The organism is Nocardioides eburneus (genome assembly GCF_040838215.1).
In the GTDB taxonomy this organism is placed as follows: Bacteria; Actinomycetota; Actinomycetes; order Propionibacteriales; family Nocardioidaceae; genus Nocardioides; species Nocardioides eburneus.
This window is the reverse complement of sequence record NZ_JBFPJR010000027.1, coordinates 1-56,229: the sequence shown is the minus strand read 5'-3', so window position 1 is coordinate 56,229 and position 56,229 is coordinate 1. Positions and strand designations below refer to the sequence as shown.

51 protein-coding genes are annotated in these 56,229 nt (G+C 70.9%); 27 read left to right on the top strand and 24 right to left on the bottom strand.

Annotated features, from left to right (window positions below):
• Positions 1 to 151: 151 nt before the first annotated feature.
• The 3 genes from AB3X52_RS14610 (at position 152) to AB3X52_RS14600 (ending at position 6,114) form a co-directional block, all read left to right on the top strand.
• Positions 152 to 3,697, top strand: coding sequence for an ATP-binding cassette domain-containing protein (locus AB3X52_RS14610; RefSeq protein WP_367994826.1), 3,546 nt, complete (start codon positions 152 to 154; stop codon positions 3,695 to 3,697).
• Between the two features lie 42 nt (positions 3,698 to 3,739).
• Positions 3,740 to 4,825, top strand: coding sequence for a calcium/proton exchanger (gene cax / locus AB3X52_RS14605; RefSeq protein WP_367994825.1), 1,086 nt, complete (start codon positions 3,740 to 3,742; stop codon positions 4,823 to 4,825).
• Between the two features lie 80 nt (positions 4,826 to 4,905).
• Positions 4,906 to 6,114 (top strand): MFS transporter, encoded by a 1,209-nt coding sequence (locus AB3X52_RS14600; protein ID WP_367994824.1) that lies wholly within the window; start codon positions 4,906 to 4,908, stop codon positions 6,112 to 6,114.
• A gap of 3 nt (positions 6,115 to 6,117) precedes the next feature.
• Here the strand turns inward: AB3X52_RS14600 and AB3X52_RS14595 are convergent, their stop codons facing one another.
• Positions 6,118 to 7,242 carry a GNAT family N-acetyltransferase gene (locus tag AB3X52_RS14595; RefSeq protein ID WP_367994823.1) on the bottom strand — a complete coding sequence of 375 codons (1,125 nt, stop codon included), beginning with the start codon at positions 7,240 to 7,242 and terminating at the stop codon, positions 6,118 to 6,120.
• A 209-nt stretch (positions 7,243 to 7,451) separates the two neighbouring features.
• On the opposite strand from AB3X52_RS14595, the gene trpS reads away from it, so the two are divergent.
• From trpS to AB3X52_RS14575, 4 genes are read left to right on the top strand one after another with little or no spacing between them, the layout of a single operon-like run.
• Entirely contained in the window at positions 7,452 to 8,489 is a 1,038-nt protein-coding gene (gene trpS / locus AB3X52_RS14590) for a tryptophan--tRNA ligase (protein WP_367994822.1), read from the top strand.
• A gap of 9 nt (positions 8,490 to 8,498) precedes the next feature.
• On the top strand, positions 8,499 to 9,023 hold the full coding sequence (locus AB3X52_RS14585) for a 2'-5' RNA ligase family protein (protein ID WP_367994821.1): 525 nt from the start codon (positions 8,499 to 8,501) through the stop codon (positions 9,021 to 9,023).
• A gap of 2 nt (positions 9,024 to 9,025) precedes the next feature.
• Positions 9,026 to 10,087, top strand: a complete 1,062-nt coding sequence (locus tag AB3X52_RS14580) for a YihY/virulence factor BrkB family protein (protein ID WP_367994820.1) — start codon at positions 9,026 to 9,028, stop codon at positions 10,085 to 10,087.
• Positions 10,084 to 10,308, top strand: a complete 225-nt coding sequence (locus AB3X52_RS14575) for an SCO4848 family membrane protein (RefSeq protein ID WP_367994819.1) — start codon at positions 10,084 to 10,086, stop codon at positions 10,306 to 10,308. The genes AB3X52_RS14580 and AB3X52_RS14575 overlap by 4 nt, the downstream gene beginning before the upstream one ends.
• A gap of 144 nt (positions 10,309 to 10,452) precedes the next feature.
• Here AB3X52_RS14575 and AB3X52_RS14570 read toward each other — a convergent pair whose 3' ends face one another.
• The 5 genes from AB3X52_RS14570 to AB3X52_RS14550 form a co-directional block, all read right to left on the bottom strand.
• Positions 10,453 to 11,196, bottom strand: a complete 744-nt coding sequence (locus tag AB3X52_RS14570; protein WP_367994818.1) for a succinate dehydrogenase/fumarate reductase iron-sulfur subunit — start codon at positions 11,194 to 11,196, stop codon at positions 10,453 to 10,455.
• On the bottom strand, positions 11,196 to 13,250 hold the full coding sequence (locus AB3X52_RS14565; RefSeq protein WP_367994817.1) for a fumarate reductase/succinate dehydrogenase flavoprotein subunit: 2,055 nt from the start codon (positions 13,248 to 13,250) through the stop codon (positions 11,196 to 11,198). Before AB3X52_RS14565 ends, AB3X52_RS14570 begins: the two co-directional genes overlap by 1 nt.
• 8 nt (positions 13,251 to 13,258) lie before the next feature.
• Positions 13,259 to 13,975, bottom strand: coding sequence for a succinate dehydrogenase cytochrome b subunit (locus AB3X52_RS14560; RefSeq protein WP_367994816.1), 717 nt, complete (start codon positions 13,973 to 13,975; stop codon positions 13,259 to 13,261).
• Between the two features lie 175 nt (positions 13,976 to 14,150).
• A complete protein-coding gene (locus tag AB3X52_RS14555) occupies positions 14,151 to 15,197 on the bottom strand; it encodes a glycosyltransferase (protein WP_367994815.1) in 1,047 nt (348 codons plus the stop codon).
• 164 nt (positions 15,198 to 15,361) lie between these two features.
• Complete coding sequence (locus AB3X52_RS14550; RefSeq protein ID WP_367994814.1) at positions 15,362 to 15,985, bottom strand: hypothetical protein; 624 nt, start codon at positions 15,983 to 15,985, stop codon at positions 15,362 to 15,364.
• A gap of 263 nt (positions 15,986 to 16,248) precedes the next feature.
• Here AB3X52_RS14550 and AB3X52_RS14545 point away from each other — a divergent pair, with 263 nt between their 5' ends.
• The 10 genes from AB3X52_RS14545 (at position 16,249) to AB3X52_RS14500 (ending at position 29,566) form a co-directional block, all read left to right on the top strand.
• On the top strand, positions 16,249 to 17,976 hold the full coding sequence (locus AB3X52_RS14545) for a methylmalonyl-CoA mutase family protein (protein WP_367994813.1): 1,728 nt from the start codon (positions 16,249 to 16,251) through the stop codon (positions 17,974 to 17,976).
• Positions 17,973 to 20,153 (top strand): methylmalonyl-CoA mutase, encoded by a 2,181-nt coding sequence (gene scpA / locus AB3X52_RS14540; protein WP_367994812.1) that lies wholly within the window; start codon positions 17,973 to 17,975, stop codon positions 20,151 to 20,153. Before AB3X52_RS14545 ends, scpA begins: the two co-directional genes overlap by 4 nt.
• Positions 20,154 to 20,290: 137 nt before the next feature.
• Complete coding sequence (gene meaB, locus AB3X52_RS14535) at positions 20,291 to 21,283, top strand: methylmalonyl Co-A mutase-associated GTPase MeaB (RefSeq protein ID WP_367994811.1); 993 nt, start codon at positions 20,291 to 20,293, stop codon at positions 21,281 to 21,283.
• Positions 21,284 to 21,324: 41 nt separating this feature from the next.
• Complete coding sequence (locus AB3X52_RS14530; RefSeq protein WP_367994810.1) at positions 21,325 to 22,542, top strand: amidohydrolase; 1,218 nt, start codon at positions 21,325 to 21,327, stop codon at positions 22,540 to 22,542.
• A 107-nt stretch (positions 22,543 to 22,649) separates the two neighbouring features.
• Entirely contained in the window at positions 22,650 to 23,735 is a 1,086-nt protein-coding gene (locus AB3X52_RS14525; RefSeq protein WP_367994809.1) for a BMP family lipoprotein, read from the top strand.
• 93 nt (positions 23,736 to 23,828) lie between these two features.
• Positions 23,829 to 25,352 carry an ABC transporter ATP-binding protein gene (locus AB3X52_RS14520; protein ID WP_367994808.1) on the top strand — a complete coding sequence of 508 codons (1,524 nt, stop codon included), beginning with the start codon at positions 23,829 to 23,831 and terminating at the stop codon, positions 25,350 to 25,352.
• Entirely contained in the window at positions 25,349 to 26,530 is a 1,182-nt protein-coding gene (locus AB3X52_RS14515; protein ID WP_367994807.1) for an ABC transporter permease, read from the top strand. Before AB3X52_RS14520 ends, AB3X52_RS14515 begins: the two co-directional genes overlap by 4 nt.
• Positions 26,527 to 27,825 carry an ABC transporter permease gene (locus AB3X52_RS14510; protein ID WP_367994806.1) on the top strand — a complete coding sequence of 433 codons (1,299 nt, stop codon included), beginning with the start codon at positions 26,527 to 26,529 and terminating at the stop codon, positions 27,823 to 27,825. Before AB3X52_RS14515 ends, AB3X52_RS14510 begins: the two co-directional genes overlap by 4 nt.
• Positions 27,812 to 28,255, top strand: coding sequence for a cytidine deaminase (locus AB3X52_RS14505; protein ID WP_367994805.1), 444 nt, complete (start codon positions 27,812 to 27,814; stop codon positions 28,253 to 28,255). Before AB3X52_RS14510 ends, AB3X52_RS14505 begins: the two co-directional genes overlap by 14 nt.
• Positions 28,256 to 28,276: 21 nt before the next feature.
• The gene (locus AB3X52_RS14500; RefSeq protein ID WP_367994804.1) at positions 28,277 to 29,566 is read left to right on the top strand and encodes a thymidine phosphorylase; all 1,290 of its coding nucleotides are present in this window, start codon (positions 28,277 to 28,279) and stop codon (positions 29,564 to 29,566) included.
• A 74-nt stretch (positions 29,567 to 29,640) separates the two neighbouring features.
• Here AB3X52_RS14500 and AB3X52_RS14495 read toward each other — a convergent pair whose 3' ends face one another.
• Positions 29,641 to 30,096, bottom strand: coding sequence for a MaoC family dehydratase (locus AB3X52_RS14495; RefSeq protein ID WP_367994803.1), 456 nt, complete (start codon positions 30,094 to 30,096; stop codon positions 29,641 to 29,643).
• 41 nt (positions 30,097 to 30,137) lie between these two features.
• Here AB3X52_RS14495 and AB3X52_RS14490 point away from each other — a divergent pair, with 41 nt between their 5' ends.
• A complete protein-coding gene (locus AB3X52_RS14490) occupies positions 30,138 to 31,229 on the top strand; it encodes an adenosine deaminase (protein WP_367994802.1) in 1,092 nt (363 codons plus the stop codon).
• A 118-nt stretch (positions 31,230 to 31,347) separates the two neighbouring features.
• Here AB3X52_RS14490 and AB3X52_RS14485 read toward each other — a convergent pair whose 3' ends face one another.
• Positions 31,348 to 32,493, bottom strand: coding sequence for a hypothetical protein (locus tag AB3X52_RS14485; protein WP_367994801.1), 1,146 nt, complete (start codon positions 32,491 to 32,493; stop codon positions 31,348 to 31,350).
• Positions 32,494 to 32,497: 4 nt separating this feature from the next.
• Complete coding sequence (gene deoC / locus AB3X52_RS14480; protein ID WP_367994800.1) at positions 32,498 to 33,166, bottom strand: deoxyribose-phosphate aldolase; 669 nt, start codon at positions 33,164 to 33,166, stop codon at positions 32,498 to 32,500.
• Between the two features lie 89 nt (positions 33,167 to 33,255).
• Between deoC and AB3X52_RS14475 the strand changes: the two genes are divergently transcribed.
• Entirely contained in the window at positions 33,256 to 33,816 is a 561-nt protein-coding gene (locus AB3X52_RS14475) for a hypothetical protein (RefSeq protein WP_367994799.1), read from the top strand.
• 54 nt (positions 33,817 to 33,870) lie between these two features.
• On the opposite strand, the gene AB3X52_RS14470 is transcribed toward AB3X52_RS14475, so the two are convergent.
• Positions 33,871 to 35,562, bottom strand: a complete 1,692-nt coding sequence (locus AB3X52_RS14470; protein WP_367994798.1) for a phospho-sugar mutase — start codon at positions 35,560 to 35,562, stop codon at positions 33,871 to 33,873.
• A 30-nt stretch (positions 35,563 to 35,592) separates the two neighbouring features.
• Between AB3X52_RS14470 and AB3X52_RS14465 the strand changes: the two genes are divergently transcribed.
• Positions 35,593 to 36,084, top strand: a complete 492-nt coding sequence (locus tag AB3X52_RS14465; protein ID WP_367994797.1) for an SRPBCC family protein — start codon at positions 35,593 to 35,595, stop codon at positions 36,082 to 36,084.
• 181 nt (positions 36,085 to 36,265) lie between these two features.
• On the opposite strand, the gene AB3X52_RS14460 is transcribed toward AB3X52_RS14465, so the two are convergent.
• Entirely contained in the window at positions 36,266 to 37,066 is an 801-nt protein-coding gene (locus AB3X52_RS14460) for a purine-nucleoside phosphorylase (RefSeq protein ID WP_367994796.1), read from the bottom strand.
• A 202-nt stretch (positions 37,067 to 37,268) separates the two neighbouring features.
• On the opposite strand from AB3X52_RS14460, the gene AB3X52_RS14455 reads away from it, so the two are divergent.
• Positions 37,269 to 37,706 (top strand): hypothetical protein, encoded by a 438-nt coding sequence (locus tag AB3X52_RS14455; protein ID WP_367994795.1) that lies wholly within the window; start codon positions 37,269 to 37,271, stop codon positions 37,704 to 37,706.
• A gap of 48 nt (positions 37,707 to 37,754) precedes the next feature.
• On the opposite strand, the gene AB3X52_RS14450 is transcribed toward AB3X52_RS14455, so the two are convergent.
• The gene (locus AB3X52_RS14450) at positions 37,755 to 38,207 is read right to left on the bottom strand and encodes a gamma-glutamylcyclotransferase family protein (protein WP_367994794.1); all 453 of its coding nucleotides are present in this window, start codon (positions 38,205 to 38,207) and stop codon (positions 37,755 to 37,757) included.
• A gap of 70 nt (positions 38,208 to 38,277) precedes the next feature.
• Between AB3X52_RS14450 and lpdA the strand changes: the two genes are divergently transcribed.
• The 3 genes from lpdA (at position 38,278) to AB3X52_RS14435 (ending at position 42,266) form a co-directional block, all read left to right on the top strand.
• Positions 38,278 to 39,678, top strand: coding sequence for a dihydrolipoyl dehydrogenase (gene lpdA / locus AB3X52_RS14445; protein ID WP_367994793.1), 1,401 nt, complete (start codon positions 38,278 to 38,280; stop codon positions 39,676 to 39,678).
• Positions 39,679 to 39,993: 315 nt separating this feature from the next.
• Entirely contained in the window at positions 39,994 to 41,529 is a 1,536-nt protein-coding gene (lepB, locus tag AB3X52_RS14440) for a signal peptidase I (RefSeq protein WP_367994792.1), read from the top strand.
• A 155-nt stretch (positions 41,530 to 41,684) separates the two neighbouring features.
• The gene (locus AB3X52_RS14435) at positions 41,685 to 42,266 is read left to right on the top strand and encodes a hypothetical protein (RefSeq protein WP_367994791.1); all 582 of its coding nucleotides are present in this window, start codon (positions 41,685 to 41,687) and stop codon (positions 42,264 to 42,266) included.
• A gap of 169 nt (positions 42,267 to 42,435) precedes the next feature.
• On the opposite strand, the gene AB3X52_RS14430 is transcribed toward AB3X52_RS14435, so the two are convergent.
• From AB3X52_RS14430 to AB3X52_RS14395, 8 genes are all read right to left on the bottom strand, one after another.
• Positions 42,436 to 42,720 carry a hypothetical protein gene (locus AB3X52_RS14430; RefSeq protein ID WP_367994790.1) on the bottom strand — a complete coding sequence of 95 codons (285 nt, stop codon included), beginning with the start codon at positions 42,718 to 42,720 and terminating at the stop codon, positions 42,436 to 42,438.
• Positions 42,721 to 43,228: 508 nt separating this feature from the next.
• Positions 43,229 to 43,672 (bottom strand): hypothetical protein, encoded by a 444-nt coding sequence (locus AB3X52_RS14425; protein ID WP_367994789.1) that lies wholly within the window; start codon positions 43,670 to 43,672, stop codon positions 43,229 to 43,231.
• A 150-nt stretch (positions 43,673 to 43,822) separates the two neighbouring features.
• Positions 43,823 to 44,050, bottom strand: coding sequence for a hypothetical protein (locus tag AB3X52_RS14420; RefSeq protein WP_367994788.1), 228 nt, complete (start codon positions 44,048 to 44,050; stop codon positions 43,823 to 43,825).
• A gap of 222 nt (positions 44,051 to 44,272) precedes the next feature.
• Positions 44,273 to 44,662, bottom strand: a complete 390-nt coding sequence (locus AB3X52_RS14415) for a hypothetical protein (protein WP_367994787.1) — start codon at positions 44,660 to 44,662, stop codon at positions 44,273 to 44,275.
• Positions 44,663 to 44,695: 33 nt separating this feature from the next.
• Positions 44,696 to 45,160, bottom strand: a complete 465-nt coding sequence (locus tag AB3X52_RS14410) for a hypothetical protein (protein WP_367994786.1) — start codon at positions 45,158 to 45,160, stop codon at positions 44,696 to 44,698.
• Between the two features lie 53 nt (positions 45,161 to 45,213).
• Entirely contained in the window at positions 45,214 to 45,651 is a 438-nt protein-coding gene (locus AB3X52_RS14405; RefSeq protein ID WP_367994785.1) for a hypothetical protein, read from the bottom strand.
• A 154-nt stretch (positions 45,652 to 45,805) separates the two neighbouring features.
• A complete protein-coding gene (locus AB3X52_RS14400) occupies positions 45,806 to 46,174 on the bottom strand; it encodes a hypothetical protein (protein WP_367994784.1) in 369 nt (122 codons plus the stop codon).
• Positions 46,171 to 46,539 carry a hypothetical protein gene (locus tag AB3X52_RS14395; RefSeq protein ID WP_367994783.1) on the bottom strand — a complete coding sequence of 123 codons (369 nt, stop codon included), beginning with the start codon at positions 46,537 to 46,539 and terminating at the stop codon, positions 46,171 to 46,173. The genes AB3X52_RS14400 and AB3X52_RS14395 overlap by 4 nt, the downstream gene beginning before the upstream one ends.
• A 160-nt stretch (positions 46,540 to 46,699) precedes the next feature.
• Here AB3X52_RS14395 and AB3X52_RS14390 point away from each other — a divergent pair, with 160 nt between their 5' ends.
• The 3 genes from AB3X52_RS14390 (at position 46,700) to AB3X52_RS14380 (ending at position 49,959) form a co-directional block, all read left to right on the top strand.
• The gene (locus tag AB3X52_RS14390) at positions 46,700 to 47,134 is read left to right on the top strand and encodes a hypothetical protein (protein ID WP_367994782.1); all 435 of its coding nucleotides are present in this window, start codon (positions 46,700 to 46,702) and stop codon (positions 47,132 to 47,134) included.
• 100 nt (positions 47,135 to 47,234) lie between these two features.
• Positions 47,235 to 48,644, top strand: coding sequence for an NAD(P)H-quinone dehydrogenase (locus tag AB3X52_RS14385; RefSeq protein ID WP_367994781.1), 1,410 nt, complete (start codon positions 47,235 to 47,237; stop codon positions 48,642 to 48,644).
• Between the two features lie 94 nt (positions 48,645 to 48,738).
• Positions 48,739 to 49,959, top strand: a complete 1,221-nt coding sequence (locus AB3X52_RS14380; RefSeq protein WP_367994780.1) for a SpoIID/LytB domain-containing protein — start codon at positions 48,739 to 48,741, stop codon at positions 49,957 to 49,959.
• Positions 49,960 to 49,963: 4 nt separating this feature from the next.
• On the opposite strand, the gene AB3X52_RS14375 is transcribed toward AB3X52_RS14380, so the two are convergent.
• The 4 genes from AB3X52_RS14375 to AB3X52_RS14360 form a co-directional block, all read right to left on the bottom strand.
• A complete protein-coding gene (locus AB3X52_RS14375; protein WP_367994779.1) occupies positions 49,964 to 50,251 on the bottom strand; it encodes a DUF1540 domain-containing protein in 288 nt (95 codons plus the stop codon).
• A 169-nt stretch (positions 50,252 to 50,420) separates the two neighbouring features.
• Entirely contained in the window at positions 50,421 to 53,846 is a 3,426-nt protein-coding gene (locus AB3X52_RS14370) for a pyruvate carboxylase (protein WP_367994778.1), read from the bottom strand.
• A gap of 195 nt (positions 53,847 to 54,041) precedes the next feature.
• Positions 54,042 to 54,215, bottom strand: coding sequence for a hypothetical protein (locus tag AB3X52_RS14365; protein ID WP_367994777.1), 174 nt, complete (start codon positions 54,213 to 54,215; stop codon positions 54,042 to 54,044).
• Between the two features lie 95 nt (positions 54,216 to 54,310).
• Positions 54,311 to 56,101 carry an acetyl/propionyl/methylcrotonyl-CoA carboxylase subunit alpha gene (locus AB3X52_RS14360; protein WP_367994776.1) on the bottom strand — a complete coding sequence of 597 codons (1,791 nt, stop codon included), beginning with the start codon at positions 56,099 to 56,101 and terminating at the stop codon, positions 54,311 to 54,313.
• Positions 56,102 to 56,229: the final 128 nt, after the last annotated feature.

Genomic DNA, 56,229 nt, shown 5'->3' with positions numbered 1-56,229 from the left:
GGACCGGCGGGTAGTCGGCGTACGGCGCATGCGCGCTGAGCATGTCGTTGTACACGCGCCGACTCGCCGTTCCGGGGGCGTGTGCGGCGAGCGCCGTCGCCGGAAAACCAGGCGAGAAGTGTCGGCCTCCACGCCTAGGGTTCAGGGTGCGATGACCCAGACCGTTGACCCCGTCACGACCGACTCCCGTGACACCGCGCAGCCGCCGCCGGACCCCTCCCGGCGAGTCGACTGGCGGCGGATGCGCCACCCGGTCGCGGCCGCGGCGCTGACCGCGCTCGCGCTCACGGCGTTGGGCCAGTCGCTCGGCACGGTCGTCGCCGGACGTCTTGCCGAGCACCCGAGCGCCCACCTCGTCGTGCTGCTGGCGCTCTGCGTCGTCGGGGGAGCGGTGCTCTACACCGGAGGCCTCGTGGCGTGGGCGGGCGTCGTCGACCGGGCCGAGGGCAGGCTCCGTGGCGACGTGCTCGACGCCGCCCTCCACCAGCCGCTCGCCGACCTCACCGAGCAGGCGGTCGGCGAGATCCTCGACCGGGTCGACGACGACACCCACGAGGTCGGCACGCTCATGCGCCAGCAGCTGTGGCGCGTGCTGCTGACGCTGTTCGCGCTGCTGCCGATGTGGATCGTCGCGGGCGTGACCTGGTGGCCGGCGTTCCTGCTCTTCCCGCTGGTCGGGTCGCTCACGGTCTGGGTGATGCGGCCGATGCTCGCCGAGATCGCCCGCCGCAAGGTCGTCGAGGAGATGGCGTGGACCGACCACGCCGCGGCGCTCGAGGAAGGCGTGGCCGGGCGCGACGACCTCCGCACCAGCCTCGGACAGGCCTTCGCCATCAGACGGCTCGCCCAGCTCTCCGCCGCGGTCCACGACCGCTTCTTCCGCGTGGTCAAGGTCGAGGCGCGCCTCGCGATCCGTGCCGGGCTGCTGCTCCACGGCCTGCTGATCGGCGTCGCCGTCGCGGGGGTCGCGCTCGTCAGCTCCGACCACCTCTCGGTCGCCCGCCTCATCACGCTCTTCCTGGTCACCACCAGCTTCGTCGGCCAGATCAACAACCTCGCCCACCAGCTGCCTGACATCCAGGCCGGCGTCGGCGCGGTCATCCGGCTCCGCCAGATGCTCAGCGTCCCCGCCGAGCCGACCGGCGGTGCGCCGGTGCCGACCGGAACGCTCGACCTCAGCCTCCGGCGTCTGGACTTCGCCTACGCCGAAGGCAGCTTCGCGCTCCGCGACGTCGACCTCGACGTCGAGGCCGGGCACACGGTGGCGCTCGTCGGACGCACGGGCTCCGGCAAGTCGACGCTGGCCTCGCTGCTCTCCCGCGCGGTCGAGCCGCCGCCCGGGACGGTCTTCCTCGGCGGCGTCGACATCACCACCCTCGACCTCCACGAGCTCCGCGCCCGGGTCGGCGTGGTCACGCAGCGCACGGAGATCCTCGCCGGCACGCTCGCCGACAACATCGCGCTCTTCGCCGACATCCCGCGCCACGAGATCGTCGCCGCGGTCGCCGAGCTCGGGCTCACCGACTGGGTGGCGGGGCTCCCCGACGGCCTCGACACGCTCCTCGGCCCCGGGGGGACGACGCTGTCGGCCGGGGAGGAGCAGCTGGTCGCCTTCGCTCGGCTGCTGGTCCGCGACGTCCAGGTCGTCGTCCTCGACGAGGCGACGGCCCGCATGGACCCCGTCACCGAGGCGCGGGTCGTCGCGGCCTCCGACCGCCTCCTGCGGGGCCGGACCGGTGTGCTCGTGGCCCACCGGTTGAGCACCATCGAGCGTGCCGAGATGGTGGCCGTGCTCGACCACGGCCGCGTCATCCAGCAGGGGATGCGGGACCGATTGGCGCGCGTCGACGGCCCGTTCCGTCGGCTCCTGGAGGCGAGCGCCACCGACGCCTTCGCCGACGCCGGCGGTGATGCCCGCGACGAGCCGGCCCCACCCGCGGCCGGCGTCGGGCAGGAGGTCGGCGTCGGTGGCCGCCGACGCGTCGGGACGCCGCCGTCGCGCGCCCGGATCGGCACCGGACCCTCCCTGGCGCGCGGCACCTGGCACGCCCTGCTGATCCGACCGTGGTGGGGCCTGTGGTCGATCGTGCTCTTCCTCGCCGGCAGCGTGTTCGCGCCGCTCGGTGCGGTGACCGGCTTCATCTGGGGTCGGATCGTCCAACGACTGGCCGACGGCGGGACCCCGACCGTGCTGACCGTCGTACTCGCCGCCCTGCTCGTGTCCGCGCCGTTCCTGCTCGCCGACGCCTTCCGGCGCTATCCGCGCTGGTGGATCGAGGTGATGCTGCGCGTGCGGATGGCGGTGCTCGTCGGCCAGACCAAGGCCCATCGGCTGCCGCGGACACCGCCGGGCGAGGTCGTGGCGCGCTCGATGGACGCCGACCGGTTCGCCCGGTACGCCGACCGCTGGGTCGACTTCACCAACGGCCTGCTGATCGCGCTGATGACCATGGTCTTCGGCGGGACGTGGCTCGCCGGCGGGATCCTCCTCGCCGTCATGCTGACGAGCGCCGTCGCGTCGTCCGTCGGCCGCCCGATCGCGGGTCGCTCTGCCGCGAAGTCGTCTGCGGCGCGGGCGCGCTTCGGCCGAGCACTCGTCTCGGCCGTCGAGTCGGCGCGCACGGTCAAGCTGGCCGGCCGTACGCCGCAGGTGCACGCCCACGTGCGGGCGGTCGACAGCGGCCGCGTCGAGGCGGCGGTGTTCGAGCACCGTGTCCAAGCGGTGCTCGACGGTGTGCCCACGGTGATGGTGCAGGTCGGTGTCGTCGCCGCCTGGACGTTCTATCTGTGGGGTGCGTGGGAGCTCGGAACGGCGATCCTGGTCGCCAACGCGGTCAACGGCTTCGACTGGTTCGGTCGGGTCGCCGGGTCGGTCGTCACGGAGGCGCCGGGGACGCGGGCGTGGCAGAAGGCCACCAGTCGCTTCGCCGGGGGAGTGGACCTGATGGACCTCCCGGCCGGCGTCGACCTGGTGACCGGCGACGCGCCGGAGCCGCCCACGCCCGAGCGCGTGCCTCTCGACCGGCTCACCCTCACCGACCTGACGGCGGTGCACGACGACGGCACCCTCGGCGTGAAGGACGTCGACCTGAGCGTCGACCGGGGCGAGCTCGTGCTGCTGCTCGGACAGGTCGGGTCCGGCAAGTCGAGCCTGCTGGGCGCGCTGGCCGGCCTGCTCGACCACACCGGCTCGGTGCGGTGGAACGACCGGGAGGTCGTGGACGCGCAGGTCTTCCTGCGCCCCGGCCAGGTCGCCCACGTCGCGCAGGTGCCCCGGGTCCTGTCCGGCACCTTCGCCGACAACGTCCGACTCGGCTATGACCGCGACGTCGACCGCCCGATCGCGGATGCCCGGCTGGGTGAGGACGTGGCCGAGGCCGGTGGGGCCGATGCCGTCGTCGGTCACCGCGGCGTACGCCTCTCCGGCGGGCAGGTGCAGCGTCTCGCGCTGGCCCGTGCGCTCGCCGCCGACACCGAGCTGCTGCTGGCCGACGACGTCTCCAGCGCGCTCGACGCCGCCACCGAGATCGAGCTGTGGCGGGCCCTGCGCGAGCGCCACACCACCGTCATCGGGGCCACGGCGAAGCGCGCGGCGCTCGCCCAGGCGGACCGGGTCGTCGTCCTCGTCGACGGCGAGATCGCCGCCATCGGGCCGTGGGCCCGGCTCGCCCCGACCTGGGGCCACCTCGCCGGCTGACGAGCCACCACCCGCGACTCGACGTTCTGTAGGGTCGCGGCCATGAGTGGTACGACGGTCTCGGGGCCGACGCTCAGCAGGTCGGACTGCCTCGTGCTCGGCGGCGGGGTCGGCGCGGTCGTGCTGGCGGCCGTGGCCCACTATGTCGGCTGGGGCGATGTCGCGCCGTTCCTGCTCTCGGGTGTCGCGGTCACGCTGCTCGCGTCGCTGGTGGGGCGGTCGGTGGAGCAGCTGGGCGACCGCTTCGGGCCGGGAGCGACCGGTGTCCTGCAGTCCGCGCTCGGGAACCTGCCGGAGCTCTTCATCTCGCTCTTCGCGCTCAAGGCGGGCCTCGTCGGCGTGGTCCGGTCGGCGCTGATCGGCTCGATCCTCGCCAACCTGCTGCTCGTCATGGGGATCGCCTTCGTCGTCGGTGGCCTGCACCACGGCTCGCAGGCGATCGACTCGGCGCGCGCCCGGAGCATCTCGGTGATGATGATCGTCGCGGTCGTGGCGCTCGTCTTCCCCTCGCTCGCCGCATGGATCCACACGCCGGCGGGCTCTCACGAGAAGGCGCTGTCCGACATCGCCGCCGTCGTCCTCCTGCTGCTCTTCGCGCTCTCGCTGCCCGCATCACTCAAGAAGGGCAGCACCGGCCTCTCCGAGCCGGTCTCCGAGGAGCCGCCCCGCTGGCCGGTCGCGCTCGCGGTCGGGATGCTCGCAGTGGCCGGGCTCGCCGCGGCGTTCGTCTCGGACTGGTTCGTCGACGCGCTCGAGCCGGCGATGGACGCGTGGGGGATCTCCGACGCGTTCGCGGGCCTGGTCATCGTCGCCATCGCCGGGAACGCGATCGAGAACGTGGTCGGCGTGCAGCTCGCGGCCAGGAACCAGTCCGACTACGCCTTCTCGCTGATCATCAACAGCCCGCTCCAGATCGCGCTCGTGCTGGCGCCCGCGCTGGTGATCCTCTCCCAGGTCTTCGGGTTCGCCGCGCTGACGCTGGTCTTCTCGCCGATGCTCGTCTGTGCGGTCTTCCTGGCTGTCCTGATCGCCGTCGTCATCACGGTCGACGGCGAGTCCAACTGGCTCGAGGGGGCCGCCCTCATCGGTGTGTACGCCGTCGTCGCGGCGTCCTTCTGGTGGGGCTGACCGGCCGGCTGACGAAGATCACAGCCACGACGGGCGGCCGAGCAGGAATAGCGGGTCGGCGCGTCCGGGTTGCGTGGGAGATGACTCTCGCCCCGCCCACGTCGCCCTCGACGAAGCCGTCGACCCGCCACCTCACGCTGGCGGTGCTCGCGCTCGCCGTCGGTGGGTTCGCCATCGGCACGACCGAGTTCGTGACGATGGGCGTCCTGCCGCAGATCGCGGACGGCATCGACGTCTCCACGTCGACGGCCGGTCACCTGATCAGTGCCTACGCGCTCGGAGTCGTCGTCGGCGTACCCCTGCTGTCGTTCTTCGTCGCGAGCCTGCCGCGCAAGGGGCTGCTGCTCGCCCTGATGGGCGTCTACGCACTGTTCAACCTGTTGAGCGCGGCGGCCGGGAGCTATCACCTGCTGCTGCTCGCGCGGTTCTTCGACGGGCTGCCGCACGGTGCCTACTTCGGGGTCGCCAGCCTCGTGGCAGCGAGCATGGCCGAGCCGCGCCACAAGGGCCGCGCGATCGCCATGGTGATGATCGGCCTCTCGGTCGCGAACGTGGTCGGTGTCCCGGCCGCAACCTGGATGGGCCAGCACCTCGGCTGGCGGGCGCCGTACGTCGCTGCCGCCGGCCTCGCCGTGCTCACCGTGCTCCTGGTCCAGCTGTTCGTGCCGCATGTGCCGGCGGACCGGGAGGCGACCGGCCGGCGCGAGGCGCGCGAGTTCTTCACCAACCTGCAGGTCTGGCTGACGATGGCCGCGGGGGCGATCGGCTTCGGCGGGATGTTCGCGGTCTACTCCTACATCGCGCCGATCGTGACCAACGTGGGCGGCCTCGGCGACGGGGCGGTGCCGTGGTTCGTGCTGGCGTTCGGACTCGGCATGGTCCTCGGCACCTGGTTCGCCGGCGAGCTGGCGCGCTGGTCGGTCTTCCGCTCGCTCGTCATCTCCGGTGTCGGCCTGATGGCGGTCCTGCTCGTCTACTGGCTCGTGGCACCGCACGGCTGGTGGCTGTGGCCGATCAACCTGGTCATGACGTCGATGGCGTCGGTCCTCACCGTCAACCTGCAGCTGCGGCTGATGGACGTGGCGGGCAACGCCGTGACGCTCGGGGCGGCGATGAACCACGCCGCCCTCAACCTCGCCAATGCGCTGGGCGCCTATCTCGGCGGCCTCGCCCTCGACGCCTGGGGCGAGCGATCCACCCCGCTCGTCGGCGCGGCGCTCGCGGTCGGCGGCACGCTGGTCCTGCTGTGGAGCGCGCTCGTCCACCGGCGGCCGCCGGTCCCCGCCTGAGCGTCACCTGCCTGAGGAGCGCCACTCGTCGCGCAGCAGGTCATAGCCGACGAGATCGTGCACCTCGCCGTCGCCGGTCACTGCGTCGCGACGCTGGAGACCGACCCGGCGCAGCCCGACCGCCTCCAGCACGCGCTGGGACGCGACGTTGCCGTCGGTGTGGTACGCCGTGACCCGCGGCAGCTCGAGCGCCCCGAACGCATGGCCGACGGCCAGCGCGGCCGCCCGCGTGGTGAGTCGGCGCCGCCGTGCGTCGGGATGGGTCCAGAAGCCCACCTCGGCGCTCCGGCCCAGCCGCAGGCGGAAGAGGCCCACCGTGCCGAGCAGCGGCCCGTCCGCGGTCGCCGAGAAGGCCCACCGCAGGGCGGACGCGGTGGCGCACTCCTCCCGGGCGGTCTCCAGGTAGGCCCCGCCGTAGGACAGGTCGGGGTCGCGGGGGAGGAAGGCGAGCCAGTATTGCGTGTCCGGGTCCGCGGAACCCTCGACGAGCCGGACGACGTCGTCCTCCCGGAACGGCCGCAGCACGACGCCGTCGCCCGCGACCACCGGCACGTCGAGCCACGTCGACCGGGGCTCGCGGGGCTCGTCGCGGCCGAGAGTCCCGACCCAGCCGTCGACGAGCGCGCCGCCGTGCGGGAGCCAGCGTCGGACGGTGCCGTCGAACGAGAAGCCGAGTCGCCAGGCCAGCCGTCGGGAGGCCCAGTTGCCACGGTTCGCCCACCACACCACGGTCTCGAGGCCGCGGGCGTCGAAGCCCCAGTCGAGCAGCAGGCGGACGGCGCGCTCCATCACCGACCGACCGTCCCCCTCCGGATGCACGCCGCGCACGTCCGGGTGGGCGCCGTACGCGATCTCCGCGCGGGCCGCACCCTCGTCGCGCAGCGAGACCGAGCCGGCGAACCGGCCGGCGTACTCGACGGCGAAGCCCCACTCCGCCCCCGACGCCCACCGGCTCGCCTGCCGCGCGACGAAGTCGACCGCGTCGGCGTGGGAGTACGGCGATGGGACGGTCGTCCAGCGGACCGAGGCGGGGTCCTGGCACTGCTCCCACACCCGTTGTACGTCGCCGGCCCGGTGTCCGCGGAGCGTGACGGTGCCGTCGGTGAGCGTCGGTACCTTGCTTCTCATGCCACGTCCGTCAAGAGAGCAGGAGGATACGGACGCGGCCGCATGAGAGCTCTGATGGTGGCTCGCTTGCGCTCGCTCATGCGCCGAGCCTGCCAGAGCGCAGGGTGCCCGCGGTCTCTCGCCGGGGCGCGACCCGACGTGACCTGAGCGGCTCTCGGCACGATCCCGGGGGTGCCGAGGCCCGCACCGCCGTCTGAGAGAATGGCGCCATGAGCACCACCGCCCCCGAGGTCAGGCCCCGTGTCCTCTCCGGGATCCAGCCGACCGCCGACTCCTACCACCTCGGCAACTACCTCGGCGCGGTGCGCAACTGGGCGGATCTGCAGGAGGGCTACGAGCCGTTCTTCTTCATCGCCGACCTGCACGCGATCACCGTCGAGCAGGACCCGAAGGTGCTCCGGCAGCGGACGCTCCGCGCGGTGGCTCAACTGCTCGCCGCGGGCGTCGACCCTGAGCGCAGCGCGATCTTCGTCCAGTCCCACCTGCCCGAACACGCCGAGCTGGGGTGGGTGCTGCAGTGCCTGACCGGGTTCGGCGAGGCGCGGCGAATGACGCAGTTCAAGGACAAGTCGGCCAAGGGCGGTGAGGGCGCCTCCTCGGTCGGTCTGTTCGCCTACCCGATGCTGATGGCCGCCGACATCCTGCTCTACCGGCCGCAGTACGTCCCGGTGGGGGAGGACCAGCGTCAGCACCTCGAGCTCACTCGCGACCTGGCGCAGCGCTTCAACAGCCGCTACAAGAAGACTTTCAAGCTCCCGGAGCCCTACATCCTCAAGGAGACCGCGAAGATCTACGACCTCCAGGACCCGACGATCAAGATGTCGAAGTCGGCGTCGTCGCCGTCCGGGATCATCGACATGCTCGACGACCCGAAGGTGAGCGCGAAGAAGATCCGCAGCGCCGTCACCGACTCCGAGACCGAGGTCCGCTTCGACGAGGAGCAGAAGCCGGGCGTCTCCAACCTGCTGCGGATCTATTCCGCGCTGACGGGGTCGAGCATCGACACGCTCGTGGAGAAGTACGCCGGGAAGGGCTACGGCGACTTCAAGAAGGACCTCGCGGAGGTCGTGGTCGAGTTCGTGACGCCGTTCCGCGAGCGGACGTTCGCGCTGCTCGAGGACCGGGCCTATCTCGACCAGGTGCTCTTCGACGGTGCCGAGAGGGCGCGCGCCGTCGCCCGCCGTACGCTCACCGACGTCTACGACCGGGTCGGGTTCGTCGCGCCGGTCCAGACCAGCGCCCGGTAGGGTCACCGCATGCGCACGATCGGAGTCGCCGTCGCGATCCCGGAGCCCTGGGCCACCCAGCTCCAGGACTACCGCACGGCGCTGGGGGACGCGACGGCGACGATGATCCCGACCCACATCACGCTCGTGCCGCCGACCGACATCTCCCGCGACGTGCTCCCCGACGTGGAGGACCACCTCGGCGACGCGGCCGCGACGATGGCGCCCTTCACGGTCCACCTCCGCGGCACGGGCACCTTCCGGCCCGTCTCGCCGGTGGTCTTCGTGGCCGTCGTGGAGGGGATCAGCTCGTGCGAGCAGCTGGCCGGCGCCGTACGCCGCGGGCCGCTCGACGTCGATCTCGCCTTCCCCTACCACCCGCACGTCACCATCGCCCACGACCTGCCGGAGGAGGCGCTCGACCGGGCGTTCCGCGAGCTCGCCGACTTCGAGTGCACGTTCACCGTCGACGAGTTCCACCTCTACGTCCACGACGACGCGGACGGCTGGCGCCCGACCCGCGACTTCAGCCTCCGGTCGCCCGTCAACCGCTGACGATGCCGGCGCTGGTCGACCGGGCCCGGGCGCGGGTCCAGGAGGCGCGGCGGGACCACTCTGCCCTCGACCGGGCGGTGCTCACGCAGGAGCACTACGGCCGTGTCGGCGCGAGCCAGCAGGCCGGGGCCGTGACCTACTTCGGGTTCCTCTCGGTCTTCCCGATCCTGGCGCTGGCGGTCTTCGTCGTCGGCTGGATCTCCCACGTCTACCCCGACGCCCGGGCCAACCTCACCGACGCGATCAACCAGGTCATGCCGGGCCTGGTCGGCACCGACCAGGGGCAGCTGTCCCTCAGCGACGTCCGGCGGTTCTCCGGCTGGGCGGCCGTCTTCGGCATCGCCGGCGTCCTCTACGCCGGCCTCGGCTGGCTCTCCAGTCTCCGCTCGGCGCTCGAGGTGGTCTTCGAGGTGCCGCGCGCCGAACAGCCGAGCTTCGTGCTCGGCAAGGCCCGTGACCTCGTCACGCTCGTCATTCTCGGCGTGGTCCTCTTCGTCGCCGTGGCCCTCACCGGCTTCGTCGCGGGGTTCGCCTCCGACGTGCTCGGCTGGATCCACCTCTCGACCGGCCTGGGCTGGCTCGTCCGCCTGGTCACGATCGTCCTCGGCCTCGGCGCCAACATGGTGCTCTTCTTCGCGATGTTCGTGCTGCTCGGCAGGCCCCGCACGCCACGGCGGTCGCTGTGGGCCGGGGCCGTGCTGGGCGCGGTGGGCTTCGAGATCCTCAAGCAGCTCTCCGGCCTGCTCCTCGCCCAGGCGAAGGGCCAGCCGGCCTTCCAGGCCTTCGGCATCGCGCTGATCCTGCTCGTCTGGATCAACTACTTCTCCCGAGTCGTGCTGTACGCCGCCGCGTTCGCCCATGTCTCACCCGCCGCGCGCGCCCAACGCCTCGAGCAGCATGTCGCGCCGCCGGTCCAGGGGCCGCAGACCCCGTCGCTCGACCTGCCGACGGTGGCGCCGGGGCCCGTGCGGGCGCCGGCCCCGGTGGCGGCCTTCCTGGTCGGGGCGGGCAGCATGGTGGGCATCCTCGCCGTACTCAAGAAGATCGGAAAGGCACCCAAGTGAAGCTGGAGAAGAAGGACGGCGCGCTGCTGCTGTTCGTCGGCGTCTGGAACGTCGTGATCTGGAGCAACTTCGCCAAGAACCTGGTGAGGACCGCACGGGATCCCGAGCAGAGTCGGCCCAGGCCCTACTACATCGCCCACGCCGTGCTCATCGTCGTCGACGTCGTCCTCGGCGGTCTGCTCGGGCGACTCGGGGTGAAGGCGCTCATCGGGCGCCGCTGAGCGCAGCCGGGGTAGTCCGGGACGTTCCGGCCCCTCTCCTGGCGAGGAGCCGAGCAGGAGGTCCCGGATGACCGCCGCGCGCTCAGCAGTACGACGACGGGCCGCCTCCCAGGGGGAGACGGCCCGTCGTCGTACTGCGAAGGCTCAGTGGCCGGTCGAGATGGCCTTCCGCAGGTCCTTGTTGAGCTGCGAGATCACGTCGAGCGGGATCTCCTTCGGGCAGGCCGCCGCGCACTCACCGATGTTGGTGCAGCCGCCGAAGCCCTCGTGGTCGTGCTGGGCGACCATCGAGGACACGCGCGTGTAGCGCTCGGGCTGGCCCTGCGGCAGCTCACCCAGGTGGGTGATCTTCGCACCCAGGAAGAGCGAGGCGGAGCCGTTGGGGCAGGCCGCGACGCAGGCGCCGCAGCCGATGCAGGTCGCCACGTTGAAGGAGCGCTGCGCCTTCTCGCGGGGGACCGGGACCGAGTTGGCCTCCGGCGCCGAACCGGTGTTGGCGGAGATGTAGCCGCCGTTCTGGATGATCCGGTCGAACGCGGAACGGTCGACGACGAGGTCCTTGATGACCGGGAAGCTCGCGGCCCGCCACGGCTCGATCGTGACCGTGTCGCCATCCTTGAACGAGCGCATGTGGAGCTGGCAGGTGGTCGTCACCTCGGGGCCGTGCGCCTGGCCGTTGATCATCAGCGAGCACATGCCGCAGATGCCCTCACGACAGTCGGAGTCGAAGGCCACCGGCTCCTCGCCGTTGGTCACCAGCTGCTCGTTGAGGAGGTCGAGCATCTCGAGGAAGCTCATGTCCTCGGAGACGCCGTCGAGGGAGTAGGTGTGCATCGCACCGGCGTCGTTCGCACCGGCCTGCCGCCAGATCTTCAGAGTCAGTTTCATTACTTGTAGCTCCGGGCCTTCATCTCGGTGGCGGTGTAGATCAGGTCTTCCTTGTGGAGGACGGGCGCACCGTCTTCGCCGCCCCACTCCCAGGCCGCCACGTAGGCGAACTCGTCGTCGTGCCGCAGGGCCTCGCCGTCCTCGGTCTGGGACTCGGCACGGAAGTGCCCGCCGCAGGACTCGCGCCGGTTCAGCGCGTCGATGCACATCAGCTCGCCGAGCTCGATGAAGTCGGCGACGCGGTTGGCCTTCTCGAGGTCCTGGTTGAGGGAGTCGGCCGAGCCGAGCACCTTCACGTTGGTCCAGAACTCCTTCTTGAGCTCCCGGATCAGGCCGATCGCTTCGATCAGGCCCTCCTTGGTGCGCTCCATCCCGCAGTACTCCCACATGATGTGGCCGAGCTCCTTGTGGATGGACTCGACCGAGCGCTCACCGTTGATGCTCATCAGCTTGTCGACGCGCTCCTTGACCGCCGTCAGCGTCTCCTGGACGGCGGGGTGGGAATCGTCGATCTTCTCGAACGGGCCATCAGCGAGGTAGTCGGTGATGGTGTTCGGCAGCACGAAGTAGCCGTCCGCCAGACCCTGCATCAGCGCCGAAGCGCCGAGACGGTTGGCGCCGTGGTCGGAGAAGTTGGCCTCGCCGGCGCAGAACAGACCGGTGATGTTGGTCTGCAGCTCGTAGTCGACCCAGAGACCGCCCATCACGTAGTGCACGGCGGGGTAGATGCGCATCGGCACCTCGTAGGGGTTCTCACCCGTGATCCGCTCGTACATGTCGAGGAGGTTGTCGTACTTCTCCTCGATCTTGTCCTTGCCGAGGCGGTTGATCGCGTCGGCAAGGTCGAGGTAGACGCCGCGACGCATCAGCTTGACCGAGCCGTCGGGCTGCTTCTCCTCGACCTGCGGTCCGACACCGCGGCCCTCGTCGCACATGTACTTCGCGGCGCGGGAGGCGATGTCACGGGTGACGAGGTTGCCGTAGGAGGGGTACAACCGCTCCAGGAAGTAGTCGCGGGCCTCCTCGGGGATGTCGCGCGGGTCCTTGTCGCAGTCCTCGGCACGCTTGGGCACCCAGACGCGGCCGTCGTTGCGGAGCGACTCCGACATCAGGGTCAGCTTCGACTGGTGCGCGCCGGTCACCGGGATGCAGGTCGGGTGGATCTGCGTGTAGCACGGGTTGGCCATGTAGGCGCCCTTGCGGTGCGCGCGCCAGGCCGCCATGACGTTGGAGCCCATCGCGTTGGTCGAGAGGTAGAAGACGTTGCCGTAGCCGCCGGTCGCGAGCACGACCACGTCGGCCAGGTGGGTCTCGATCGCGCCGGTGACCATGTTGCGGGCGACGATGCCGCGGGCGCGTCCGTCCACGATGATCAGGTCGAGCATCTCGTGACGGGTGAACTGCGTGACCGTGCCGGCCGCGACCTGACGCTCCATCGCCTGGTAGGCGCCGAGCAGCAGCTGCTGGCCGGTCTGGCCGCGGGCGTAGAACGTACGCGAGACGAGCACGCCGCCGAAGGAGCGGTTGTCGAGGAGCCCGCCGTACTCACGGGCGAACGGGACGCCCTGCGCGACGCACTGGTCGATGATGTTGGTCGACACCTCGGCGAGGCGGTAGACGTTCGACTCGCGGGAGCGGAAGTCGCCGCCCTTGATGGTGTCGTAGAAGAGCCGGTAGTCGGAGTCGCCGTCGCTCTTGTAGTTCTTCGAGGCGTTGATGCCGCCCTGGGCGGCGATCGAGTGGGCCCGGCGCGGGGAGTCCTGGTAGCAGAAGGACTTCACGTTGTAGCCGGCCTCGCCGAGGGTGGCAGCCGCGGCGCCACCGGCCAGGCCGGTGCCGACGATGATGATGTCGAGCTTGCGCCGGTTGGCCGGGTTGACCAGGCGGTTCTCGAACTTGCGGGTCGTCCAACGCTGCTCGATGGGGCCGGTCGGCGCCTTCGGGTCGACCAGCTTGTCGCCGAGGGTGTAGTAGCCGGCGGCGTCGTCGGACTTCTGTACAGAGGCCTCGTTGGTGGGGGTGAGGCCCGGGAGGTAGTGGGTACCTGCAGCCATGTCAGTCCTTAATCGATGACGCCGAACAGAATGAACAGGGGAACCAGCGAGAAGCCGCCGGCGATCACGATCGCCACGACCCAGCCGCACACACGGGCGCGGGCACGCGACGAGGCGGTGTTCGTCCAGCCGAGGGTCTGGCAGGCGCTGAAGGTGCCGTGGTGCAGGTGGAAGCCGAGGGCGAGCATCGCGATGAGGTAGATGACCGTCATCCACCAGCCGCTGCCGCCGAAGCTGTGCACCAGCAGCTGGTAGGGGTTGTCGGTGATGCTCTTCGCCTGGCTGCCCGTCGGGTTGATCTTCACGATCGTGAAGTGGAGCAGGTGCCAGATGACGAAGAGCAGCAGCGTCAGCCCGCCCCAACGCATCGTGCGCGACGAGAGCGAGGAGTGCAGGTTCTTCTTCACCTGGTACTTCACCGGTCGCTGGACGGCGGCGCGGCGCCAGAGCACCACGGCCGACCACACGTGCGTCACGAGCGACACGATGAGGACGGCGCGGATGACCCAGAGGACACCTTCGCGCGGGAGCATCGGCGTCCCGACCGTCCGGATGTGCTCGGCGTACGTGTTGTAGGCGTTCTCACCGGCGAAGGCCTTGAGATTGCCGTACATGTGCACCAGCACGAAGAGAATGAAGATGATCCCGCTGCCCGCCATCAACAGCTTCAGCGCGATCGTCGAGCGCGTCGACCGCGCTCCCTTGATCAGAGTCGTGGTTGCCACGGGGCAGCACGGTACTCGCTTCTGCGCCTCTCCTGTCACGCGGGGACTGTGACATATCCCTTGTTACCGACGAGTCAGGAACTTCGCGGCGTACGCCGGCGTTCCGGCGCACCGGTTCGGGGCGGGTGCGTCCGGGTGCTGCGGACTCCGCCGGGGGCGCCGTACGAAGACCTCGTCACGCCGCCGGACTGACGTGGTCGAGCAGCCGGCCGAGGAGCTCGTCGGCCGCCTCCGTCCAGCTGCGCTGCTCGGCCAGCTCGCGGCCGTGTCGACCGAGCAGGGCGCGATGCGGGTCGGCGACGACGGCGGAGACCGCCTCGAGGAGCGCGCGCTCGCGACCGGGTTCGTAGAGCACGCCCGTCTCGAGGTGACGGACGACCTCGACCGCGGCTCCCGAACGCGGGGCGACGACCGGGAGACCGCTCGCGGCGGCCTCGCGCAAGGTGTGGGCACAGCCCTCGCGCTCGCCGGTGTGGACCAGGACGTCGAGGCTTGCGAGCGCGACCGCCAGGTCCCCCGTCCCGAGCGGCCCCGTGAAGCGGGCACCGACGAGGCGCTGCTCGAGCCAGCCGCGTTGCGGTCCGGCGCCGATGACCACCGGCCGGATCCCGGGGACCGCGCCGAGTGCGGCGAGGTGGCGCACACCGTGCGGCTTGGCCAGCCGACCGGCGTACCCCACCACCACCAGAGGGCGCCCGCGGGTCTTCGCCTTGGACCAGCTCGTGTGGAGCCACGGGTCGCGGAGCGCGGGGGAGAAGGCGTCGCTGTCGACCCCGGGCAGCCATAGCTGCGCCTCGACGCCCAGGGCGCCGAGCTCGTTGCGCAGCCAGCGACTGGTGGCGAGCAGGTCGTCGGCGTACGCCGCAACCCGCTCCGGCCACGTCGCGGACAGGTCGGCGTCGAGAGCGGACTGCTGGAGAACGGTGGTGCGTACGCCGGCGGCGCGGGCGCCCGCGAGGGCCTTGCGGCCGATGCGGCGCGGGTCGAACGCGACGACGAGCTGCGGCTGGGCCCGATCGAGCGCCTCGCGCACCTGGCGGCCGGTCTTGGCGAGCGGGCTGACCCGCCACACCCGGCTCTTGCGATAGCAGGCCAGCCCCGGCCCGGGCGCGATGAAGGAGACGGCGTGCCCGCGGTCGATCATCCGGTCGGCGACGGCCTTCACGGTCGTCGTCACACCGCCGTTGTCCGTGGACGCACCGGCGAACAGGGACTCGGTCACCAGCAGGATCCGCACACCCCGAGCCTGCCGCGGGCGGGTGACGGACGCATGCGCCTGCGGTGACGACTGCGTGAACGGCGGCTGCCGGTCGCAAGGGCGGCCCGGCGAGGCGACCCGAGACGACGACGAGGGGCCCCTCCGCTGGAGGCCCCTCGCATCGGCGGTCAGTTCGTCACGTTGGCGCAGCTGCCGTAGCTCTTGTAGCCCTTGATCTTGCAGCCCGGTCGTCCTGTCTTGCGATCCTGCATGTCCCAGATGAAGGTGCCGTCGGCGGCAGGAGCGCCGATCTTGACCGAGTAGACCTGCTGGGTGACGCAGCGGTTGTTCTTGACGACCCAGCGGTACTTCGTCGCCTTGATGTTCTTCTGGATCGCCCAACGCATCATCCGGGCCTGGTGCTTCTTCGGCACCTTGGCGCTGTAGGCGGTCTTCACCTCGGTGGTCGTCGTGTTGGTCACGTCGTTGGTCTTCGTGTGGGTGTAGTTGTACTCGGCCTTGATCGGGCCGTACTCGGCGCTGATCTTGAAGTTGTGCGTGTTGGTGGTGATGACGCGCACCGAGTTGGTCGCCTTCTTCCCCTTGGAGACGGTGACGCGCATGCCGCCGGTGCCCCAGTCCGACCGGGCATTGGTAGCGCGCCAGGTCTCACTGACGAGCGACGTCTTGATGAACGGGTTCTCGCACGCCGGACGCGCGTTCGCAGGCGAGAAGGCGGCGGTGGGGCCGAGCGCCACCACACTGCTGGCGGCGAGGACGCCGACAGCAGCGCCGAGGGTGTGGATCTTCATGTCTGCTCCTGATGGAGGGCTGTTGCCACGTGGGCGACAGCGGTTCGGGTGGTCGGGCAGCGTCGCGACGAGGGGGATATGCCCTCCCGGCCTCGGCTCAAACCGCGCGATCTCGCCAGCCCGGACGCCGTGGCGGGCGGCCGGTGTGCCGGCCCTGCCTGCGGCCAGCCCGACAGCTCGATCGGTGAGATGCTGGTGTGGTTAACGGTTGCAAACCTCACACTCTGTGGCGCCCGCCACTCCGCCTTCCTAAGGTGCGCTCCATGACCGATGCCAGCGCCACGCCTCCGCCGCCGGAGGCACCGACGCCCGAGCAGGGGACGCTCGCTCTCGCCCAGCCCGAGGATGACCACACCGTGGCGGAGTGGGAGAAGGCCGCCGCCGGCGTGCTCCGCAAGGCCGGCCGCCTCGGGGACGAGGACCCCGACGCCGCCGTCTGGGACAGGCTCACCCGGACGACGCTCGACGGGATCGGCGTCACGCCGCTCGGCACCCTCGCCGGGGCGTACGACGGCCTGCGGCCGTCCCGCGCGGGCGCGTGGGACATCCGTGCGCTGGTCGGTGGACCGGACGCGAAGCTCGTCAACGAGGCGGCGCTGGTCGACCTCGACGGCGGGGTCACCTCGCTGTGGGTGCATGCCGAGCCGGCCGACCTCCCCACCGTCCTCGACGGGGTGCTGCTCGACCTCGCGCCCGTCGTCCTCGACGCGTCCGGCGACGTACGTCCGCTGGCCCGGGCCTTCGCCGCGCTCGTCCAGCAGACGGGCGTCAGGCTCCACCCCGACACCAACCTCGGCGCCGACGCGCTGGCCGAGGAGGTGGTCGAGGTCGCGACCGCGGCGCGCGAGCTGGGCGTGCGTGGGGTGGTGGTCAACGCGGTCGCCGCCCACGACCGCGGCGCCTCCGACGTCCAGGAGCTCGGCTACTCGCTGTGGGCGGGTGTCACGGCGCTCCGCGCGCTGGTCGCGGCGGGCTTCTCGGTGGCCGAGGCGGCCGCGACGCTGGAGTTCCGTTATGCGGCGACCGATGAACAGTTCCCCACGATCGCCAAGCTGCGGGCCGCCCGCCGACTGTGGGCGCGGGCGCTCGAGCTGTCCGGCGAGGTGGGCGTCGCGCAGCGTCAGCACGCCGTGACGAGCCGACCGATGCTCAGCAAGTACGACCCCTACGTCAACATGCTCCGCGGCACGGTCGCGGCCTTCGCGGGCGGCGTCGGGGGAGCGGACGCGGTCACGGTGCTGCCCTTCGACAGCGCGCTCGGCGTGCCCGAGGCGTTCGGCCGCCGGATCGCCCGCAACGTCAACCACCTGCTCATCGACGAGTCGCACGTCGCCGCGGTCGCCGACCCGGCCGGTGGCGCGTACGCCGTCGAGAAGCTCACCGACGACCTTGCCGCCGCCGCGTGGGCGGAGTTCCAGCTCCTCGAGAAGGACGGTGCTGCCGCCTTCGAGGAGCGTGTGGCGGCGACGGTCGCGCGACGTGAAGCGGAGATCGCGCGGCGGAAGCGGCCGCTCACCGGCCTCTCGGAGTTCCCCAACCTCGCCGAGGCCCTGCCGGAGCGTCAGCCGGACCCACTGAACGACGCGGTACGCCGCTACGGCGCCTCCTTCGAGGAGCTGCGCGACGAGCCGGCGGCCGCGCCGGTCTTCCTCGCCACCCTCGGGCCGGTCGCGCAGCACACCGCGCGGGCTACCTTCGCGAGCAACCTGCTCGCCGCGGGCGGCATCGCGGTCGAGGTCGCCGGCGCCACCGCGGATGCCGACGACCTCGCGGGCAAGTACCGCGCGGCCGGCAGCCCCGCCGTCGTCTGCCTGGCCGGGTCGGACGCGGCGTACGCCGAGTGGGGCAAGGCCGCTGCCGAGACCCTGCGCGACGCGGGCGCGACGTACGTCATCGTCGCCGGCAAGCCCGCTGACCACGCCGACGACAACGCCGCCATCGGCATCGACGCCCTTGCCTTCCTCCACCGAGTCCGGGAGCAGCTCGCATGACGATCCCCGAGTCCTTCGCCGACCTCCCGCTCGCGGCCGGCAGCGCGCCCGACGCACCGGCCGACCCCACTGCGACCGGCGAGCCCTGGCACAGCCCCGAGGGCATCGAGATCAAGCCGCACTACACCGCAGCCGACCTCGAGGGCCTCGACGCGCTCGACACCTACCCCGGACTGAGCCCGTTCCTGCGCGGGCCCTACCCGACGATGTACACCACCCAGCCGTGGACGATCCGGCAGTACGCCGGCTTCTCCACCGCCGAGGAGTCCAACGCGTTCTATCGGCGCAACCTCGCGGCCGGTCAGAAGGGCCTGTCGGTGGCGTTCGACCTGGCGACCCACCGCGGCTACGACTCCGACCACCCGCGCGTGCGTGGTGACGTCGGCATGGCGGGGGTGGCGATCGACTCGATCTATGACACCCGCACGCTCTTCGACGGCATCCCGCTGGACCAGATGTCGGTCTCGATGACGATGAACGGCGCCGTGCTGCCGGTGATGGCGCTCTACATCGTGGCGGCCGAGGAGCAGGGCGTTCCGCCTTCGATGCTCGCGGGCACGATCCAGAACGACATCCTCAAGGAGTTCATGGTCCGCAACACCTACATCTACCCGCCGGCCGGGTCGATGCGGATCATCGGCGACATCTTCAGCTACACCGCCCAGAAGATGCCGCGGTTCAACTCCATCTCCATCTCCGGCTACCACATGCAGGAGGCCGGTGCGACCGCCGACCTCGAGCTCGCCTACACGCTCGCCGACGGGGTGGAGTACATCCGGACCGGCCTCGCCGCCGGCATGGACATCGACGCCTTCGCGCCGCGGCTCTCGTTCTTCTGGGCCATCGGGATGAACTTCTTCATGGAGGTCGCGAAGATGCGCGCGGCGCGGGCCCTGTGGAGCCGGCTCGTGCGGCAGTTCGACCCGAAGAACCCCAAGTCGCTCTCGCTGCGGACCCACTCGCAGACCTCGGGCTGGTCACTGACGGCGCAGGACGTCTTCAACAACGTCGGCCGCACCTGCATCGAGGCGATGGCGGCGACCCAGGGCCACACCCAGTCGCTGCACACCAACGCCCTCGACGAGGCGATCGCGCTGCCGACCGACTTCTCGGCGCGCATCGCCCGCAACACCCAGCTCCTCCTGCAGCAGGAGTCCGGCACGACCGGGACGATCGACCCGTGGGGCGGCTCCTACTACGTCGAGCGGCTCACCCACGACCTCGCCGAGAAGGCCTGGGCCCATATCCAGGAGGCCGAGAAGGCCGGCGGCATGGCGAAGGCGATCGAGCAGGGCATCCCCAAGATGCGCATCGAGGAGGCCGCCGCTCGCACCCAGGCCCGCATCGACGCAGGCAGCCAGAAGGTCATCGGCGTCAACACCTACCGGCTCGCCGCGGAGGACCCGCTCGAGGTCCTCAAGGTAGACAACGACGAGGTCTACAAGCAGCAGGTCGCCAAGCTCGACCGACTCCGTGCGGAGCGCAACGACGACGACGTACGCCGGGCGCTGGAGGCGCTCTCGAACGCGGCCGCGTCCTCGTCCGGCCCGGGCCTGGAGGGCAACCTGCTGGCGCTCTCCGTCGACGCGGCCCGTGCGAAGGCGACCGTCGGCGAGATCTCCGACGCACTGGAGAAGGTGTGGGGTCGCCACCAGGCGGTGATCCGTACGATCTCCGGCGTGTACCGCGACGAGGTGAACAACGTCGGCGACGTCGGCAACTCACGGGTCGCCGAGGTCCTGCGCGCGACCGAGGCGTTCGAGGAGGCGGAGGGCCGCCGCCCGCGCATCCTGGTCGCCAAGATGGGCCAGGACGGCCATGACCGCGGCCAGAAGGTCGTCGTCTCCGCCTTCGCCGACCTCGGCTTCGACGTCGACGTAGGCCCGCTGTTCTCGACCCCGGAGGAGGTCGCCCAGCAGGCGGTGGACGCCGACGTCCACATCGTGGGCGTCTCCTCCCTGGCCGCCGGGCACCTCGCGCTGGTGCCGGCGCTCAAGAAGGCGCTCGAGGACCACGGCCGCGGCGACATCATGATCGTCGTCGGCGGGGTCATCCCGCCCGACGACGTACCCACGCTGGAGCAGATGGGTGCCGCCGCGGTGTTCCTGCCCGGGACGGTCATCGCCGACTCGGCGCTCGACCTGGTCGCGCGGCTGCGTGAGCAGCTGGGTCACTGAGCCCTGCGAAATGTCACGGTGACAGTTTCAAAGTGTCACCGTGACACATTGCGCCGTGAGTGACAGGGCGGAACTGTCACTCACGGCCGGAAGTGTCACCGTGACACTTTGGCGCGCACACGACACGAGGAGGAGCGATGACGCTCGACGTCGCCGAGCTGCTCGAGGGCATCCGCGAGGGCAGGCGAGCGGCCGTGTCACGCGCGATCACGCTGGTGGAGTCGACGAAGCCGGCCCACCGCGAGACCGCGCGCGAGCTGCTCGTCGCCCTCGAGTCGGTCGGCAACCGGGCGACCGGCGCGGCCGTGCGTGTCGGGATCAGCGGCGTGCCGGGCGTCGGGAAGTCGACGTTCATCGAGGCGCTCGGCAGCCGGTTGACGGCCGCCGGCCATCGCGTCGGCGTGCTCGCCGTCGACCCCTCGTCGGTCCGCACCGGCGGCTCGGTGCTGGGGGACAAGACCCGCATGGCGCGGCTGAGCGTCGACCCGAACGCCTACATCCGGCCCTCGCCGTCGGCCGGCACCCTCGGCGGGGTCGCCCGCGCGACGGTGCAGGCGATGGCGGTGCTCGAGGCCGCGTCGTACGACGTCGTGCTGGTCGAGACCGTGGGCGTGGGCCAGTCCGAGGTGACCGTGGCCGGCATGGTCGACACCTTCTTGTTCCTCACCCTCGCCCGCACCGGCGACCAGCTGCAGGGCATCAAGAAGGGGATCCTCGAGATCGCCGACGTCATCGCGGTCAACAAGGCGGACCCGGACGATCCGGAGCGCCAGCAGGAGGCGCGGGTGGCGGCCCGCGACCTGGCCGGCGCGCTGCGGCTGGTCCGCGGCAAGACCGAGTGGGCGCCCCCGGTCGTCACCTGCTCCGCGCTGACGGACGACGGCGTCGACGGGGTCTGGGACCACGTGCTGGCCCATCGCGACCACCTCGGTGAGGACGGCCTGCGCCGCAAGCGGGCCGAGCAGCAGCTCGACTTCACCTGGGCGCTGGTCCGCGACGAGCTCGACCAACGGCTCCGGCAGTCGGCCGGGGTCAGGGCGATCCGCGACCGGATCCGTGCCGAGGTGCTCGCCGGCGAGCTGCCCGCCACCGTCGCCGCGGACCGGATCCTCGCGGCCTACGACGGGTGATCCGGCGGACGCGGGAACGCGACGGCTAGTCTGGGCGGGTCATGCCGGACCCTACGTTCCCCGAGTCTGCGGGGCTCCCTGCGCTCACCGGGCTCATCGCCGCCTCCGTCGCCCGCCACGAGCCCGAGCTGGTCGACCTGCGCCGCGACCTGCACGCCCACCCCGAGCTGTCGTGGGCGGAGCACCGCGCCACCGAGCTGGTCGCGGAGCGCCTGGAGAAGGCGGGCTGGCGCGTCACGCGGCTGCCGTCGACCGGGTTGATCGCCGACCTGGGGGAGACCGGGCGCCGCGTAGCGCTGCGCGCCGACATGGATGCGCTCCCGGTGGAGGACGAGGTGCCCGACCCGTGGCGGAGCACCGTGCCGGGCGTCGCCCACGCCTGCGGTCACGACGTCCACACGACGGCGCTGCTCGGCGCCGCGCTGGCGCTCGCCGACGTCCATCGTGAGGAGGCGCTGCCCGGTCGTGTTCGGCTGCTCTTCCAGCCCGCCGAGGAGGTCATGCCGGGCGGTGCGCTCCACCTGATGAGCCTCGCCGCGCTCGACGAGGTGGAGCGCATCTTCGCCCTCCACTGCGACCCCGGTGTCGACGTGGGTCGGGTCGGTCTGCGCGCCGGACCGCTGACCAGCGCTGCCGACCGCATCCAGATCCGGCTCACGGGCAATGGTGGTCACACCTCCCGACCCCACCTCACCGGGGACCTCGTCTTCGCGCTCGCCAAGGTCGCCACCGAGCTGCCGGCGGTGCTGTCCCGTCGGATGGACCCGCGCTCCGGCGTCAGCCTCGTCTGGGGAGCGGTCAGCGCCGGCCAGGCGCCCAACGTCATCCCCCGGACCGGCGTGATCGCCGGGACCGTCCGCATCCTCGACAGCGCCGCGTGGAACGACTGCGAGACCGTGGTGCGCGAGGTCGTCAGTGAGCTGGTCTCGCCGTACGGGCTGCTGGCGGCGGTCGACTACCAGCGCGGGGTCCCGCCGGTGGTGAACGACGAGGCGTCCCACCGGATCCTCACCGAGGTGGTCCGCGAGGCTCTCGGCGAGCGCGGCCACGCCGTCGCGGGTCAGAGCCTCGGCGGCGAGGACTTCGGCTGGTATCTCGAGCAGGTCCCGGGCGCCATGATGCGGTTGGGCGTGCGGACGCCGGGCGGGCCGACGTACGACCTCCACCAGGGCGACCTGCGGATCGATGAGCGTGCCCTGGCGGTCGGGGCGAACGTGCTCGCGGGCGCCGCGGCCGCAGCACTTCTCCCGGATTCGTAACAACTGCGCAAATTTGCCGCCGCGACACCGTCTGGAAGCACGGTTGAGGCCCTAGGGTGGCGTGCGTCGCGGCGCCGGGGAGCGCCGTCATCCTCCAGGAGGTCTCTGTGCGTCACGTGGCAAAGTTCGCTGCGGCGATGGGCGTCGTCGCCCTGGTCGCCGCCGGTTGTGGCAGGCCTGACAATGCGACGAGCCCGAGCGGCGGCGGATCCGCTTCGGGCGGCGGCGCCTCGGTCAAGGCCTGCATGGTGCTCGACACCGGCGGTGTGGACGACAAGTCGTTCAACCAGTCGTCGTGGGCGGGCATGCAGGCCGCCAAGAAGGACAACCCGAACCTCGACATCTCCTACGTCGCGTCGAACTCGTCCAACGACTACACGCCGAACCTCACCCAGGAGACCAACGCGGGCTGCGACACGGTCCTGGCGGTCGGCGGTCTGATGGCGGCGAACGTCGAGAAGATCGCGAAGGCCAACCCGAAGGTCCACTACGCGGAGATCGACAACCCCTCGACGGGCGACAACGTCTACGGCATCCAGTACAACACCGCCCAGGGTGGCTTCCTCGGCGGCTACCTCGCCGCGGCGATGACCAAGACCGGCGTCGTCGGCACCTGGGGCGGCCTCAACATCGGTCCGGTGACGATCTACATGGACGGCTTCTGGGAGGGCGTCCAGTACTTCAACAAGCAGAACAACAAGTCGGTCAAGGTGCTCGGTTGGGACGAGAACAAGCCGAAGGGCGGCACCTTCGCCGGCTCGTTCACCGACCAGAACAAGGGCAAGCAGATCACCCTCGCGATGGCTCAGCAGGGCGCCGACATCGTCTTCCCGGTGGCCGGCTCGTCCGGCCTGGGCGCCGGCGCCGCCGCCGCGTCCTCGGGCGGCAAGCTCAACCTGATCTGGGTCGACACGGACGGTTGCGTGAGCGCCGCTCAATACTGCAAGTACTTCATCTCCTCGGTCACCAAGGGGCTCACCGCCTCGGTGCAGGACTACCTCAAGCAGGTCTCGGCCGGCACCTTCCCCTCGGGCAACTACGTCGGCACGCTGCAGAACGACGGCACCGGCCTCGCCCCCTTCCACGACTGGGACAGCAAGGTGCCGGCGGACGTGAAGTCGGCGCTGACGCAGATCACCTCCGACATCGAGTCCGGGAAGATCAAGATCACCTCGCCCAGCCAGCCGAAGTGACCCGCTGAGCCGGACACGCGCGGGGAAGCCCGAGGGGCTTCCCCGCGCGTGTGCGATCACTAGTCTGAGCAACGACACACCCAGGGAGGTGCCGTGAGGCTCGAGCTGCGAGGTATCACCAAGCGCTTCGGCTCGCTGACCGCCAACGACCACATCGATCTCGTCGTCGAGCCGGGTGAGATCCACGCACTTCTCGGGGAGAACGGCGCCGGCAAGAGCACGCTCATGAACGTGCTCTACGGGCTCTACCAGCCCGACGAGGGCGAGATCCTGCTCGACGGTGAGCCGGTGACGTTCGCCGGCCCCGGCGACGCGATGGCCGCTGGCATCGGCATGGTGCACCAGCACTTCATGCTCATCCCGGTCTTCACCGTCGCGGAGAACATCGAGCTCGGCCACGAGCGCGTCCGTGGCGGCCTCCTCGGCTTCCTCGACCGGCGCCGGGCGAGAGCCGCGGTGGAGGAGGTCTCCCAGCGATACGGCCTCCACGTCCCGGTCGACGCGCTCGTCCAGGACCTCCCGGTCGGCGTCCAGCAGCGCGTCGAGATCCTCAAGGCGCTCGTGCGGGACGCGCGGGTGCTCATCCTGGACGAGCCCAGCGCCGTGCTCACTCCGCAGGAGACCGACGACCTGATGGAGATCATGCGGGCGCTGAAGGAGGCGGGGACGGCCATCGTCTTCATCACCCACAAGCTCCGCGAGGTGCGGGCGGTCGCCGACAAGATCACCGTGATCCGGCGCGGCCGGGTCGTGGGTACGGCGACCCCCGACGCCTCCACCAACGAGCTGGCCTCCCTCATGGTCGGCCGCCCGGTGCAGCTCAACATCGCCAAGGACCCCGCCGATCCCGGCGACGAGGTGCTCGCCGCCGAGGACGTGCGGGTGGTCGACGAGGTCGGCACCGTCGTCGTCGACCAGGTCAGCTTCGCGGTGCGCGCCGGCGAGATCTACGCGCTCGCCGGGGTCCAGGGCAACGGGCAGACGGAGCTCACCGAGGCGCTGGTCGGGCTGCAGCCGGTGCAGTCCGGCACCGTCACGATCGAGGGCACCGACGTCACTAGGGCGACGACCGACGACATCCTCGGGATGGGCGTCGGCTACGTCCCGGAGGACCGGCTCGAGGACGGGCTCGTCAGCAGCTTCACCGTGGCGGAGAACCTCGTCCTGGACCTCTACGACCAGCCGCCGTACGCCGGACGGCTCAACCTCGACCTGGGCGTGATCCGCACGAACGCGGAGCAGCGGGTCGAGGAGTTCGACGTACGCACGTCCTCCGTCGACCACGCCGCGTCGACCCTCTCCGGCGGCAACCAGCAGAAGGTGGTCCTGGCCCGCGAACTGTCCCGGCCGCTCAAGCTCTTCATCGTCGCCCAGCCGACCCGCGGGCTGGACGTCGGCTCGATGGAGTTCGTCCATGCGCGGATCGTGCAGGAGCGCGACAACGGCGCCGCCGTCGTGCTGGTCTCCAGCGAGCTCGACGAGGTCATGGGCCTCGCGGACCGCATCGGGGTGATGTACCGCGGCAAGATCATCGGCGAGGTCCCCGCCGGCACGAGCGCGGAGGAGATCGGCATGCTCATGGCCGGCACGCTGCCGGGGACGGAGGCGGCGTCATGAGGCTGCGGACCAGCCGGCAGACCTGGGACAGCCTGCTCATCACGGTCCTCGCCTTCATCACGGCGCTCGTCATCTCCGCGATCCTCATCGCGATCGCCGACGACCGGACCCGCAGCGCGGCGGGCTACTTCTTCCAGTATCCCCAGGACACCTTCACCTACGCCGGCCAGGCGATCGGCAACACCTACCGTGCGCTGTTCGAGGGGGCGATCTTCAATCCCCGCACCGCCGGGAACGGCACCGCCGGCACCCTCGGGCCGATCTCGGAGACGCTGACCTACGCCACGCCGCTGATCGCGGGCGGTCTCGGCGTGGGGCTCGCCTTCCGGGCCGGCCTGTTCAACATCGGTGGCCAGGGCCAGATCCTCGCGGCCGCGATCTGCGCCGGGTACGTCGGCTTCCACTGGCACCTGCCGGTGGTGCTCCACCTCGTGGTGGCGATCGTCGCCGGCATCCTCGGCGGCGCCCTCTGGGGCGGCATCACCGGCTGGCTCAAGGCCCGGACCGGCGCCCACGAGGTCATCACGACGATCATGCTCAACTACGTCGCGCTCAACCTGCTCAACTACCTGCTCAAGGTCAAGGGCTTCCAGAACAGCGCGAGCGGTCAGGCGATCTCCTTCCCGGTCGACCACAACGCGCAGCTGCCGCTGCTCCTCGGCTCGGGCCTACGGGTCCACCTCGGCATCGTCTTGTCGGTGCTGGCGGCGGTCTTCTTCTGGTGGCTGATGAAGTACTCCCGACTCGGCTTCCGGCTCCGTGCGGTCGGCGCCAACCCGCTGGCCGCGAAGACTGCCGGCATGAACGTCGAACGCAGCTATCTCGCGGTCATGCTGCTCTCCGGCGCGTTCTTCGGACTGGCCGGGGTGAGCCAGATCCTCGGCACCAACGACGCGCTCACCAACGACGTCGACGCGGGTGTCGGGTTCGACGCGATCACCGTCGCGCTGCTGGGCCGCGCCAACCCGGTCGGCACGGTCGTCGCCGGGCTGCTCTTCGGCGCGCTGCACGCGGGCTCGGCCAACATGCAGCAGTACACCCCGATCGACCTCGTCCAGGTCGTGCAGGGCCTGATCGTGCTCTTCATCGCCGCCCCGGCGGCGATCCGCGCGATCTTCCGGATCAAGGCACGCGGCGCCTCCACCGGCGCGGAGCTGGCGAAGGGGTGGAACGGATGACGATCATCGAGGCGCCCGACCAGGGCGAGCCGGACGTCGTCGTACACGGCGTCCTCGACACCTCTCACAGCGGGCCGACCCGGCTGGTCCGGGCCGCGGTCTACGGCGCTGTCGGCCTGATCGCCCTGCTGGCGCTCGGCCTCACGGTCGGCGCCGGCCAGGCCCGTCTCGGCATCGGCTCCGGCAGCGACGCGCACGTCCTCGCACTCAGCGGGAAGGTCGTCGTCCTCACGCTCGGCGCGGTGATCCTGGCGCTCGCGGGCTACCAGGCCTGGCAGGGGTTCGGGCGCAGGGCGACACCGTACGTCGCCGGCGTGGTCGCCCTGCTCTTCCTGGTCGCCTTCCTCGCCTGGGTGTCGCTGCACGGCATCAAGGCCACGGTCGACGTCCAGGGGCTGCTGCAGAACGCGATCGGGCTCTCCGTCCCGCTGGTGCTCGGCGCGATGGCGGGCGTCATGTGCGAGCGGTCCGGTGTCATCAACGTCGCCATCGAGGGACAGATGCTCGCCGGCGCCTGGGCGGCGGCGTTCGTCGGGACCCTCGCCGGCAGCTGGTTCGGTCTGGTGGGCGGGGTCGCGGCCGGCGCCGTCATGGGCCTGCTGCTCGCCCTCTTCGCCATCAAGTTCATGGTCAACCAGGTCGTCCTGGGCGTCGTCCTCAACGTCCTGGCCGCCGGTCTCACGGGGTTCTTCTTCGACGCCTTCATGGCGAACGACGCGACCCGCTACAACCAGCCCGACCTGCTGCGGGAGTGGGACGTCCCGGGTCTGAGCCACATCCCGTTCCTCGGGCCGCTGCTCTTCTCGGCCAACGCCGTCGTCTACCTCACCTACGTCGTGATCATCGCGGTCGACGTCATCCTGTTCCGCACCCGTTGGGGGCTGCGCACCCGTGCGGTCGGCGAGCACCCGCGCGCGGCCGACACGGTCGGGATCAGGGTGCTGGCGCTGCGCTATCGCAACGTGCTCGTCGGGAGCGCGATCGCCGGGCTGGGCGGCGCCTACTTCACCATCGGGTCGGTCGGGGCGTTCTCCAAGAACATCACCTCCGGCAACGGCTTCATCGCGCTCGCCGCGGTGATCTTCGGCCGGTGGAGCCCGCGGGGCGCGACCGCGGCGGCCCTGCTCTTCGGCTTCGCCTCCGCGCTCAACACGCGCCTCTCGATCCTGCTCCCGAGCGCCCCGACGGACCTGCTCGCGATGCTGCCCTACGTCGCGACGATCGTCGCGGTCGCCGGCCTGGTCGGGAAGGTGCGCGCGCCCGGCGCCGATGGTGAGCCCTATGTCAAGCAGTGACCCCCGCACCGATCCGAGTCCCGGCGCCGATCCCGCAGGCCCCGGCGCAGGCCCCTGGGCGGAGCTGCGCGCGGCCGCGGTCGAGGCGATGAGGCACGCCTACGCGCCGTACTCCGGATTCGCGGTCGGTGTCGCCGGCCGGGTGGACGACGGACGCGTCGTCACCGGGTGCAACGTCGAGAACGCGTCGTACGGCGTCGGCCTCTGCGCCGAATGCGGCATGGTGTCCCAGCTGCACCTCACCGGCGGCGGGCGTCTCACCCACGTGGTCTGCGTCAACGGCGAGGGCGAGCTCCTCATGCCCTGCGGCCGCTGCCGACAGCTGCTGTGGGAGAACGGCGGCCCTGCCTGCGAGCTCTGGACCGCGACGGGCGTGAAGCGGATGACCGAGGTCCTCCCCGACGCCTTCGGCGCCCACGACCTCGCCTGACCCACCTGCGAAAGGACCCCCATGCACGACGCCATCGAGGTGATCAGCGCCAAGCGCGACCACGGGGAGCTCACCGACAGCCAGATCGACTGGGTGATCCGCGCCTACACCGACGGCGTGGTCGCCGAGGAGCAGATGGCGGCGCTCAACATGGCGATCCTGCTCAACGGCATGTCACGGCGCGAGATCGCCCGTTGGACCGCCGCCATGATCGCCACGGGGGAGCGGCTCGACTTCTCCGGCCTCTCCCGCCCGACTGCCGACAAGCACTCCACGGGTGGCGTCGGCGACAAGATCACCCTGCCGCTCGCTCCGCTCGTGGCGGCGTGCGGGGTCGCCGTGCCCCAGCTCTCCGGACGCGGCCTCGGCCACACCGGCGGCACCCTCGACAAGCTCGAGGCGATCCCGGGTTGGCGAGCGGCGCTGACCAACGAGGAGATGCTCGCCCAACTCGAGGAGGTGGGAGCCGTGATATGCGCGGCCGGCTCGGGCCTGGCGCCGGCCGACCGGAAGCTCTATGCGCTGCGCGACGTCACCGGCACGGTGGAGTCGATCCCGCTGATCGCCTCCTCGATCATGTCCAAGAAGATCGCGGAGGGCACGGGAGCGCTCGTGCTCGACGTCAAGGTCGGCACGGGCGCCTTCATGAAGTCACTGCCGCAGGCGCAGGAGCTGGCCCGCACGATGGTCGACCTGGGCGCCGACGCCGGCGTCCGCACCGTCGCGCTGCTCACCGACATGTCGACGCCGCTGGGGCGCACCGCCGGCAACGCGCTGGAGGTGGCCGAGTCGGTCGAGGTGCTCGCCGGCGGCGGGCCGGCCGACGTCGTGGAGCTGACCCTCGCGCTCGCGCGGGAGATGCTGGCAGGCGCCGGGGTCGACGACGTCGACCCCGCCGACCGGCTCGCCGACGGCTCCGCCATGGACGTATGGCGCCGGATGGTCGCGGCGCAGGGGGGCGACCCCGGCGCGCCGCTCTCGGTGGCCGCCGAGCAGCACGTCGTCACGGCCTCGGCCGGCGGCGTACTCACCCGGCTCGACGCCATGGCCGTCGGCCTCGCGGCGTGGCGGCTCGGCGCGGGCCGGGAGCGCAAGGAGGACCCGGTCCAGGCGGGCGCCGGCGTCGAGTGGCACAAACGCCCCGGCGACCCGGTGGCGGCCGGCGACCGGCTCCTCACCCTCCACACCGACACCCCCGAGCGGTTCGAGCGGGCGCTCGCCGCGCTCGAGGACGGCTACGACGTCACGCCCACCGCTCCCGGGAGCGCCGGGTTCGCGGCGACGCCCCTGATCCTCGACCGGATCTCCTGACCGCCGAGTCGGCGTACATGGTCAGCCGCGTCGGCGTACATGTACGCCGAGTCGACGCAGGCGAGCCCCGGTGGCTACTGCTGCAGCAGCAGGACGACGGTCTCGGCGACGCAGGCAGGCTTCGCCTCGCCCTCGATCTCGACGGTGTAGGTGATGATCAGCTGCTTGCCCGCGGGCAGGTCGGTGACGTCACCGAACGCGACGTGGCCACGGATGCGCTTGCCGACCCGGAGCGGGTTGGGGAAGCGGACCTTGTTGACGCCGTAGTTGAGCCGCGCCCCCGGGGTCTCGAGGCTGAAGACCTGGCTGCCGAGCCACGGGACGAGCGAGAGCGTGAGGTAGCCGTGGGCGATCGTCCCGCCGAAGGGGCCGTCGGCGGCGCGCTCGACGTCGACGTGGATCCACTGGTGGTCGCCGGTGGCGTCGGCGAAGGCGTCGACCCGATCCTGCTCGATCGTGATCCAGTCCGTCGTGCCGATCTCCTCGCCGGCAGCGGCGGCGACCTCGTCGAAGCTGTTGAACACGCGCATGGAACCGGGCTCCTTCGCTCGCGGATGCTTGGATGTCAGGCATGGAACCTACCGCCGTCGAGGCCCCCACCCGCGAGCAGGTCCACGCCGTCCCCAAGGTCCTGCTGCACGACCATCTCGACGGTGGGCTGAGGCCGGCGACGATCCTCGAGCTGGCGGCGAAGATCGGGCACGAGCTCCCCGCATCGGATCCGGCGGCGCTGGAGGAGTGGTTCGTGACGAGCGCCGACTCCGGGTCGCTGGAGCGCTACCTGGAGACGTTCGTCCACACCCTCGCGGTGATGCAGGAGGCCGACCACCTCACCCGGGTGGCGCGCGAGTGCGTCGAGGACCTCGCCGCCGACGGTGTGGTGTACGCCGAGGTCCGCTACGCGCCGGAGCTCTGCCTGGAGCAGGGGCTCGACCTGGAGGCGGTCGTGACCGCCGTACAACGCGGGTTCGAGGAGGGGATGGCCGCGGCCGCGGAGGTCGGTCGGCCGGTCGTCGTGCGCCAGCTGCTGACCGCCATGCGGCAGCAGGCGCGGGCGCAGGAGATCGCCGAGCTGGCGGTGGCGTGGCGCGACCGCGGCGTGGCCGGCTTCGACATCGCCGGACCGGAGAAGGGCTATCCGCCCACGCGGTTCCTGGCGGCCTTCGAATACCTCGCCGCCGAGAACATGCGGTTCACGATCCACGCCGGGGAGGGGTTCGGGCTGCCCTCGATCTGGGAGGCCGTGCATCCGTGCGGCGCCGACCGGCTGGGCCACGGGGTCCGGCTCGTCGACGACATCTGGGTCCCGGCGGGCGCGCCGCCGCGGTTGGGCCGGCTGGCGGCGTACGTCCGCGACCGCCGGATCCCGCTCGAGCTCTGCCCTGCGTCCAACGTCCAGACCGGGGCCGCGCCGTCCATCGTCGAGCACCCGATCGGGCTGCTGCGCGACCTGGGCTTCCGGGTCACCGTCAACACCGACAACCGGCTGATGTCACGGACGTCGATGACGGCGGAGATGTGGTCGCTCGTCGACGCCTTCGGCTGGGGCCTGCGCGACCTGGAGTGGCTGACGGTCAACGCGATGAAGTCCGCGTTCTACCCCTACGACGAGCGGGTCGCGCTCATCCACCGGATCAAGGAGGCGTACGCCGCCGTGGTGTGAGCGGGGAGCGGGGAGCGGGCCGGAATCCCCGGCTGGCCGGGGAACTGGCCGGTTGTCAGGGTGACCGTTCCCCGACAACGTCGCATTTCCCCGGCTGGCAGGGGAAATGTCGCCGCGCTCAGCGCGGCACCACGACGGTCCAGGGCCGTGGCCAGACGCCGAGCGAGGGCGCGAGGCGCCGCGCGGTGAAGTCGGCCCGCGTGACCAGGTGGAGCCGGCCGGTCGCGGGGTTGAAGACCTCGAGGTCGTCGCCGCGCACGCCGACGACCAGGGTGACGTGCCGGGCGAGCAGGGTGGTGCCGACATACAGCACCGCGAGCCGGCCGGAGGCGGCCGCGCGGTGGAGACGCGCGAAGGCCCGCGCCGGCCGGAACCAGGCGTCCCGCAGGACGTAGCCGACGCCCTCGACGTCGCGCAGCCACGCGCAGAGCGACCAGTACGCCGTGCCGAGCCGCCGCGGCCACGGTCGCTGGAGCCGGCCCCCAGCCGACACCGGCCGGGCGAAGCCGCGGTGGGTCCGGAGCACCTCCTCGCCGAAGCGCGGCAAGGCCTCGGCGGCGTATTCGGGATCGCGCAGCATCCGTGCCACCACGGCCGCCGTGGCGCCGCACGAGACCTCGTCGGGCTGGCGCAGGGCCGGCCCCCACGGCAGCGACACGGGGGAGAGTGCGGCGAGGAGACGGTGGACGGCGGCGTACGCCTCGTGCGGGCTGGCCAGGATGCAGCCCTTGGCGAGCGCGTCGGTCACGACGAGGGGCTGTTGCCGCATGAGCGCGAGCCCACGCCGCAGCAGCACCAGCGGCGGCTTGCGGCGCTCGCGCAGGTCGCGGGTGAGCCGGCGCCAGAAGGTGACGACCGGCTGCTGCGTCACGCAGTACGCCGCCGCCAGCTGTCCCGCGTCGCGGCAGGCGCCGACGATGTCCTGCGCGAAGATGCCCTCGGCGACGAAGAGCCGGTGTCGGCCGAGGTCGAGGCGCTGCCAGCGGGTGCGGCCGTTGTGGGCGATGTCGTAGACGGGCACGTCCGCGGCCCCCGTCTCGCAGAGGTCGGTGAGCGCCTTGAGGGCATCGTCGCGCAGCCAGGAGTCGGGGTGGTCCCAGTCGACGATGCCGGCGTTCGGGCCGTGCTGGATCAGCGGGAGGGTGCGGTCGCCGCCGTCCTTGTAGAAGTCGTCGAGGCGGAGGACCGGCAGGCCGAGGCGCTCCGCGAGCCGCGACTTCCCGGCGCCCGAGGGACCGGCGAGGACGATGACCTGGGCACGCACGCGGTCAGTAGCCGCCGCCCGGCTGGGCGCCGGTGAGCAGCGCCCGCGAGCCCGAGACACCGAGCCGGGTGGCGCCCGCGGCGATCATCGCCTCGGCCTGGGCGAGCGTGCGGACGCCGCCCGACGCCTTGACGCCGAGGTCGGGTCCGACGGTCTCCCGCATGAGGTGGACGGCGTGCTCGGTGGCGCCGCCCGCCGGGTGGAAGCCGGTGGAGGTCTTCACGAAGTCGGCCCCCGCCTCGACCGCGGCCCGGCAGATGCCGACGATCTCCTCGTCGGTCAGGACGGCGGACTCGATGATCACCTTGAGGACGGTGGGGGTCGGTACGGCGTCGCGGACGGCGGCGACGTCGGCACGCACGTCGTCGTACCGGTGTTCCTTGGCGGCGCCGATGTCGATGACCATGTCGATCTCGTCGGCACCGCGGCGGACCGACTCGGCGGCCTCGGCCGCCTTGACCGACGACGTGTGCGTGCCGCTGGGGAAGCCGCAGACGGCCGCGACCTTCAGCGTGTCCGGCACGGTGACCGGGAGCATGGACGGCGAGACGCACACGGAGTAGGTGCCGAGCTCGACCGCCTCGGCGATCAGCGCATCGACGTCGGCACGGGTGGCCTCCGGCTTGAGGAGGGTGTGGTCGATCAGCTTCGCGATCTCGGCAGGAGTGGGCACCCGGCCAGGATATTCACCCTCCTGGCGCGTCGGCATAGGCTGGGCCGCCGACGACGGGCGGGAGCCGCCCGGGAGGCCGAGGAGCACAGGTGGCGGAGCAGCCGACGGAGTGGTTTCGCGGGACCGGCAGCTGGGTCTGGGGGATCCTCGCCTTCGTCGTGGCCGCGCTGATCATCGTGCTCGACCTGGTCGGCGGCGGTGACCTTGCGGTGGTCGCGGCGGCGCTGCTCTTCGCGTTGCTGGCCTACGTCGCCGTCCTCCGGCCGAGGGTCGGCGTCCAGGGTGGTGACCTCGTCCTCCACCACATGTACTCCACCCAGCGTCTCCCCGTCGCGGCCGTCGAGACGGTGACCGTGCGCCGGACCTTCCAGGCGACCGCCGGCGGGCGGCGCTACGTCTCCGCCGCCGTCAGCCGGTCGATGCGCGGGGCGCTCCGCCGCGGCGACCGCGACCCTGTGCGCAACTACGCCGACTTCGTCGAGGACCGCGTGCTCCACCACGCCGCCGAGGCCCGGGACCTCGCCGGGATCCCGGCACGATCCGACCAGCAGCGTGCGCTCGCCGACGACGTACGACGGACCTGGGCCTGGCCGTGGCTCGCCGCGACCGGTGTCCTCGTGGTGGCGTTGGTGGTCACGATCGCGAGCTGAGGTCGTCCGGCGAGCGCGATGCTGCGTGGACCGGCGACGCGTCGGGCCGCGAGCTCAGAGCCCGAGCGCGGCGCGGACGTCGGCGCCGAGCGCGCCGAGCCGTTCGGTGGCGACGGTGCGGGCCGCCGGGACGCCGGCGGTGCCGCCCTCGACCGGGACGACCACCTCGAGGTAGCACTTGAGCTTCGGCTCCGTGCCGCTCGGACGCACGATGACGCGGGCGCTGGTGGCGGGGTCCGTCGGTGGTCCGGCGAGCAGGTAGCGCAGCCCTTCGGTGGGCGGCAGACCGCCGTCGCCCCGGGCGAGGTCGTCGACCTGGGTGACCGCCGTGCCGCCGAGCTGCGACGGGGGAGCGGCGCGCAGCCGCTGCATGGCGGCGTCGATCAGGGCGAGGTCGTCGACGCGGACCGAGACCTGGTCGGTGGCGTGGAGCCCGTGCGCGACGGCGATCTCGTCGAGCAGGTCGGTGAGCGACGAGCCCGCCGCCTTCCGCTCCGCGGCGAGCTCGCAGAGGATCAGGAGCGCGGAGATGCCGTCCTTGTCGCGCACGTGCGCGGGGTCGACGCAATAGCCCAACGCCTCCTCATAGCCGAAGGCCAGCCCCTCGACCCGGCTGATCCACTTGAAGCCGGTCAGGGTCTCGGCGTACGGCATCCCGGCGGCGGCGGCCTGCTTGGCGAGCAGGCTGGAGGAGACGATCGAGGCGGCGTACGTGCCCTTCTGGCCATGGCTCAGCAGGTGGTGGGCGAGGAGCGCGCCGACCTCGTCGCCGCGGAGCATCCGCCAGCCCGCGGGGGTGGGGACTGCGGCCGCGCACCGGTCCGCGTCGGGGTCGTTCGCGAGGACGAGGTCGACCGGGCGCTTGGGCGCCCTCTTGGTCGCGAGCGCGATCGCCAGGTCCATCGCGCCCGGCTCCTCCGGGTTGGGGAACGCGACGGTCGGGAACTCCGGGTCGGGCCGCGCCTGGGCGCGCTCGACGACCGGGTCGGGGAAGCCCGCGAACTGCATGGCTTGGACGACCAGGTCGGCGCCGACGCCGTGGAGCGGCGTGTAGACCGTCGAGAGGGCACGCGGTCCCTCTCCGAGGAGCCCGACCACCGTGTCGAGGTAGCGGTCGACGAGGTCGTTGCCGAGCACGGTCCCGGCGTCGCCGCGCGGGATCGTCGCGAGCGGGCCGACGGCCGCGATCCGGGCTGCGATCTCGGCGTCGGCCGGTGGCACGATCTGCGACCCGTCGCCCAGGTAGACCTTGTAGCCGTTGTCCTGCGGCGGGTTGTGGCTCGCGGTCACCATGACGCCCGCACAGGCGCCGAGGTCGCGGATCGCGAACGCCAGGACCGGCGTGGGCAGCGGGCGCGGCATCACGAGGGCCTCGAAGCCCGCCCCCGTCATCACCTCGGCCGTGTCACGCGCGAACACGTCGGAGTTGTGCCGGGCGTCGTATCCGATGACGACGCGGCCGCGGCCGCCGTCGTACGGGCCCTGATCGCGGAGGTACGCCGCGAGTCCGGCTGCCGCGCGGAGCACGACCACCCGGTTCATCCGGTGGGGCCCGGCGCCGAGCGCGCCGCGCAGCCCGGCGGTGCCGAACTGGAGCGTCCCGGAGAACCGGTCCCTCAGCTCGGGCGTGTCGCCGGCGTCGAGGAGCGCCCGGAGCTCGTTCCGCGTCTCCTCGTCGGGGTCCTCCGCGAGCCAGGCGTGCGCCCGGGCGAGCAGGTCGGCGTCGGTGTGGGGTGCCGAAGTCACGCCAGCACCGTAGCGCGCCATGATGGGCGGATGAGTGCGCGCTACGTCTTCGGTGAGGACTGGTGCGTGCCGGCACCGCCGGAGAGGGTCCGCGACGTCCTCGTCGACCTGGAGCACTTCCCCGAGTGGTGGCCGCAGGTCCGGGCGGTGGCGTCGCTGGGGCCGGACGACGCGCTCGTGTGCTGCCGCTCGTGGCTGCCCTACACGCTCGACCTCGTGCTCCACGCCGTCTCGCGCGAGCTGCCGACGATCGAGGTGTCGCTAACGGGTGGCCTCGACGGCTTCGCCCGGTGGACGATCACCCCGGATGCGGGGGAGGGGCCTGGCGACGAGGGCGGGAGCCGGATGGTCTTCGAGCAGGAGGTGACGGCACGCGGCGTGGTGGCGCTGGTGTCGCCGTTCGCACGCCCTGTGCTCACGTGGAACCACGCCCGGATGATGGCCGGCTGCCGGGCCGGATTGGTGCGACGGCTCGCCCGTGGTCAGGCCGACAGCTCGGTCGCGGCGACCCGCTCCTCGTAGGCGTCGATCTTGAGGGTGATCGCCTCCAGGTGGGCCGTGACCTCGGCCAGCTGCGTGAGCACCAGCGGGCGGTGGGCTCGGTGGTGAGCCCGGTCCGCTCCGCGGCCTCGGCGCTCGTCCGCGCCTCCATGCCGTCGGCGTACGTCGGGGCCGCTCGCCCTTCTTCGCGGTCAGGTCGCGGTCAGATCGCGGGGAGGAGCTGCGCGAGGAGGCTGCCCATCCGACCCGCGGCAGCGCGGCCGGCCTCGAGGACCTCCTCGTGGTTGAGCGGCGCGTGCGAGATGCCGGCGGCGAGGTTGGTGACGAGGCTGATGCCGAGCACCTCCATGCCGCCCTCCCGGGCGGCGATCGCCTCCAGAGCCGTGCTCATGCCGACGAGGGAGCCGCCGATGATGCCGGCCATCCGGACCTCGGCGGGGGTCTCGTAGTGGGGGCCGGGGAACTGCACGTAGACGCCCTCGTCGAGCGTGGGGTCGACCTGCTTCGCGAGCGTCCGCAAGCGCGAGCTGTAGAGGTCGGTGAGGTCGATGAAGTTGGCGCCGATCAGGGGCGAGGCGCCGGTCAGGTTGATGTGGTCGCTGATGAGCACCGGTGTGCCCGGGCTCCAGGCCGGGTCCAGGCCTCCGCACCCGTTGGTCAGCACCATGGTGCGGCACCCGGCGGCCGCCGCCGTACGCACCGGGTGGACGACCGCCGGCACGCCGTGGCCCTCGTAGAAGTGGGTCCGGCTGAGGAAGACGAGCAGCTGCTTGTCGCCGGCACGGATGCTGCGGATCCGGCCGCTGTGGCCGGCGACGGCGCTGGGGTTGAAGCCGGGCAGGTCGGTGGTCGCGATCTCGGCCGTCGCCTCCCCGAGCGCGTCGGCGGCGGGCAGCCACCCCGAACCGAGCACCATGGCGACGTCGTGCCGCTCGACACCGGTCAGCTCGGCGAGCTTGGCGGCGGCGACGTTGGCGAGGTCGTACGGCGAGGTCTCGGTCACGGACCGACCCTACCCAGTCCAACGCTGCCGGGAGTCCGATCGTCACGTGCCCGTCCGAGACCACGGCCGTGTCAAGGGGACGGCCGGCCGATCTGTGGACAAGCGACGCGTACGCCGACCCTGTGGATCCCAGGTGGCTCGGTTCGACGCGACTGTGGAGAGCCGTTTGCGGCGTGCTCCGGTGACGCGGAGCGTGGTCCGCATGAGCGAGAACTCCTTCACCGGTCCCTTCACCCCCGTCCTGCACAGCCAGAGCGACGTCGAGGCCGCCTGGCGCCGGCTCATCCAGCCCCTCGGCTGGAGCAGCCGTCGGCTCTGGCTGATGCTCATCGGCGCCGACGACCGGCCTGTGCCGAGACTGCTCGAGGTGACCGAGATGCCCGATGGCCTCGACCCGGACGCCGCGGCGCAGGTCGCGCACTTCCTCGACCGTGTCCTCGATGAGTGCCTGCCGGGCGGTCGGCTCGCGTTGTTGCTCTGCCGCCCGGGTGCCGGGTTCCCGACCGCCGCCGACCGCAGCGCCGCCGGGATGCTCTACGACGCCTGCCGCGAGCGCGGCGTGCCGATGGAGGTGATCCACCTGGCGACCGACGTGGCGATCATGCCGTTGCCCGCCGACTCGTTGCCGGCCTCCGCGTGAGCTCGCCCGTCATGCGGATGTGTCGCGTGGGGCCGGCCGCGGTGCTGCTCAGAGTCCGATGGAGCGACAGGGCCGGGTGCGCAGCGCGTGGACGTAGTCGGCAGGTGCGTCCGCCGCCTCGGCCGCGTCCGCGAGCGCGCCGAGGTAGTGCGCGGATGGGAGCCCGCCTTCATACGCATCGAGCACGTAGGTCCAGGCGACGACGTCGTCGTGGAGGGTGTTGACCCGGATCTTGGTCCGGCGATACAGCCCGGTGTCGGCCATCTCCCACTGGTCAAGGGCCTTCTCGTCGGCGCGCGGGACGTCGTACAACCCGACGAAGACCTGCTCGAGGGGGTCCTGCACGATCGTGGCCAGCGCCCCGTCCCAGCCGTGCTCCTCGCCACCGAAGGTCAGCCGCCAGCCGGTCAGCCAGCCCGTGGTCCGCAGCGGCGAGTGGGGGCAGCGCTGTCCCATGAGCTCCGGATCGAGATTCGTCCCGTAGGCGGCGTAGAGCGTCACCTGGGTCAGGTTACTGGACAGTGTCCGAGGCCACTCCGGGTCCGGGAGGCGATCGGATTACCCTTGCCCTGTGACCCACTTCGATGTTCTCGTCCTCGGCGCCGGCCCCGGTGGCTACGTCGCCGCCATCCGCGCAGCGCAGCTCGGCAAGTCCGTGGCTGTCGTGGAAGACAAGTACTGGGGCGGTGTGTGCCTCAACGTCGGCTGCATCCCCTCCAAGGCTCTGCTCAAGAACGCCGAGCTCGCCCACGTGCTGACCCACGAGAAGGCGAAGTTCGGCATCGAGGGCGACGCCACGATGTCCTTCGGCCCGACGCACGCGCGCTCCCGTCAGGTGAGCGCCGGCATCGTCAAGGGCGTCCACTACCTGATGAAGAAGAACAAGATCACCGAAATCGACGGGTGGGGCACCCTCACCGGTCCGAAGTCGATCGACGTGAAGGGCCACGACGGTGCGACCGCGTCGTACTCCTTCGACAACCTGATCATCGCCACCGGCGCCACTGTGCGCAGCGTGCCGGGCGTCGTGCCGAACGGCAAGAACATCGTCACCTACGAGGAGCAGATCCTCGACGCGAACCTGCCGAAGTCGATCATCATCGGCGGCTCGGGCGCGATCGGCGTCGAGTTCGCCTACGTGCTGAAGAACTTCGGCGTCGACGTCACCATCATCGAGTTCCTCGACCGGATGGTTCCGACCGAGGACGCGGACATCTCCAAGGAGCTGCTCCGCCACTACAAGAAGCTCGGCATCAACGTCCTCCTCTCGACCGCCGTCAAGGGCGCCGAGGACACCGGCAGCGGCGTGCGAGTCACCGTCGCCCCGGCCGCGGGCGGCGAGGAGCAGGTGCTCGAGGCCGAGAAGTTCCTGGCTGCGTTCGGCTTCGCGCCGCGGGTGGAGGGCTACGGCCTGGAGAACGTCGGCGTCGAGCTGACCGAGCGCAAGGCGATCGCGATCGACGGCCGCGGCCGCACCAACGTCGAGAACGTCTACGCCATCGGCGACTGCACCGGGAAGTTCATGCTCGCGCACGTCGCCGAGTCGATGGGCATCGTGGCCGCCGAGACGATCGCGGGCGCCGAGACCATGGAGATCGACTTCGACATGGTCCCGCGGGCGACCTACTGCCAGCCGCAGATCGCCTCGTTCGGCTATTCCGAGCAGCAGGCCAAGGACAAGGGCTACGACGTCAAGACGGCGTCCTTCCCGTTCTCCGCGAACGGCAAGGCGCAGGGTCTCGGCGACGCGGTCGGCTTCGTCAAGGTGATCGCCGACGCGGAGCACAACGAGATCATCGGTGCCGCCCTGATCGGTCCCGACGTGACCGAGCTGCTGCCCGTGCTCACCCTCGCCCAGAAGTGGGACCTCACCGCGGACGAGGTGGGCCGCAACGTCTTCGCCCACCCGACCCTCGGCGAGGCCGTCAAGGAGGCCATCCACGGCATCGCGGGGCACATGATCAACCTCTAGAGAACCCGCAGGTCGGAGCACGTCTTCTGGCCCTCAGCACACATGCAGTACACACATCAGGACCCCGTCTTGCTCGTCGAGGCGGGGTCCTGGTCGTTGTCGACACTTTCCGCGGTTGTGCGGGAGGTGCGCCACGCCTTGGCGTTTGAGCGCTCTCTGCTCGGGTAGCACGACCTGGGCCACACGGCGTCGTGCTCGGCTGGCTACGGATCATTGCGTGACCCGTGGGGAGGCAGGCAGATGTCCGCGCCGTCGATGGCATGTCGGTGGGCGCGAGAAGGGGTTTGAAGCGTGGTCACGAGTGGGCGTGCGACGATGGCGGCCCGGTTGCAGAAGCCATGGTCAGTGGTACCTGTCCTGATCTTGCTGGCGGCGCTGTTGGCGCTGGTCGTGGCGTGTGGATGGGACCGGGGTGGCTTCGAGAGCCGCTTCACCGTCGACGACGACAGCATGGCGCCGTCGTATCCGAAAGGATCGGTCGTTAGTGCCACCGCCGTGCACGACTACCGGGGGCGTCGAGGCGACGTCGTGGTCTTCAACACGCCCGATGGTTGGCCTCGTGACGTCGGTCCCACCGGTCGCCTTATCAGGCGGGTCATCGGCACCGGTGGTGACACCGTCGCCTGCTGCGACGGGGAGGGCCGCATCCTCGTCAACGGCGACGCGGTTGATGAGCCCTACCTGCAGCTCGGCAGCAGCGTGTGTGCCGGTCCTGTCTACCAGGACATCGGCGCCTCAGCCCCCAGCAGCTGTGGTGACTGGTCGGTGGTCGTGCCAGACGGACGGCTGTTCGCCATGGGGGACGACCGGTTCGCCTCGGGCGACTCCTCTTACCGCCTGTGCTCGTCACCCTCACAGAGGGCCAGCGTCGCCAACGACGACCACGGCACGTGCCACGACGAGTTCATCCCCGTCACCGACGTTGTCGGCACCGTCTCCTCGGACGGTGGAGTGGGGGCCGCGTCGTGGGCGACGATCGTGTGGGCTCTCAGCTGGCTGTGGTTCATCTGGGCGCTGATCAGATTTCGTCGCTCGATGCCGCGCGCCGGTGACGCCGGGTCCTTCGAAAGCGCAACGTCCCGGGCCATCGAGGGTGCACCGGCGTGGGTGGTCCGGGAGCGGGAGCGGATCCTGCTGGCCATGCGGCGGTTGCACCGTCTCCAGCGGATCGAGTGGTGGACGAGACTCGGTCAGGTGGCGTGGTGGCTGGTCTGGCCGATCTGGTGGCCGGTCACCTCGCAGGCACTGTGGCCCGCGGCGCTCTACTCGTGGGCCTTCTACGCCCTCTGGAACTGGTACAGCGTCTGGTTCTGGCGGCGGCGGGTTGCGATCCGTCCGCTTGAGGAGCGGTCCCAGTGGGGGGCGTTGATCGCTTCGGGCCTCACGGTTTGGCTGCTGTTCACCTGGCCGAGCGCGCCGGTCGTCATCTGGCCGCTCGTGGGCATGCTGGTGCTTGACTGTGGGGTCTGGGGATGTGCCAGCGAGTGGGTGAAGGCGCGCTTGATGTCGCCCTTCGCCGCCTGCACCAGCGGGACGCGCAGACAAGCCTCAGTCTGGGTCAACGGCGATACGGGACGTCCGAATCTCGCCGGCCACCACTGGTTTCGTTGCTCGGCCTTGTCGCGGCGCGCGAGCCGCAAGACTGTCGGGCTCGCTGTCCAAGCCGCTCTGGCCCGGAACGACTCGTCCGTCGATGTCCAAGGGGCATTCAAGCTCAAGGCCATGGAGATGGCGAGCGCTGCGAGCATCGACTTGGCTGATGTATGGGACAAGGATCCGGCACGGATGAGCCGCCAGGAAGCCGATGTCGCCCTGACTTTTGCGCTGGGCGGCATGTGGGCGGCCCAATGATTGTGGGCTCTGAGAGCGGCTTCACGCGGACAGCGGCTCTGAGAGCGGGGTGCGATGACCTCGCCGACGCGGATCCCGGTCGGCCCCGACCGTGTCGCGTGCGTGGCCTAGCGTCTACGATCGCTGAGTCGTCGATCCGGGAGACTGGCATGCCCATGAGGCCGCGTACGTGGCTCTGCTCGCTCCTTGTCGTGGTCGCGTTGCTCGGTGTCGCCGGTTGCGGAGGATCCGACGACCCGAATGCGGACGCCTCGACGCCGACCGCGCACGGCGGCTGGTCCCGGCAGGAGCACCAGTGGCGGTGGCGAACCCCCAACGAGGCCGCAGCAGGGTTCTCCGACTACTTCGCGGCCTCCGCGCGCAGTTGCGGGAAACCGGTGTCTGCGCTCGGCGTCACGCCACTCGTCGGCGGCGTCTCGCCGCAGATCCTGGACAGCTACTCGTGCCGCAATGTCATGACCGCCGCGGAGGTGCAGCAGGGCTGCTATCGCGATGTCGTCCGGCTCGCGCCCGGCGCGAAGAACCAGCGCGGCACGGAGGTCGCATCCGGGCAGCAGCGCTTCCAGATGGACTGGTCGGGCGAGATCCGCTGCCCGATCGCGCCGGGGTCCAACGAAAATCGCGCGCGTCAGGAGCAGGGCTCCTACGAGGTCACCGTCGAACACGACTCGGACGTGTGGATCGTGACGGCCTTCAAGGTGCTCACCGGACCGGGGGCCGGGCACTCGTCGAGATGAGCCTCGTGTCAAGGGACAGCAGGAACTGCCCGGTGGCGGACATGAAACCTGCCCGCTGGCGGCTACGCGATCAGCGGCGGCGAGGTGGCGTTCGTGCAGGCGCTGATGTCGGAGTAAGCGCAGGAGCCAGCTTCCTGCACGTGCGGCAAGCTGGCGCCCACGAGGTGTGTCAGTCGGTTGAGCCGCCCGGCGGTCGCTCGCGTTTGTCGGCTGCCTTCTTCCGCTGGAACGCACGCCAGTAGGGGACTCCGACCAGCAGCAGAACGATGACGACGGCCCCGATTGTTCCGAGGGGCGTGGCCTTTCCCGTGGTCGCTTGGTGGTGCACGACCCAGAGGTTGATGGAGATCATCGACTCCCATTCCCATACTTTGGCGAGGAACGCCGTCTGCTTGTGTGCCTGGATCGCGTGATGCCCGCCTTCTGAGCCGCCCGTGAGCCCGCACAGGGGCATCCGGAAAGGAGAGTCAGTGAGGAGGCAAGAATGACCGTAGCGCCTAAGATCAATGTGCGACGCATGGCGGCTCCTAGCGGGTCTTCGCCCTTCTCTAAGATAGACGGATACTCGCATTCTGACTTTTAATAGAAAGTCACCGGCGCTGCCTTACGGAATCACTTCTTCGGGATCCACCAATTGGTGTCTTCGGGGCCGCCGTTGTGGGAGAAGGTCACCCAGATCCCGTCGGTAGGCATGTTGACGATGTTGAAGACAACCCAGCCGTCCACGCACTTGCCGACCGTGTCGTAGGACTTGAACGTGGTGTCGGGCAGGATCTGCCCCTTCGCACCGAGGAAGCGGAGGGTGCGCTCGCTGCCTGTGGCGGCATCGCCGATGATCCGTGAGCCGCGGCTACGCGATCAGCGGCGGTGAGGTGGCGTTCGTGCAGGCGCTGATGCCGGAGGCGTGAGGGCCGGTCTCCGCTGAGCCGCGAACCATGGAGTGAGAGGCGCACCCGGTGCGCTCAACGCTCCACGGTCCGGCGGCGGAGGCCGACCCAGGATATCCATACCAGCACGCTGCAGACAGCCGCGGCGAGGGCGAGCAGACCGAGCAGGGCGGTGCCCACGACGTAGTTCGACGGCCCAGGCACCTCCTTGAGCGCACCTGCGTCGTAGTAGATCCGGTGCCCGGCGGCGACCTTGCCGCAGCCATACTTCCCAGACTTCAGCTGTACGACGAGGGTCGCCGGCCCGTGAGGCGTCGTGGCGATGTGGGCCGAGCACCCCTGCGACGCGCCGACGACGTAGCCGCTGGTCAGATCTCCCGGGCCCTGCTGGTGGACCGCGTTCGCGCTGAGCCCCAGGATCACGGCGAAGATCGGCAGACCGATCAGGAACACGAAGCGGGTGAAAGCGGTCGCACCCCACCAGGGTGGGCTGGGGCTCGTTTGCGGTGTCGTCGTCATCGTGCCCTGAGATTAGTGTGCCCTGGGATTGGGTGTGCAGCGGCCGGATGGATGAGGTCAGGGCGCGCGGTGACGTAAGTGAGAGCGGCGTGCCGACGGTATCGACCGACGTCCGGCGACGGCCCGGAAAACGGGTGGAGTGCAGTGCACTCAGGCGCTGTCGCCCGGGCCGTCGTCCAGGTGCTTCCCCCGAGCGGCGCGGTCGCGCTGACTCCCGCGTACCGGCGTCGCGAGCTTGGTCGCGAAGTAGATCGCAGCACCGATGAGGATGACGACGACGAAGACGACGGTCGTCCAGATGGTCCAGTGGGCAGTTCCGTTGCCGAAGTGCCCGCCGTACGTGCGCTCCTGCAACGTCCAGGGAACGAGGGTGTTCAAGCCGTACTCCTAGTGGCCCGCAGCGTGCGCATGGGCGTGTTCATGGTGTTCCTGCCAGTGTTCACCTACGCCCGACGCGGCCTCGGTGCCGGCCTCGGTGAGGAGGATGTCGACCCACCACCACGTCGCCGTCGTCGGTGGCGCGCGTCGCGGTGTGGTCGTTTGAGCCCCAGGATGACGGCGAAGATCGGCAGGCCGATCAGGCATACCCATCCAGGTCGCTCATGGCTGGTGTGCCGGTGAGCGCTCGGACGCCCTGATCTGATGCCTCAGGCGCAGCGCTGCCGCGAGACCGCCGACCGCCAGGAAGAGGCACGCGATCGTCCCGGGGAGGGAGTTGTCGGAGGCTGCACCCAGACCGCTGACTCCGGCGAGGATGACGACCGCGATGCAGTACCAGATCCCGAGACGCTTGCGGGCGAGGAGGCCCGGCTCCATCGACGAGCTCGGCTTGGCCGGCGCGGACGGTGAGCCCGACGGCGACCGTCTGACGCTCCGGTGCTCGGCGCGTGACGTCACGACGGAGAAGGGGAGGAACAGCAGGCCGACGATGACCAGCATGGTGATCCCGAACGCGTCGTACATGTGGGTCGCCAGGGGGTACAACGCCACGCAGCCTGCTCCTAGCAGCGAGAGCACGGTGGGCTACCCCCTACTCCCGTTCGGGCGTTCAGCAGATGCGGGCCGGCGCCTGCGCCCCGTGACCCAGGAGACCCAGACCAGGATCGTGAGCGCCGCCGACCCAGCGCCGAGGAGACCCAGGACGACTGTCCCGACGAGATAGTTCGAGGGCCCCGGCACCTCCTTGAGGGTCGCAGCGTCGTAGTAGACCTTGGCGCCGGCCTTCCAGCCGCACGTGCCGTGCATGGGCCGACGCCCCTGGACGGTTGCCGTCGGGGAGCCGCCCCTGCTGTCCGCCACCTGCCCCGAGCACTGGTTCGTGCTGGCGACGGCGTAGCCGACACTGACGCTGCCGGGGCCCTGGGCGTGCACGGCGAGTGCGGACAGGGCGAAGACGACCGTCACGAGCGGAAGCCCGATCAGGCACAGGCCGCGCGTGAACCAGTTGGCGTCCCAGCGTACGGCGGGACTGAGCCAGAAGTTCGTCATCGAGTCGCGATCCTAGCGGCCACGGGCGACCGCGTGGGGTGAGCGAACGCTCCTCAGGCTCGTCGGAGCCGGCGTATCCAGGCCACCCACACCAGGACGGTCAGGTACGCCGAACCGGCGGCAAGAAGGCCGAGGAGGGCTGTGCCGACGAGGTAGTTCGACGGACCGGGACTTTCGTACAGGGTGACCGGGTCGTAGTAGATCCGCTGGCCGGTGGTGATCTTTCCGCAGATGCTGCGCGACGACCGGCTCAGGTGCACCTCGACGGTCGGCGCGCCTCCAGGGGTGGAGGACAGGCTTCCGGTGCAGGCGTCGTCGGAGGTCTTCGCAACGAAGTATCCGGTGCTGGGGTCGCCGCTGCCCTGGGTGTGGACGGCGAGCGCGGCCAGGGCGAAGACGACTGTCACGAGCGGAAGCCCGATCAGGCACAGGCCGCGGGTGAACCAGTTGGCGTCCCACCGTACGGCGGGACTGAGCCAGAAGTTCGTCATCGAGTCGCGATCCTAGCGTTCATGGGCGCCCGCCTGGGGTGACGAGGCGTCGGGCGCGGCTACGCGATCAGCGGCGCGAGGTGGCGTTCGTGTAGGCGCTGATGTCGGAGGCGTGAGTGCCGCAACCGTGGAGTGGGATGCGCACCGGATGCGTCTAGCGCTCCACGGTCCGTTCCGCCGGCATCTCCGCCGCCCTGATCTGGTTTCGGAGTCGTAGGAGGATCCACAGGACGAAAGCGCCGAGGAGCCCGAAGCTGATTGCCTCCGGCCAGACCTGTCCGGCGAGCCCGAGCACCACGAACAGGGCGCAGAAGACGACGATGCCGCCGCAGGCCCGTACGCCGAGCTTCTTGCGGGCGAGCAGCCCTGGCTCCATCGCCGGCCGCTTGAGATCCGCGCCGGCTCCGGCGGCCGCCTGTTCTGCCGATGCCTTCTTCTGTGCGCGTGCCGCGACGACGGCGAACGGTACGAACATCGCCGCGACGACCAGGCCGACGATGGCGCCGAAGTAGGAACCGCTCACGAGCCGTTGCCAGCGCTGTGGTCGACGTGCTTCCCGAGCGGGTCGCCGTTGCGCTGGCTCCCACGCACCGGCTCGACGTTGCGGTATGCGAAGAACATGATGACGATGATCACGAAGGGCACCGCAACGATCAACGACAGGATGACGACCGTCGTCGTGCCCCACCGAAGATGACCGGCCAGCTTGCCGCCGATCACGACGCGGCCGAGGACCACGACCAACAAGAAGATGATCACGCTCCCCAGACCCTTCAAGATGGTCATGGCGGGATGGCGCTTCTGGCTGCTCATCATGTGGTGCTCGCCTTCGGGACGGATCGGCTTGATACGGCGCAGTGGACCAAGCTTGGTCCCGTTCGTCGTCACGATCAGGCCATATCGCTCGGATGATATCGGCCTGTCCGGTCTCCAACCGTGCGCTGGACCTCCTCCACGGGCATCTGGAGCCGTTCGAGCGTGCGCTCCATTCGCCGTGCCGGGTCCGCGACCGCCGTTTTGGTCGCTCGTGTCGGGGTAGGACACTGGCGTGAGCGATCCCCAGTGGCTTCAGGGCACGCGCGTCGTTCTTCCCGAGTACGCCGCCCGGCGCCGCCCGCGGTCCGTGATCGCGGCTGGGGTGATCGCGATCCTGCAGTGTGCGCTCGCGGGCTTCGTCGCCGGTTTCATCATGTTCTTCGGCGGGCTGATCCTGTTCGTTCCGCTCCTCGCCCTGCCCTGCGGGCTCGGCGTGATCGTCGCGGCCTTGACGATCGCTGGGTCCAACGCCGGCCGCATCCTGCTCACCCTCGCCGCAGGCGGGGTCAGCCTGGTGTGCCTCGTCGCCGCGGTCCTGGTCGCCGCCGACGGCGATGCCAGCCAGTTGCTGACACTGTTCTACGCGGTATGGGGCACGGTTGCCGGCCTGGTGGTCCCGCTGCTGTACGTCGGCGGGGCCAACGCCTGGTTCGCGGGGAGGCGCTGAGGATCTGATCGCGCGGTCGCACCGTCGGCGTGCCGACCCACCAGCGAGGCAGCGCCCCTTCGCTTCACGCTCGCACGCGAGACTCTGAAAGAATGAGCGCATGGCGCGCGTGGTGATCATCGGTGGCGGTCCGGGCGGCTACGAGGCGGCGCTGGTGGCGCACGACCTCGGAGCCGAGGTGACGGTGGTGGACCGCGACGGCCTCGGTGGCTCCGCGGTCCTGACCGACTGCGTCCCGAGCAAGACCCTGATCGCGACCTCCGACGTCATGATCGACATGACGGCCGCGCCCGAGCTCGGCATCAACTTCGAGGACCCGAGCGGTGACGCGGCGACGACCATCAAGGTCGACCTCGGCACGGTCAACGCCCGGGTGAAGGCCCTGGCCGCCGCGCAGTCGCGCGACATCGAGGAGCGCCTCTCGCGGCGCGGGATCCGGATCATGAAGGGTGTCGGCCGGCTCGGCAAGGGCGCCGGCGCCGGCGGGGGACAGGTCGTTGCGACGGCGCCCGACGGCACCGACCAGGCGCTCGACGCCGACGCCGTGCTCATCGCGACCGGCGCCCACCCGCGCACGCTCCCGACCGCCCAGCCCGACGGCGAGCGCATCCTGACCTGGGAGCAGGTCTATGACCTGACCGAGGTCCCCAGCCACATGATCGTCGTGGGCTCCGGCGTCACCGGAGCGGAGTTCGCGTCGGCGTACCTCTCCCTCGGGATCGAGGTCACGCTGGTCTCCTCCCGCGACCGGGTGCTGCCCGGCGAGGACGCGGATGCGGCGACGGTGCTCGAGGACGTCCTCACCCGGCGCGGCATGCATGTGCTCGGCAAGAGCCGCATGGAGTCGGTGACGCGTGAGGGCGACACGGTGACGGTGACCCTGACCGACGGCCGACAGGTGACCGGCTCCCACTGCATCCTGGCGCTGGGGTCGATCCCCAACACCCAGGGGCTCGGTCTCGAGGAGGCCGGCGTCCAGCTCGACGACGGTGGGTTCATCCGGATCGACCGGGTCTCGCGCACGACCGCGCCGGGCGTGTACGCCGCCGGCGACTGCACCGGTGGCTTCATGCTCGCCTCGGTGGCCGCGATGGCGGGCCGGATCGCGATGCGCCACTTCCTCGGCGACGCCGTCCGTCCGCTCAACCTCCGCGAGGTCAGCTCCAACGTCTTCACCAGCCCGGAGATCGCCACCGTCGGCGTCACCCAGGCCCAGATCGACAAGGGCGAGGAGATCGCCGAGATCGTGCGGCTCGACCTGGCCGGCAACCCCCGTGCGAAGATGCAGGGCGTCCGCGACGGGTTCGTGAAGATCTTCGCCCGGCCCGGGTCCGGCACGATCGTCGGCGGGGTCGTGGTGGGCCCGCGTGCGAGCGAACTGATCCACCCGATCGCGCTCGCCGTGTCCGCCAACATCACGGTCGACCAGATGGCGGCGTCCTACACGGTCTACCCGTCGATGAGCGGCTCGCTCGCCGAAGCGGCGCGCCGCCTCCACCACGTCGACTGATCCTTGCCGCCGACCGACTCGGCCGGCACGAGCGACCCGCGGATTCACCTGAAGCCCCTTGCCACGTCGTCCGCGGCAGGTAGCCTCGGGCTCCATGCGCGCTTTCACGCAGTCTCGGATGCGGGTCCAGACCCTCGCGGCGACCGCAGCCACGCTCGTCGCCGTCATCGCCTCGGGCGGTGCCGCCTGTGCGGAGGACGCGGCGCCCAAGCCCCTCTCGGCGTCGACGAAGATCACCATCACGGGGCACGGGTGGGGGCACGGCCATGGGATGGCGCAGTGGGGTGCGCAGGGCGCCGCACTGAAGGGGAAGACCTACAACCAGATCCTGAGCTTCTACTACCCGGGCACGAAGCAGGGGAAGGCGGGCGGCAACGTCCGCGCCCTCGTCAGTGCCGACACGACCCCTGACGTTGTGGTCCAGGCGCGCACCAAGCTCGTCGCCCGGGCATTGTCGACCGGCCGGGCGTGGGACCTGACGAAGCTTCACCCGCATGCCACCCGCTTCCGGATCGTGCCGACCACCGGTGGGAGGACGGCGCTCGCCTACCTCACGACGGGCTGGCACCGGATGGCGACGGTGAACGGCGACATGACCTTCTATGCGAAGGGTCAGCCGATCCGGCTCTACCTGCCGCACGGCTCGGCGGAATACCGCGGCACGCTCCGCTCCACCGCCCCCGTCAAGGGGAAGTGGAACCGCGACACCGTCAACATCCTGTCGCTCGACAACTACCTCAAGGGCGTCGTTCCCGGGGAGGTCTACCCGACCTGGCAGCCGGCCGCGCTCCGCGCTCAGGCGATCGCCGCGCGGAGCTACGCCGCCTTCCAGCGCGACGCGGGCGGCCACGGCTACTACGACGTCGTCGACACGACGGGGGACCAGGTCTACAAGGGGTACGACGCGGAGGTCGCCTCCACCAACGCCGCCGTGACCGCGACCGCCGGCATGGTCCGCACGTCGGGTGGCAAGCCGGCATACACCCAGTTCAGCGCGTCCAACGGCGGGTTCATGCTCAAGGGGAGCAAGCCCTACCTCGTGTCGAAGAAGGACCCGTACGACACGAAGGCGTCGGGGGACAAGAACGTCAACTGGACGAGGACGCTGACGGTGAAGCAGATCCAGAAGGCGGCGGACGTCGGCAAGGTCGTGTCGATGGCGGTGACGAAGCGGGTCGCCGGCACGGGGGGCCGCTACGTCGCCGAGGTGACGATCGTGGGGACCACGAGGACGGCCCACCCCAGCGGAGAGACGTTGAAGTCATGGTTCGGCCTGAACTCGAGCTGGTTCGACGTCTCCGTGCCGAAGTCGTGAAACCTCAGCGCGGCGCGTAGGTGAGGCAGTCCGCGGTGTCGGTGGCCGGCCCGATCTCGATGCCCTCGGCGGTGCACTCGAGCATCGAGTTGTGCACGCAGTCGGCGCGCTGGCACGCGCCGACGTGGCCGACGTCGTCGGTGCCGCCCTTGCTGCCGTTCGCGTAGTAGGTGCCGCACGCCGAGCTGTCGTGCATCACCGTGATCGCGGCGGCGTGGCAGTCGTGGTCGTGGTTGTAGGAGCAGCCATCGACGCTGCAGGTGCTGATGATCGGCAGAGCGAGAGTGGTCATGGGTGCCTCCGATGGGATGGCCCGTGCGGGCGGGATGCCGATGCGTCTACCGTGCACCCGCCCGCACCGTCGGTCCAGCCAGGAGAGGCTTACCTGACCGGGACGTCCGCGGCCGAGGAGCAGTCGGTCCCGTCCTGCAGCGTAGGACGGGACCGACCGGGGCGCCCGATCAACCGACCTGGTCGACCTGCACAGATGCCGTCCCGGAGCCGAGGACGAGGACGAGGTCGCCGCCTTCGACGGACTGGGTGCCGCTGATGGCGAGCCGCTGGACGACGCCGTCGACGGGGGCGGTGATGGCCGCCTCCATCTTCATCGCCTCGATGGTGGCGAGGGTGTCGCCGGCCTTGACCTGATCGCCCTCCTTGACCGCGAGGGTGACCGCGCCCTGGAACGGCGCGGCGACCTGGCCGGGGACGTTCGGGTCGGCCTTCTCGGCGTCCTTGATCTCGGCCGAGACGGAGCGGTCGCGGACCGGGATCGGCCGCATCTGGCCGTTGATGGTGGCCATGACGGTGCGGTAGCCGCGCTCGTCGGGCTCGCTGACGGCCTCGACACCGAGGATGATCGTCTTGCCCTCGTCGAGCTGGACGAGGTGCTCCTCGCCGGGGCGCAGGCCGTAGAGGAAGTCGATGGTCGGGATGACCGAGACGTTGCCCCACTTGGACCGGGCCTCGAGGTAGTCCCGGGTCGGGCCGGGGAAGAGCAGTCGGTTGAGGGTGGCGCGCCGGTCGGTCTCCAGCCCCTTGGCGTCCTCGGCCGAGAGCTCCTCGGCCGGCGGTGTCCAGGGTCGGCCGGCGGTGGCCTTGGTGCGGAAGGGCTCGGGCCAGCCGCCGGGCGGGTCGCCGAGCTCGCCGTGGAGGAAGCCGATCACGCTCGCGGGCACGTCGTACGACGCCGGGTCGGCCTCGAAGTCCAACGGATCGGCGCCCGCGGCGACGAGGGAGAGGGCGAGGTCGCCGATGACCTTCGAGGAGGGCGTGACCTTCGGGACGCGGCCGAGGATGTCGTTGGCGGCGGCGTAGGTGTCCTCGATCTGCTCGAACTTCTCCCCGAGGCCGAGCGCGATGGCCTGCTGGCGCAGGTTGGAGAGCTGGCCGCCGGGGATCTCGTGGCGGTAGACCCGCCCGGTCGGGGCGGGCAGCCCGGACTCGAAGGGCGCGTAGACCCGGCGCACGGCCTCCCAGTAGGGCTCGAGCGCGTTGACGGCTCCCAGATCCAGCCCACTCGCGCGGTCGGTGAAGTCGGTCGCGGCGACCAGGGAGGACAGCGGCGGCTGGGAGGTGGTGCCGGCCATGGCGGCACAGGCGGCGTCGACCGCGTCGACGCCGGCCTCGATCGCGGCGGTCAGGGTCGCGAGCTGGCCGCCGGCGGTGTCGTGGGTGTGCAGGTGGACCGGCAGGTCGAACCGCTCGCGCAGGGCGGTCACCAGGGTGCGGGCCGCGGGGGCGCGCAGCAGGCCGGCCATGTCCTTGATCGCCAGCACGTGGGCGCCGGCCTCGACGATCTGCTCGGCCAGGCGGAGGTAGTAGTCGAGGGTGTAGAGCCTCTCTCCGGGGTTCGACAGGTCGCCGGTGTAGCACAGCGCGACCTCGGCGAGGGTGGTGCCGGTGGCGCGGACGGCGTCGATCGCGGGCCGCATCTGGGCGACGTCGTTGAGGGCGTCGAAGATGCGGAACACGTCGATGCCGGTCGATGCCGCCTCCTCGACGAAGGCGTCGGTGACCCGGGTGGGGTAGGGGGTGTAGCCGACCGTGTTGCGGCCGCGCAGCAGCATCTGCAGGCCGATGTTGGGCACCGCCTCGCGCAGGCTCGCCAGCCGCTCCCACGGGTCCTCGTGCAGGAACCGCAGCGCGACGTCGTACGTCGCCCCGCCCCAGGCCTCCAGCGACCACAGCTGCGGCGTCATCCGGGCCACGTGGCCTGCGACCGCGAGCAGGTCGTAGGAGCGCACCCGGGTGGCCAGCAGCGACTGGTGGGCGTCGCGGAAGGTGGTGTCGGTCACCGCCACCTGGGCCTGGGCGCGCAACTGGGCCGCGAACGCGTCGGGACCGAGCTCGAGAAGCCGCTGCCGGGAGCCCTCGGGCGCCGGCGCGCTCAGGTCGATCTCGGGCAGCTTGCTCACCGCCTCGACGGTGACCGGCGCGCAGCCGTGGGGCTGGTTGACGGTGACGTCGGCGAGGTAGGTGAGCAGCTTGGTGCCGCGGTCGCCCGACGCGCGTGCCGTCAGGAGCTGCGGGTGTGTCTCGATGAAGCTGGTCGTGATCCGCCCGGCGATGAAGTCGGGGTCGTCGAGCAGCGCCTGCAGGAACGGGATGTTGGTGGCCACCCCGCGGATGCGGAACTCCGCCACCGCACGCCGCGCCCGCATCACCGCGTCGGCGTGCGTGCGCCCGCGGCAGGTCAGCTTCGCGAGCATCGAGTCGAAGTGCGGAGAGATCTCCGCGCCGGAGTAGGTCGTGCCACCGTCGACCCGCACCCCGGCACCGCCCGGCGAGCGGTAGGTCGTGATCTTGCCGGTGTCGGGACGGAAGCCGTTGGCCGGGTCCTCGGTGGTGATCCGGCACTGCATCGCGGCACCGCGCAGCCGCACGCTGTCCTGGGACAGGCCCAGGTCGGCCAGCGTCTCACCCGAGGCGATCCGCATCTGCGACTGCACCAGGTCGACATCGGTGACCTCCTCGGTCACGGTGTGCTCGACCTGGATGCGGGGGTTCATCTCGATGAAGACGTAGTTGCCCGCCGGGTCGAGCAGGAACTCCACCGTGCCGGCGCAGCGGTAGCCGATCTGGCGGGCGAACCTCACCGCGTCCGCGCAGATCCGCGCCCGCAGGTCGGGGTCGAGGTTGGGCGCCGGCGCGATCTCGACGACCTTCTGGTGACGACGCTGGACCGAGCAGTCCCGCTCGAAGAGGTGAATGACCTCGCCCTCGCCGTCGGCCAGGATCTGCACCTCGATGTGACGCGGCTCGACGACCGCCTGCTCGATGAAGACCGTCGGATCCCCGAAGGCCGCCTCGGCCTCGCGCATGCAGACCTCGACGGCCTCCCGCAGCCGGGCGGCGTCCGGGCCGGGCTCGTCCACCCGGCGCATCCCGCGGCCACCACCACCGGCGACGGCCTTCACGAACAGCGGGTAGCGCATGTCGGCGGCCGCGGCCAGCAGCGTGTCGATATCGGTCGAGGGCTCGACAGACTCCAGGGTGGGTACGCCGGCCGCGCGGGCGGCCGCGATCGCGCGCGCCTTGTTGCCGGTCAGCTCCAAGACCTGCGCCGAAGGACCGATGAAGGTGATGCCGGCCGCCGCGCACGCCTCGGCCAGCGCGGGATTCTCCGACAAGAACCCATAACCGGGATAGACGGCGTCCGCGCCCGCCTTCTTCGCGACCTCCACGATCGCCTCGGGGTCGAGATAGGCCCGCACCGGGTGGCCCTTCTCCCCGATCTGATAGGCCTCATCGGCCTTCAACCGGTGCTCGGAGCCCCGGTCCTCGTACGGGAAGACCGCCACGGTCTTCGCACCCAGCTCATAGGCCGCGCGGAAAGCTCGGATCGCGATCTCACCACGGTTGGCCACCAACACCTTGGAGAACATGGCGCACAACCTACCGAGGACAGCGGGGAGCGCTCGGCTGTCTCACGGAGTGCGGCGGTGAGCCGGCCACACCACGGTGGGTCGTGATCGTGCGCGGGCTCCAAGGCGCGTACGCCGGCGCTCAGCCCGGAGCCGGCCGGACCTGGTGGGAACTGGTGGGACGGGCGGCATCCGACGGAGGAGGCCTTGCCCGGCTCAGCCCTCGCCGTCCCAGTGGCGGCGCCCTCGCCGGGCGGTGCGGATCGCGAGCCAGATCAGCCCGCAGAAGAGCAGGCACATGACGAACATGACCGTCAGCACCGCGGCCACGCTGGCGCCGTCGTGGGCCTGCGGAGCGTCGGTCACGAGTGCAGTGGTGAGAGGAAGCACCCAGCCATCCTGCGCCCTGATGCTGAGGGTCGGATGTGAATCGCCGGCGCTCCCGCACGGGAGCGCCGGCGAACGGTGGCAGAAACGGACGCGGGTCAGTCCTTGATCTCGGCGATGACCTGGCCGTTGGTGACGCCTCCGCCGACCTCGGCGGTGAGGCCGGTGACGGTGCCGGCCTTGTGGGCCTTGAGGGGCTGTTCCATCTTCATGGCCTCGATGACGATGATGGTGTCGCCCTCGGCCACGGTCTGACCCTCCTCGGCGACGACCTTGACGACCGTGCCCTGCATCGGGGAGGTGACGGCATCGCCGGAGACGGCGGCGCCGGCCTTCTTCCCGCCGCCGCGCTTGGGCTTCTTGGCGCCGGCTGTGGCCGGGCCGGCCGCGAGTCCACCGAGGCCGCCGGGCAGGGAGACCTCGAGGCGCTTGCCGCCGACCTCGACGACCACGGTCTGCCGCTCGGCGGTCTCGTCGGGCTCGCCGGCCTCGCCGGCGTAGGGCTGGATCTGGTTGTCGAAGTCGGTCTCGATCCAGGTGGTGTAGACGGTGAACTCGCCCTGGCCGGCGGGGTTGGAGGGGCCGACGTAGGCCGGGTCCTCGACGATCGCCTGGTGGAAGGGGATGACGGTGGGCATGCCGTCGACCTTGAACTCCGCGAGCGCGCGCCGTGAGCGCTCGAGCGCCTGGGTGCGGTCGCGACCGGTGACGATGAGCTTGGCGATGAGGGAGTCGAACGAGCCGGGGATGGTCTCGCCCTTCTCGTAGCCGCCGTCGACGCGGACGCCGGGGCCCTGCGGGGGCGCCCACTCGGTCAGGGTGCCGGGGGCAGGCATGAAGTTGCGGCCGCCGTCCTCAGCGTTGATGCGGAACTCGATGGAGTGGCTCTTGATCTCGGGGTCGTCGTAGCCCAGCTCCTCGCCGGCGGCGATGCGGAACATCTCACGGACCAGGTCGATGCCGGTGACCTCCTCGGAGACGCAGTGCTCGACCTGGAGGCGGGTGTTGACCTCGAGGAAGGAGATGGTGCCGTCCTTGGCGACGAGGAACTCGCACGTGCCGGCGCCGACGTACCCGGCCTCGCGCAGGATCGCCTTGGAGGACTCGTAGAGACGGGCGATCTGATCATCGGTGAGGAAGGGGGCGGGGGCCTCCTCGACCAGCTTCTGGTGGCGGCGCTGCAGCGAGCAGTCGCGGGTGGAGACGACCACGACGTTGCCGTGGGTGTCGGCCAGGCACTGGGTCTCGACGTGGCGGGGCTGGTCGAGGAACTTCTCCACCAGGCACTCGCCGCGGCCGAAGGCCCCGACGGCCTCGCGCACCGCGGACTCGTAGAGGTCGGGGATCTCCTCGAGGGTGCGGGCGACCTTGAGGCCGCGGCCGCCGCCGCCGAAGACCGCCTTGATCGCGACGGGCAGGCCGTATTCGCGGGCGAAGGCGACGACCTCGTCGGCGTCCTTGACCGGGTCCTTGGTGCCGGGCGCGAGCGGGGCGTTGGCCTTCTGGGCGATGTGCTTGGCCTTGGCCTTGTCGCCGAGCGCGTCGATCGCCTCGGGGGAGGGGCCGATCCAGGTCAGCCCGGCGTCGAGGACGGCCTGGGCGAACTCGGCGTTCTCGGCGAGGAAGCCGTAGCCGGGGTGCACCGAGTCAGCACCGGCCTCAGCGGCCACGCGGATGATCTTCTCGATCGAGAGGTAGGACTCGGCCGGGGTGGCGCCACCCAGGGCGTAGGCCTCGTCGGCCAGCCGGACGAAGAGCGCGTCGCGGTCGGGCTCGGCGTAGACCGCCACGGAGCCGATGCCGGCGTCCTTGCACGCGCGGATGACGCGGACGGCGATCTCACCGCGGTTCGCGATCAGGACTTTCGTGAGTGGCTTGGTCTGCGTCATACCGGGGTCGAACTCCTCCGTGTGGGATGGGCGAGCCCACTCTAGGGGAGGGGGTGGGGGGCCGCGGACCGGCGTCCGGGTGTGGTCTCCGTCACGATATGGACGACCTCAGCCTCGCATGGACCGCC

Coding starts and splice junctions, on each gene's coding strand:
- AB3X52_RS14610 (WP_367994826.1), top strand. CDS start 152: ATGACCCAGACCGTTGACCCCGTCACGACCGACTCCCGTGACACCGCG.
- cax (WP_367994825.1), top strand. CDS start 3,740: ATGAGTGGTACGACGGTCTCGGGGCCGACGCTCAGCAGGTCGGACTGC.
- AB3X52_RS14600 (WP_367994824.1), top strand. CDS start 4,906: ATGACTCTCGCCCCGCCCACGTCGCCCTCGACGAAGCCGTCGACCCGC.
- AB3X52_RS14595 (WP_367994823.1), bottom strand. CDS start 7,242: ATGAGAAGCAAGGTACCGACGCTCACCGACGGCACCGTCACGCTCCGC.
- trpS (WP_367994822.1), top strand. CDS start 7,452: ATGAGCACCACCGCCCCCGAGGTCAGGCCCCGTGTCCTCTCCGGGATC.
- AB3X52_RS14585 (WP_367994821.1), top strand. CDS start 8,499: ATGCGCACGATCGGAGTCGCCGTCGCGATCCCGGAGCCCTGGGCCACC.
- AB3X52_RS14580 (WP_367994820.1), top strand. CDS start 9,026: ATGCCGGCGCTGGTCGACCGGGCCCGGGCGCGGGTCCAGGAGGCGCGG.
- AB3X52_RS14570 (WP_367994818.1), bottom strand. CDS start 11,196: ATGAAACTGACTCTGAAGATCTGGCGGCAGGCCGGTGCGAACGACGCC.
- AB3X52_RS14565 (WP_367994817.1), bottom strand. CDS start 13,250: ATGGCTGCAGGTACCCACTACCTCCCGGGCCTCACCCCCACCAACGAG.
- AB3X52_RS14550 (WP_367994814.1), bottom strand. CDS start 15,985: ATGAAGATCCACACCCTCGGCGCTGCTGTCGGCGTCCTCGCCGCCAGC.
- AB3X52_RS14545 (WP_367994813.1), top strand. CDS start 16,249: ATGACCGATGCCAGCGCCACGCCTCCGCCGCCGGAGGCACCGACGCCC.
- scpA (WP_367994812.1), top strand. CDS start 17,973: ATGACGATCCCCGAGTCCTTCGCCGACCTCCCGCTCGCGGCCGGCAGC.
- meaB (WP_367994811.1), top strand. CDS start 20,291: ATGACGCTCGACGTCGCCGAGCTGCTCGAGGGCATCCGCGAGGGCAGG.
- AB3X52_RS14530 (WP_367994810.1), top strand. CDS start 21,325: ATGCCGGACCCTACGTTCCCCGAGTCTGCGGGGCTCCCTGCGCTCACC.
- AB3X52_RS14515 (WP_367994807.1), top strand. CDS start 25,349: ATGAGGCTGCGGACCAGCCGGCAGACCTGGGACAGCCTGCTCATCACG.
- AB3X52_RS14510 (WP_367994806.1), top strand. CDS start 26,527: ATGACGATCATCGAGGCGCCCGACCAGGGCGAGCCGGACGTCGTCGTA.
- AB3X52_RS14505 (WP_367994805.1), top strand. CDS start 27,812: ATGTCAAGCAGTGACCCCCGCACCGATCCGAGTCCCGGCGCCGATCCC.
- AB3X52_RS14500 (WP_367994804.1), top strand. CDS start 28,277: ATGCACGACGCCATCGAGGTGATCAGCGCCAAGCGCGACCACGGGGAG.
- AB3X52_RS14495 (WP_367994803.1), bottom strand. CDS start 30,096: ATGCGCGTGTTCAACAGCTTCGACGAGGTCGCCGCCGCTGCCGGCGAG.
- AB3X52_RS14490 (WP_367994802.1), top strand. CDS start 30,138: ATGGAACCTACCGCCGTCGAGGCCCCCACCCGCGAGCAGGTCCACGCC.
- AB3X52_RS14465 (WP_367994797.1), top strand. CDS start 35,593: ATGAGTGCGCGCTACGTCTTCGGTGAGGACTGGTGCGTGCCGGCACCG.
- AB3X52_RS14455 (WP_367994795.1), top strand. CDS start 37,269: ATGAGCGAGAACTCCTTCACCGGTCCCTTCACCCCCGTCCTGCACAGC.
- lepB (WP_367994792.1), top strand. CDS start 39,994: ATGGCGGCCCGGTTGCAGAAGCCATGGTCAGTGGTACCTGTCCTGATC.
- AB3X52_RS14435 (WP_367994791.1), top strand. CDS start 41,685: ATGAGGCCGCGTACGTGGCTCTGCTCGCTCCTTGTCGTGGTCGCGTTG.
- AB3X52_RS14430 (WP_367994790.1), bottom strand. CDS start 42,720: ATGCCCCTGTGCGGGCTCACGGGCGGCTCAGAAGGCGGGCATCACGCG.
- AB3X52_RS14425 (WP_367994789.1), bottom strand. CDS start 43,672: ATGACGACGACACCGCAAACGAGCCCCAGCCCACCCTGGTGGGGTGCG.
- AB3X52_RS14410 (WP_367994786.1), bottom strand. CDS start 45,160: ATGACGAACTTCTGGCTCAGTCCCGCCGTACGCTGGGACGCCAACTGG.
- AB3X52_RS14405 (WP_367994785.1), bottom strand. CDS start 45,651: ATGACGAACTTCTGGCTCAGTCCCGCCGTACGGTGGGACGCCAACTGG.
- AB3X52_RS14385 (WP_367994781.1), top strand. CDS start 47,235: ATGGCGCGCGTGGTGATCATCGGTGGCGGTCCGGGCGGCTACGAGGCG.
- AB3X52_RS14380 (WP_367994780.1), top strand. CDS start 48,739: ATGCGCGCTTTCACGCAGTCTCGGATGCGGGTCCAGACCCTCGCGGCG.
- AB3X52_RS14375 (WP_367994779.1), bottom strand. CDS start 50,251: ATGACCACTCTCGCTCTGCCGATCATCAGCACCTGCAGCGTCGATGGC.
- AB3X52_RS14370 (WP_367994778.1), bottom strand. CDS start 53,846: ATGTTCTCCAAGGTGTTGGTGGCCAACCGTGGTGAGATCGCGATCCGA.
- AB3X52_RS14360 (WP_367994776.1), bottom strand. CDS start 56,101: ATGACGCAGACCAAGCCACTCACGAAAGTCCTGATCGCGAACCGCGGT.